The following is a 56,325-nucleotide window of genomic DNA, read 5'->3' as shown; positions in this document are numbered from 1 at the left end:
ACCTCCAAGGTCAAGGCGCACGACGAGGCGAACACCGCCGGCATCGGCGACCTGGTCCTGATCAACGAGACCCGTCCCCTCAGCGCCTCCAAGCGCTGGCGCCTGGTCGAGATCCTCGAGAAGGCCAAGTAGCCCCGGCTGCTTGGATAAGGAGCAACAGTGATTCAGCAGGAATCCCGCCTCAAGATCGCGGACAACACGGGTGCCAAGGAGATCTTGACCATCCGCGTGCTCGGTGGCTCGGGTCGCCGCTACGCCGGTCTCGGTGACGTCATCGTCGCGACCGTCAAGGACGCGATCCCCGGCGGAAACGTCAAGAAGGGCGAGGTCGTCAAGGCCGTCATCGTCCGCACCAAGAAGGAGACGCGCCGTCCCGACGGCTCGTACATCAAGTTCGACGAGAACGCCGCCGTCATCCTGAACAGCAACGGGGAGCCCCGCGGCACCCGCATCTTCGGACCGGTGGGCCGCGAGCTCCGGGACAAGAAGTTCATGAAGATCATCTCGCTGGCACCGGAGGTCATTTAGTCATGGCGAACATCAAGAAGGGTGACCTCGTGCAGGTCATCACGGGTCGCACGCAGGCCAAGGGCGGCGACCGGGGCAAGCAGGGCAAGGTCCTGTCCGTCCTGGTCGAGCGCAACCGCGTCGTCGTCGAGGGCGTGAACTTCATCACGAAGCACGTCCGCGTCGGCCAGACGCAGCGCGGCTCCAAGACCGGCGGCATCGAGACCGTCGAGGCGCCCATCCACATCTCCAACGTCGCGCTCGTCGACCCCGAGTCCAAGAAGCCCACGCGAGTCGGCTTCCGGACCGAGCAGGTCGAGAAGGACGGGGTCTCCAAGACCGTCCGCGTCCGCTACGCCAAGAAGTCAGGTAAGGACCTCTAGCAATGACCGACACCGCAACCGCTGGCACGGCCGAGGGCACCACGCTCCCGCGCCTGAAGCAGAAGTACCGCACCGAGATCGTCAGCCAGCTGACCGCTGATCTCGGCTTCACGAACGTGCACCAGGTGCCCGGGCTCACGAAGATCGTCGTGAACATGGGCGTCGGCGACGCCGCTCGTGACGGCAAGATCATCGACGGCGCGGTCGCCGACCTCACCAAGATCACGGGCCAGAAGCCGCAGGTCACGAAGGCCCGCAAGTCGATCGCCCAGTTCAAGCTGCGTGAGGGCCAGGCCATCGGCACCCACGTGACGCTGCGCGGCGACCGCATGTGGGAGTTCCTCGACCGCCTGCTGTCCCTCGCCCTGCCCCGCATCCGCGACTTCCGCGGGCTCAGCCCGAAGCAGTTCGACGGCAACGGCAACTACACGTTCGGTCTCAACGAGCAGTCCATGTTCCACGAGATCGACCAGGACCGCATCGACCGGGTCCGCGGCATGGACATCACGGTCGTCACGACCGCTCGGACGGACGACGAGGGACGCGCGCTGCTCAAGGCGCTCGGCTTCCCGTTCCAGACGCCCGAGAACACGCCGTAGCACGCTCCACCCGTACGACCAGCACGACCGCATCACCGCACGATCGGCGCCGGGCACCTCCGCCCGGCGCCGCCACCACCACAGGTCGTCATCCGTGTCCGGATGAACGAAACCAGGCGAGAGAGGCACCACCAGATATGACAATGACCGACCCGGTCGCTGACATGCTGACCCGACTCCGGAACGCGAACTCCGCGCACCACGACACGGTCTCCATGCCGCACTCCAAGCTCAAGTCGCACATCGCCGACATCCTCAAGTCCGAGGGCTTCATCGCCGGCTGGGACGTCGCGGACGCCCGCGTCGGCCAGACGCTGACGCTCAGCCTCAAGTTCGGCCCCGACCGCGAGCGCTCCATCCGGGGCATCAAGCGCGTGTCGAAGCCCGGACTGCGCGTGTACGCGAAGTCCGCGGAGATCCCCCAGGTCCTCGGTGGCCTCGGGGTCGCCATCCTGTCCACCTCCTCGGGGCTCCTCACGGACCGCCAGGCTGCGAAGAAGGGCGTGGGTGGGGAAGTCCTCGCCTACGTGTGGTAACGCCATGTCACGCATCGGAAGACTCCCCATCGACGTCCCCGCAGGGGTCGACGTCGCCGTGGACGGCCAGCACGTCACGGTCAAGGGCCCGAAGGGCGAGCTGAGCCTCACCATCGCGCAGCCCATCCGCGCCGAGGTCCAGGACGGACAGGTGCTCGTCACCCGTCCGGACGACGAGCGCGAGTCGCGCTCGCTCCACGGCCTCACGCGCAGCCTCATCGCGAACAACATCGTCGGCGTCACCACCGGCTACACCAAGGGCCTCGAGATCGTCGGCACGGGTTACCGCGTCGCGATCAAGGACAAGGGCGTCGAGTTCGCGCTCGGCTTCTCCCACCCGGTGTACGTCGAGGCGCCCGCGGGCATCAGCTTCACCGTCGAGGGCGTCAACAAGATGACCGTCGTCGGCATCGACAAGCAGCTCGTCGGCGAGACGGCCGCCAACATCCGCAAGATTCGCAAGCCCGAGCCCTACAAGGGCAAGGGCGTCCGCTACGCCGGCGAGAACGTTCGCCGCAAGGCCGGAAAGAGTGGTAAGTGATCATGGCTCTCGGAGTTAGAGGAAAAAGCAAGTCCGCCGCCCGCGGCCGCAGGCACGCACGCCTGCGCAAGAAGGTCGAGGGCACCGAGCTGCGTCCGCGCCTGGTCGTCACCCGTTCGGCCCGCCACGTCTTCGTGCAGGTCGTCGATGACAGCCGTGGTCACACCGTCGCGTCCGCGTCGACCCTCGAGGCCGACATGCGCACGTTCGACGGCGACAAGACCGCCAAGTCGCGCAAGGTCGGCGAGCTCGTCGCCGAGCGCGCCAAGGCGGCCGGCGTGGAGAGCGTCGTATTCGATCGTGGTGGCAACCGCTACGCAGGACGCGTCGCGGCCATCGCCGAAGGAGCTCGAGAGGGTGGTCTGAGCCTGTGAGCGCAGCCGAGAACAACAACAAGGAGCCCGAGGTCGTGGCAGTGGCGGAGACGCCCGTCGAGACCGCGGCGTCCACCGCACCCGCGCAGAACGAGGGCCGTGAGGGCCGTCGTGGCGGACGCGATCGCAACCAGGGCGGCCGCGACAGCCGCGGTGGCCGTGATGCCGACAAGAGCCAGTTCCTGGAGCGCGTCGTCACCATCAACCGCGTGTCCAAGGTCGTCAAGGGCGGTCGTCGCTTCAGCTTCACCGCGCTCGTGATCGTCGGAGACGGCAACGGACTGGTCGGCGTCGGCTACGGCAAGGCCCGCGAGGTCCCGACCGCCATCTCCAAGGGCGTCGAGGAGGCGAAGAAGAACTTCTTCCGCGTCCCCCGCATCGGCCTGACCATCCCGCACGCCGTGCAGGGTGAGGCATCCGCCGGAGTCGTCCTCCTGCGCCCCGCGTCCGCGGGTACCGGCGTCATCGCCGGTGGCCCCGTCCGCGCGGTGCTCGAGTGCGCCGGCATCCACGACGTGCTGAGCAAGTCGCTCGGCTCGTCGAACACGATCAACATCGTGCACGCCACGGTCGAGGCGCTCAAGCAGCTCGAGGAGCCGCGCGCCGTCGCAGCCCGTCGTGGCCTCGAGCTGGAGCAGGTCGTCCCGGCCCGCATCCTCCGCGCCCAGCGCGCCGAGGCCGACGCGAAGGCAGGTGTCTGATGGCTCAGCTCCGAGTGACGCAGATCAAGTCCAAGATCAGCGAGAAGCAGAACCAGCGCGACACCCTGCGGAGCCTCGGGCTCCGTCGCATCGGTGCCGTGGTGGTCCGTGAGGACAACGCCCAGAACCGCGGGTACGTGAACACCGTGGCGCACCTGGTGAAGGTGGAGGAGATCGACTGATGGCTGAGAAGAACGAGTCGGCCGAGGCGCCCGTGAAGGCGCCCAAGGCCGCACCCAAGAAGACCGCGAAGGCGCCCGCCGCCGCTGCGGCCGCTTCCGCCGAGACGACCACGGTCGGCTCGACGGAGACGGTCAAGCGCGAGCAGGTCCTCAAGGTCCACCACCTCCGTCCCGCCGCCGGGGCCAAGAAGGCACGCCAGCGTGTCGGCCGCGGTGAGGGCTCGAAGGGCAAGACCGCGGGTCGTGGCACCAAGGGCACGAAGGCCCGCTACACGGTCCGCGTCGGCTTCGAGGGTGGGCAGATGCCGCTGCACATGCGCACCCCGAAGCTCCGCGGGTTCAAGAACCCGTTCCGCGTCGAGTACCAGGTCGTGAACCTGGAGAAGCTCGCCGCGCTCTACCCCGACGGCGGCGACGTCACCACGAGCGACCTGGTCGCCAAGGGTGCCGTCCGCAAGAACGAGAAGGTCAAGGTCCTCGGGGACGGCGACATCTCGGTTAAGCTGACGGTTGCGGTCGACAAGGTCTCCGGCTCCGCAGCGGAGAAGATCGTCGCAGCAGGCGGCTCCGTCAAGTAGCACTTCAGGACGCAACGGCAGGGGCGGTCGGGCAACCGACCGCCCCTACCGGCACCTGGGGCCGCATCGGGTCGGCCCGACCCCCGCCTCCCGGCGGACCTCCCACAGAAAGCAGGACACCCTCCGTGTTGAGCGCCGTCGTCAGGATCTTCCGCACCCCCGATCTACGTCGCAAGATCGGGTTCACGCTGGGCATCATCGCCCTCTTCCGCCTCGGATCGTTCATCCCCGCGCCGTTCGTCGACTTCGCCAACGTGCAGTCGTGCCTCGCGGCCAACCAGGGCACCTCGGGCCTCTACGAGCTCGTCAACCTCTTCAGCGGCGGTGCGCTGCTGAAGCTCTCCATCTTCGCGCTGGGCATCATGCCGTACATCACGGCGTCGATCATCGTCCAGCTGCTCCGCGTGGTCATCCCGCACTTCGACACCCTCTACAAGGAGGGCCAGTCCGGCCAGGCCAAGCTCACGCAGTACACGCGCTACCTCACGATCGCCCTCGCGGTCCTGCAGTCCACGACGCTCATCACGGTCGCGCGCAGCGGTGCGCTGTTCGGCCAGACCAACGTCAGCGCCTGCACGCAGCTCGTCACGAACGACGCCTGGTACGCGATCATGCTCATGGTCATCACGATGACCGCCGGCACCGGCCTCATCATGTGGATGGGCGAGCTCATCACCGAGCGCGGCATCGGCAACGGCATGTCGCTCCTCATCTTCACGTCGGTCGCGGCCGCGTTCCCGACCTCGCTCATCGCCATCCAGCAGAGCCGCGGCTGGGAGGTCTTCCTCCTGGTCATCGCCGTCGGACTCCTCGTCGTCGCCGCCGTCGTCTACGTCGAGCAGTCGCAGCGACGCATCCCCGTGCAGTACGCCAAGCGCATGGTCGGCCGCCGCACGTACGGCGGCAACAACACCTACATCCCGATCAAGGTGAACATGGCCGGCGTCGTGCCCGTCATCTTCGCGTCGTCGCTGCTGTACCTGCCGGCGCTCGTCGCGCAGTTCAACCAGCCGCCCGTCGGCCAGCCGCCGGCACCGTGGGTGCAGTGGATCACCGACAACCTCACCACGGGCGACCACCCGCTCTACATGGCGATGTACTTCCTGCTCATCGTCGGCTTCACGTACTTCTACGTCGCCATCACCTTCAACCCGGAGGAGGTCGCCGACAACATGAAGAAGTACGGCGGCTTCATCCCCGGCATCCGCGCGGGACGCCCGACGGCCGAGTACCTCGACTACGTGCTCACGCGCATCACGCTGCCGGGCTCGCTGTACCTCGGGCTCATCGCGCTCCTGCCGCTCATCGCCCTGTCCCTCGTCGGCGCCAACCAGAACTTCCCGTTCGGCGGCGCGAGCATCCTGATCGTGGTCGGCGTCGGCCTCGAGACGGTGAAGCAGATCGACTCGCAGCTGCAGCAGCGGCACTACGAGGGGCTGCTCAAGTGACCCGGCTCCTGATCGTCGGCCCTCCCGGCGCGGGCAAGGGCACGCAGGCGAAGCGCATCGCCTCCGAATACGGCATCCCCGACGTCTCGACGGGCGACATCTTCCGCCAGAACATCAAGGACCGCACGGAGCTCGGCCAGCAGGTGCAGGCGCTCGTCGACGCGGGCAACTACGTCCCCGACGAGCTCACCAACCGGCTCGTCACCGCGCGCCTCCAGGAGGAGGACGCGCAGGCGGGCTTCCTGCTCGACGGCTACCCGCGCACGCTCGCCCAGGTCGCCTACCTGGAGGAGCTGCTGCAGGGGTGGGGCCAGGAGCTCGACGCCGTCATCCAGCTCGTCGCCGACGAGGACGAGGTCGTCGCCCGGCTCACCCGCCGCGCGGCCGAGCAGGGTCGCGCCGACGACGGCGAGGAGGAGATCCGCCACCGCCAGGAGGTCTACGTCCGCGAGACGAGCCCACTCATCGACGTGTACCGCGAGCGCGGCCTGCTCCTCGAGGTCGACGGGCTGGGCGAGGTCGACGAGGTCGCCGAGCGCATCCGCGCGGCCCTCGCCGGTCGCGGCGTGCGTCCCTCCTCCGACGCCGGCCGCGCGTAGCGCCGTGGGCGCGCTCCGCCGCACGCCGGGGATCTACAAGACCCCGGACGAGATCCGTCGCATGGTCGCGCCCGGCCTGGCGACCGCCGCGTCGCTCGACGCCGTCCGCGGGCTCATCGCCCCGGGCGTCACGACGGGCGAGCTCGACGCTGCCGCCGACGCCGCCATCCGCGCCCTCGGCGGGCACTCCAACTTCCAGCTCGTGCCCGGCTATCGCCACACGGTGTGCGTCTCCGTCAACGAAGAGGTCGTGCACGGCATCCCGGGCGACCGCGTGCTGCAGCCGGGCGACATCGTCTCGGTGGACAGCGGAGCGGAGATCGACGGCTGGAACGGCGACTCGGCCATGACGGTCGTGGTGCCGGATCCCGCGCGCCCCGACGTCGTCGAGGCGCGCGAACGCCTCTCCCGTGTCACCGAGGACTCGCTCTGGGCGGGCATCGCCCGGCTCGCGACCGCGTCGCACCTCAACGAGGTGGGCGAGGCCGTCGAGGAGAGCGTCGAGGCGGCCGGGTCGTTCGGCATCGTCATGGACTACACGGGCCACGGCATCGGCCGGAGCATGCACGAGGATCCGCCGGTGTTCAACTACCGCGTGCGCGGCAAGGGCCCTGCGGTGAAGCCCGGGCTCGTCGTCGCGATCGAGCCCATGATCACCGACGGCGAGGCGGAGACGCGCGTCCTCGACGACGACTGGACCGTCGCCACGGTCGACGGCAGCATGGCGTCGCACTGGGAGCACTCCGTCGCGGTGCACGCGCGCGGCATCTGGGTGCTCACGCTCGCCGACGGCGGGGCCTCGCGCCTCGTGCCGCTCGGCGTCACGCCCGTCGCGCCCTGATCGTCGCGGCCGCCTGAGCCGCCCTGCGCGCGGGGCGGCTGGGGTCGGCCGGTCAGGTGTCCATGACGTGCACGAGCTCCTCGATGAAGGAGCCGTGCGAGCCCGACGCCCGCATGATCGCCTGCACGTCTCGGTGGTCGGAGAAGACCTCGACGAACTGGTCGAAGACGTGCTGGAAGCTCGTGCGGCCGCTCGCGCTGAAGGCGACGAGCGCGACCACGTGCACGCGGTTACCGCCCCACTGCATCGCCTCGTCGTTGACCACGATCGCGATGGCCGTGCGGTGCGCCGTCATCGCGAGCGAGTGCGGCACCGCGAGGGTGTCGGTGAACGCCGTCGACGACAGGCGCTCGCGCTCGATGGCCCCGTCGATGTACTCGGGCTCGATGATGCCCTGCTCCACCATCTTGCCGCCGAGCAGCCGGATCATCGCCTCCTCGTCGGGCGCGTACAGGTCGCGGAAGAACAGCGACTCGTCGAGGAAGCGCAGCAGGTCGTGCTTCATGGAGCTACGGCGCGCGTGGCGGCGGACGCGGGCGACGGCCCGGCGGATCGACTCGATGTCGTCGGGGGTCGGCAGCGGCTGGACCACGACCACGTTGTCGGCCGGCGGACGGGATCCGGTCGCGTCGATCACGAGCTGCACCCCGAGGGCGTCCGCGTCGACGTCGGTTCGCGTGACCACGGCGTCGACGCTGATGTCGGCTCCGAGCGCCTGCTCGATGCGCTGCCGCATGATCTGGTGCAGGTCGTAGTAGTTCGGGCAGACGAGCGCGCACGCGACCCGGTCGTCGCGGCGGGCGACCCGCTCCCGGTGCGAGCCCACGTGCAGCGCGATGTACGCGATCTCGTCGTCGTTGATCGCGATGCCGCGCCGCCGCTGCACCTCGCTCGCGATGAACACGGCGATCTCGTAGGTCATCGGGTAGGAGGTCTTGATGGAGCGGGCGAGCGGGTTCCGGGAGAAGGAGCGGTCGGCCGCGCGCGCCACGAGGTTCCCGAGGTGCAGCGAGAAGCGGACCGTGAAGTCCTCGTCCTCGAGGTCCACCAGGTACTCCTGCTTCACGCGGCGGACGATGGCGCGCACGACGTCGAGGTCGCTCTCGACGACGTGCTCGCGCATCACCGTGGCGAGCGACTGCTCGTTGCCGGGGGTGACGACGCGCGTGCGCACGAGGAGCGCGAGGTAGGCGACGTCGCCAGCCGGCACCGGCACGTCGAAGTGGGCGGCGAGGAGACGGGCGAGCACGGCGCGGATCGCGATGGCCGTCGGGTCGGCGGAGGGGGCGGCCGTCGACGCGTCGTCGACCGTCGGGTGCGCGGCGCCCGGCGCGCCGTCGTCCGCGGGGTCCTGGTCCGCGCCCGGGCCCGTCCGCCGCGGCGCCCGGGCCAGCCGGTCGACCGCGATCGCCACGTGCAGCAGCACGTTGTCGACGCCGTACTCGTTCACGAAGAAGCCGCCCTCCGTGAGCTCGCGGACGAGATCCGTCTTGAAGGCGCGCAGCGAGTCGGACGCGAACTCCCGCTGCACCGTCTCGAGCGGCAGGAAGCCCTGCGCGCTCTCGTCGCGGAACATGCGCGACAGCAGCCGGCGGAAGTCGCGCTCCGAGCCCTCGAGCACGACGGTGGATCCCGTGCGGCGGAGGGCCAGCCCGGCGTCCTCGACGAGCGCGCGCACCTTGCGGAGGTCCGCCTCGACGGTGGAGTCGCTCACGTGCAGCTCGCCCGCGAGCGCGAAGACGTCGAGGCCGTCGGGCGCGTCGCCGAGGCGGCGGACGAGCGCGTGCAGCCGGTCGCGGGGCGTGCCCTGCGGGTCGCCGGTCGGGCGCGCCCCGAGGTGGCGGGCGTAGCTGCCAGCGTCGATCCGATAGCCGTCGGGGGAGGAGGCGATCGAGACGGCCGAGCGCTCCCGCACCGCCTGGACGTAGGTGCGCACGCTGCGCGTCGTGACCCCGAGGCGGTCCGCGAGCTCGCCGGCCTCGACCCAGCGGTCGGCCGTGGACAGGTAGTCCAGCAGCCTCTCGTGGTTCTCGCTCAGCATGTCCGTCTCCCTGCGCGGCGGCTCGCGTCCCCTCGGGCGGCGGACGGAGAGCGCCGCTCTCGGAGACGAGTCAACCATCCGCGCCCGCCCCCGATGCCCGCGCGGGCGCGCGCCGGCCCCGTCTTCCTACCCCGCGGAAGCGGATCTGGTGGCACCGGCCCGCGCGCGGGAGCACGATGGGACGACCAGCGACGACGCGAGGAGGCACAGCATGACCGGGAGGATCCTCGTCGTCTGCGGCTCCGGCGCATCCAGCACCTTCCTCGCCCAGCGCCTCCGCGCGCTCGCCGAGGCCGACGGGCTCGAGATCGAGGCCGTCGCCGGGTCCCTCGCCCAGGTGCGTCTCGACGCCGCCGGCATGGACGTCGTCCTCCTCGGCGCCCACCTCGCCGACCGGCTCGACGCCGTGCGGGAGGCCGCCGCCGACGAGGGCGCGACCGCCGTCCTCCTCGACGCCGACGCCGCTCGTCCCGAGGGCGCGCGCGCCGCGCTGGACCGGGCCCTCGCCGCGATGCGCCAGGGTGCCCGCTCGCTCCGCCTCGCGCCGGGGCTGCACGGCCGCCCGCTCGGGGGATCCCCGCCCGTCGTCTGAACCCGGCGCCCGCCGCGCCCCCCCGCACGACCCGCACGACCCGCACGACCGCACGACGACCGCCCACCAGGGCCCCACCGCCGGGGCCGACCGAAGGAGCCACCATGGCAGAACGCACCGTCACCATCGCCTCGTCGCACGGGCTGCACGCCCGCCCCGCCTCGCTGTTCACGCAGGCAGCCGCGAAGGCCGGGATCCCCGTTCAGCTCGCCAAGGGCGACCGCAGCGTCAACGCCGCCAGCATCCTCGGCGTGATCTCCCTGGGCGTTGACACGGGCGACGAGGTCGTCGTCTCCGCCGAGGGCGAGAACGCCGAGCAGGTCGTCACCGACCTCGCGACGCTCCTCGAGTCGGATCTGGACGCCGCATGAGCACCCGCACGCTGAACGGCATCGGCATCGGCCGGGGATCCGCCGTCGGACCCGTCATCCGGATGCCCGACCCGCTGCCCGAGCCCGCCGACACCGCGAGCACCCTGACCGCCGACGAGGAGCGGATCCGCGTGAGCGCGTCGCTCGCCGCGACGGCCGCCGACATCCGCATCCGCGGGGAGAAGGCAGGCGGCGCCGCGAAGGACGTGCTCGAGGCGCAGGCGTTCATGGCCGAGGACCCCACGCTCGTCGACGACATCACCGCGCGCCTCGCGACGGGCCGCACCGCCGAGCGCGCCGTGCACGAGGCGTTCGCCGGCTTCCGCGACCTGCTGCTCAGCATGGGCGGCTACATGGGTGAGCGCGCCACGGACCTCGACGACGTATCGCAGCGCGTCGTCGCGCACCTGCAGGGCGTCGCCGCCCCCGGCGTGCCGGATCCCGACCATGCCTTCGTGCTCGTCGCGCGCGACCTCGCCCCCGCCGACACCGCGCTCCTCGACCTCGACAAGGTCCTCGCGCTCATCACGACCGACGGCGGCCCCACCTCGCACACCGCGATCCTCGCGCGTGAGAAGGCGATCGTCGCGGTCGTCGGCGTCGCGGCCGCGACGGACCTCGCCGACGGCGAGACCGTCGTGGTCGACGCGCTCACGGGCGCCGTCACGGTCGCCCCGACTCCGGAGGAGGAGTCCGCCGCGCGCGACGCCATCGCCGCACGGAAGGCGCGCGTCGACGTGGCCACGGGCCCCGGCGCGCTCTCCGACGGCACCGCGATCCCGCTGCTCGCCAACCTCGGATCCGCCGACGGCGCGTCCGACGCGGTCGAGAAGGGCGCCGAGGGCGTCGGCCTCTTCCGCACCGAGTTCCTCTTCCTCGACGCCACGAGCGCGCCGACGGTCGACGAGCAGCGCGCGCACTACACGCGCCTGCTCGAGGCGTTCCCCGGGCAGAAGGTCGTCGTGCGCGCGCTCGACGCCGGCGCCGACAAGCCGCTGAGCTTCCTCAACGACGCCGACGAGGAGAACCCGGCGCTCGGGCTCCGCGGCCTCCGCGCGCTGCGGGCCAACGAGCAGATCCTCCGCGACCAGCTCACCGCGCTCGCCCAGGCCGACGCCGCCACCGACGCCGACCTCTGGGTCATGGCGCCCATGGTCTCGACCGTCGAGGAGGCGCGCTACTTCACGGCGCTCGGCCGCGAGCTCGGCCTGAAGACCGTCGGCGTGATGGTCGAGGTCCCGTCCTCCGCGCTCCTCGCCGACCGGATCCTCGCCAACGCCGACTTCGCGAGCATCGGCACCAACGACCTGACGCAGTACACGCTCGCGGCCGACCGGCTGCTGGGATCCGTGGCCGCGTTCCAGGACCCGTGGCACCCCGCCGTCCTCCGCCTCGTGCAGGAGGTCGGCACCGCGGGCCGCGCCCTCGGCAAGCCCGTGGGCATCTGCGGCGAGGCCGCGGCCGACCCGCTGCTCGCCGTCGTGCTCGTCGGCCTCGGCGCCACCAGCCTCTCGATGTCGCCCGCGGCCCTCGCCGACGTGCGCGCCGAGCTCGCCCTCCACACGCGCGAGGAGGCGGAGGCCCTGGCTGCCGTCGCCCTCGCCGCCGACAGCGCCGTCGAGGCGCGCGCCGCGGTCACCGCGGCATCGGCGCCCGCCACCGTCTGACCCGCACCACCGACCCACCCGCACGGCCCTCTCCACCGCACCGCACATCCCTCACCCGCAGCACGGCGGGCCGCAGCAGGCCCGCCACCACCACGACAGGAGCACCACCCCCATGACGACGACGTCACCCACCCGCAGCACGGGACAGTCCGTGCGGCTCGGCGTGCAGAAGTTCGGCACGTTCCTCAGCGGCATGATCATGCCGAACATCGCGGCGTTCATCGCCTGGGGCCTGCTCACGGCCCTGTTCATCCCGGACGGCTACCTGCCCAACGAGCAGCTCGCCGGCCTCGTCGCGCCCGTGCTGTACTTCCTCCTCCCGCTGCTCATCGCGAACACCGGAGGCCGCATGGTCTACGACGCGCGCGGCGGCGTGGTCGGGAGCATCGCGACCATGGGCGTGATCGTCGGCACGGTCGGCGACCCGTACTTCGACGGCGGCAGCCCGATGTTCCTCGGCGCCATGATCACGGGCCCGCTCGCGGCGTACCTGCTCAAGGTCATCGAGAGGCTCTGGGTCGACCGGATCCGCCCCGGCTTCGAGATGCTGGTCAACAACTTCTCCGCCGGGATCCTCGGCGCGATCTTCGCGATCGGCGCGTTCTTCCTCCTCACGCCGGTCATCAGCTGGATCACCGCCCGCCTCGGACAGGGCGTCGCCTTCCTGGTGGACAACAACCTGCTGCCCCTCACGAGCGTCGTGATCGAGCCCGCGAAGGTGCTGTTCCTCAACAACGCCATCAACCAGGGCATCCTCACCCCGCTCGGCACGACCGAGGCGCTGCAGAACGGCAAGAGCATCCTGTTCCTGCTCGAGGCGAACCCCGGCCCCGGCCTCGGCGTCCTCCTCGCCTTCGCCATCTTCGGTGCGGGCCCGGCGCGCTCCACGGCTCCCGGCGCGATCCTCATCCAGTTCGTCGGCGGCATCCACGAGATCTACTTCCCGTACGTGCTGTCCAAGCCGCTGCTGTTCCTCGCGGTCATCGCGGGTGGTGCCTCGGGCGTCGCGACCAACGTCGCCTTCGGCTCCGGCCTCCGCGGCCCGGCCTCGCCCGGCAGCATCATCGCCGTGCTCGGCCAGACCGAGCGCAACAGCTTCGTCGGCGTGATCCTCTCGGTCATCATCTCCGCGGCCGTCACCTTCGTCGTCGCGGCGGTCATCCTCCGCACCGGCAAGAAGGGCTCGGGTGACTTCGGCGCGGCGGTCGCCGCGACGCAGGCCAACAAGGGCAAGGAGTCCTCGATCCTCTCGGGGCTCGGCGCCGAGACCGGCACCGCGGGCACGGTCGGCGGCCTCGCCGACGGCGCGAGCGCGGCGGGCACGGACGGCGGCACGGCGACGACCACCCGCATCCAGGACATCGTGTTCGCCTGCGACGCCGGCATGGGCTCGTCCGCCATGGGCGCCTCGGTGCTCCGCAACAAGATGAAGAAGGCCGGCGTCACCGACGTCACGGTCGTCAACAAGGCGATCGCGGCCCTCGACGGCACGGCCGACCTCGTGATCACGCAGCGCGAGCTCACCGACCGCGCCCGCCAGAAGAGCCCGTCCTCCGAGCACGTCTCCGTCGACAACTTCATGAACTCGCCGCGCTACGACGAGATCGTGGAGCTGGTCCAGAAGCAGCGCTCGGAGAGCTGATCGCACGGGTCCGCCCTCGCGGCGGACCCCGCACCACCGCACCGCGGGGGCCGGGCCATGCTGGAAGGCACCCGGCCCCCGCACCACGCACTCACGTCAGGAGCACCATGTCGAACGTCCTCGAACCCGCCCAGATCCGCGTCGGCGGCACCGCGTCGAGCGTGGAGGAGGCCATCGCCGAGGCGGCGGGCATCCTCGTCGCCGCGGGCGCCGTCACCCCCGAGTACCAGGGGTTCATGCTCGAGCGCGAGAAGAGCGTCTCGACCTACATGGGCAACCTCCTCGCCATCCCGCACGGCACCAACGAGGGCAAGGACACGATCCTCGACTCCGCCCTCTCGTTCGTGCGCTACGACGCCCCCATCGACTGGGCGGGCAACGAGGTGCGCTTCGTCGTCGGCATCGCCGGCAAGGACAACGGCCACCTCGACATCCTCAGCAAGATCGCGATCATCTTCAGCGACGACGACGAGGTCCAGAAGCTCGTCGACGCCCCCGACGCCGAGGCGCTCTACGCCCTCCTGGCCGAGGTGAACGAGGCGTGAAGGCCGTCCACTTCGGCGCGGGCAACATCGGCCGCGGCTTCGTCGGGCTGATCCTGCATGAGGCCGGCTACGAGGTCGTGTTCGCCGACGTCAACGCCGAGCTCATCGGGCACCTCGCGTCCACCGACTCCTACCGCGTCACCGAGGTCGGCCCGCACGCGCGCGACTGGACGGTCACCGGGTTCCGGGCGATCGACAGCGCCGCCGACGGCGAGGCGCTCATCGCCGAGATCGCGACGGCCGACGTCGTGACCACCGCCGTGGGACCCAACATCCTCCGCTTCGTCGCCCCCGCGATCGCCGCCGGCCTCCGCGCGCGCTCCGCCGACCTCGGCCCCGTCGCCGTCATGGCGTGCGAGAACGCGATCAACGCGACCGACACCCTCCGCGACGAGATCGCGAAGGCGCTCGGCGACGAGACCGACGCCCTCGGACGCGCGGTCTTCGCGAACACGGCCGTCGACCGCATCGTGCCGAACCAGGATCCCGCCGCGGGCCTCGACGTGACCGTCGAGGACTTCTCGGAGTGGGTCGTGGAGCGAACGCCGTTCGGCGACGCCGTGCCCGAGATCGCCGGCGCCACGTTCGTCGACGACCTCGCGCCCTACATCGAGCGGAAGCTCTTCACGGTGAACACGGGCCACGCGACCGTCGCCTACCACGGGTACGCGCGCGGCGCCGTGAGCCAGTCGGACGCGATGGCGATCCCCGAGGTCGCGGACGAGGTGCGCCAGGTGCTCGAGGAGACGAGCGCGCTGCTCGTCGCGAAGCACGGGCTCGACGAGGGGGAGCAGGCGGCGTACCGCGAGAAGAACCTCGCGCGCTTCGCCAACGCCGCCCTCGCGGACACCGTCGAGCGCGTCGGCCGCCAGCCGCTGCGCAAGCTCTCCCGCGAGGAGCGCTTCGTGGGTCCCGCGTCGCAGCTCGCCGAGCGCGGGCTCCCGCACGACGCCCTGGTGCGCGCGATGGGGCAGGCGCTCCGCTTCGACCCCGCGGGCGACCCGCAGGCGCTCGAGCTGCAGGGGCTCCTCGCGACCGACACGGCCGCCGACCTCGTGCGCCGCGTGACGGGCCTGGACGACCAGCACCCCCTGACGCCCGACCTCGTCGCCGTCGTCGACGCCGCGCAGGCCGACCGCCGCAGCGCCCCGCGCCACCGCGCGTAGCCGGCACGGCGACAGCAGCACGGGCACGGGCCGGACGGGCGACCGTCCGGCCCGTCGTGCGTCCGCTAGCGCAGGATCCGCGGATCCGCCCGCGACACGCGGGGAGAATTGCGACACGCCCGGGGATGCCGTACTATCGACCCTTGGTGCTCGGCCGCCTCCCGGCGTGCCCGGCATCTGCGTCTCACCATGATGCGCATCCGCACGAACAGCAGACACCACCTCTAGCGACAGTGAGTATATGGCCAAGAAAGACGGCGTCATCGAGATCGAAGGCGGAGTTGTCGAAGCTCTGCCGAACGCGATGTTCCGCGTTGAGCTGAGCAACGGGCACAAGGTCCTCGCCCACATCTCGGGCAAGATGCGTCAGCACTACATCCGCATCCTCCCCGAGGACCGCGTGATCGTGGAGCTGAGCCCGTACGACCTCACCCGCGGCCGGATCGTCTACCGCTACAAGTAGGCCTGCTGCACAAGGAACGGCCCCGCATCCGCGGCGGCACGAGGCCAGCGAGAACGAAAGCAAGGAAGCATCATGAAGGTCAACCCCAGCGTCAAGAGGATCTGCGAGAAGTGCAAGGTCATCCGACGCAACGGCCGCGTGCGCGTCATCTGCGACAACCCCCGCCACAAGCAGGTCCAGGGCTAGTCAGCACGACCGCACGGCACCACCGCACCACCTGAAGAAGAACGACAGCAGCGCCGGAAGCCGGGGTCCTGAGGGATCCGGGGGACACCATCGGTCGGAGGCCGATGCACAGGCTCTGCTGCAGACCTCCATCCATCACCAGGAGAAGCCTCAATGGCACGTCTAGCAGGCGTCGACCTCCCGCGCGACAAGCGCGTCGAGATCGCACTCACGTACATCTACGGCGTCGGCCGCACCTCGAGCGTCAAGACCCTCGAGGACACCGGCATCGACAAGGACATCCGCGTCAAGGACCTGAGCGACGACCAGCTCATCGCCCTCCGCGACTACATCGACGGGAACTTCAAGGTGGAGGGCGACCTCCGCCGCGAGGTGGCCGCCGACATCCGACGCAAGGTCGAGATCGGCAGCTACGAGGGCATCCGCCACCGCCGCGGCCTCCCTGTCCACGGGCAGCGCACGAAGACCAACGCTCGCACCCGCAAGGGCCCGAAGCGCACCGTAGCCGGCAAGAAGAAGGCGCGCTAGGCCCTCGGCCCGCGCCTCGCCACCCGTAGACACAGGAGAATTCCATGGCAGCACCCAAGTCGGCCGTTCGCAAGCCGCGCCGCAAGGACAAGAAGAACATCGCCGTGGGCCAGGCCCACATCAAGAGCACCTTCAACAACACCATCGTCTCGATCACGGACCCCACCGGTGCCGTCATCAGCTGGGCGTCCTCGGGCGTCGTCGGCTACAACGGCTCGCGCAAGTCGACGCCGTTCGCCGCGCAGCTCGCCGCCGAGTCGGCCGCCCGCCAGGCGCAGGAGCACGGCATGAAGAAGGTCGACGTGTTCGTCAAGGGACCCGGCTCCGGCCGCGAGACCGCGATCCGCTCGCTCCAGGCCGCCGGCCTCGAGGTGGGCTCGATCAACGACGTCACCCCGCAGGCGCACAACGGCTGCCGCCCGCCCAAGCGCCGCCGCGTCTAGCTCGCGCCGATCGGCCGCTGCCGTCCCGCTCCACCAGGAGGGGACGGCGTCGGCCGATCCGCCGTGTGTCCGATCGACCAATTCACTACCCGCCCGGGCCGCCACCCGGGGGGCATCGCAGGCGTCATATAGCGGACGCCTCGCCGAAAGGAAACAACACAGTGCTCATTGCGCAGCGCCCCACCCTCACCGAGGAGTCCATCTCGGAGTTCCGCTCGCGGTTCGTCATCGAGCCGCTCGAGCCCGGCTTCGGCTACACGCTCGGCAACTCGCTCCGCCGCACGCTCCTCTCGTCCATCCCCGGCGCGGCCGTCACCAGCATCCGGATCGACGGCGTGCTGCACGAGTTCAGCACCGTCCCCGGCGTGAAGGAGGACGTGACCGAGATCATCCTCAACATCAAGGGCCTCGTCGTCTCCAGCGAGCACGACGAGCCGATCACCGCGTACCTGCGCAAGCAGGGTGCGGGCCAGGTCACGGCCGCCGACATCTCGGCTCCGGCCGGCGTCGAGATCCACAACCCCGAGCTCGTCATCGCCACGCTCAACGAGAAGGCGAAGTTCGAGCTGGAGCTGACGATCGAGCGCGGCCGCGGCTACGTCTCGGCGACCCAGAACCGCAGCGAGTTCAGCGAGGCGGGCCAGATCCCGGTCGACTCGATCTACTCGCCCGTGCTCAAGGTCACCTACCGCGTCGAGGCCACCCGTGCCGGCGAGCGCACCGACTTCGACCGCCTCGTGGTCGACGTCGAGACCAAGTCGGCCATCACGCCGCGCGACGCCATCGCGTCCGCCGGCCGCACGCTCACCGAGCTGTTCGGCCTGGCGCGCGAGCTCAACTCGGCCGCAGAGGGCATCGAGATCGGCCCCGCGCCGGTCGACGCCGTCCTCAGCTCCGAGCTGTCGATGCCCATCGAGGACCTCGACCTCTCGGTGCGGTCGTACAACTGCCTCAAGCGCGAGGGCATCAACAACGTCAGCGAGCTCGTCGCCCTCTCGGAGACGCAGCTCATGAACATCCGCAACTTCGGACAGAAGTCGGTGGATGAGGTCAAGGACAAGCTGGTCGAGCTCGGTCTGTCGCTGAAGGACGCCGTCCCCGGCTTCGACGGCGCGCACTACTACAGCTACGACGAGGACGAGACCACCACCAACTGATCCGTCCGGCCTCGGCCGTACGCCTTCTTTCGACACTTACGGAGACAAGACCATGCCCAAGCCCACCAAGGGTCCCCGCCTCGGAGGCGGCCCGGCGCACGAGCGCCTCATGCTCGCGAACCTGGCCCAGAGCCTCTTCGAGCACAAGTCCATCAAGACGACCGAGACGAAGGCCAAGCGCCTGCGTCCCGTGGCGGAGCGCCTCGTGACGTTCGCCAAGCGCGGCGACCTGCACGCCCGCCGCCGCGTCATGGGGATCATCCCCTCGAAGAGCGTCGTGCACGAGCTCTTCACGGAGATCGCGCCCCTCGTCGCCGAGCGCGACGGCGGCTACACCCGCATCACGAAGCTCGGCTTCCGCAAGGGCGACAACGCCCCCATGGTGCAGATCGAGCTCGTGCTCGAGCCCGTGACCCCGAAGGTGCGTTCGTCGCGCACCTCCACCGCGACGGCCCCGGCCGCCGCGGCCCCGGCCGCCGAGGCGCCCGCGGAGGAGTCCGACGTGCCGGTCGAGGAGACCGACGCCGTCGAGCACACCGACGAGACCCCCGCGGAGACGACCGACGAGGCCGCCGCCGAGGTCGAGGCCGACGCCGCGGAGAAGTCCGACAAGTAGCAGCACCGCACCATCACGAGAGCCCCCGCCGCCCTGCGCGTCGGGGGCTCTCGTGCGTCCGGCGACCCGGCCGCGGCCCACGGGGTCCCGGTACCCTGGACGGATGACCGACAGCAGCACGACCATGCCGGACGATCCCTCCTCCACCGCGCCGATCCCGCTGCCCGAGGGGCCCGAGGGGATCACGTGGCGCCCGGTCTCCCCGGATGACGTCGACGCGCTCGTCGAGCTCTCGGGACTGGTGGCCGACGCCGATCACCCTGAATACCGAGCCACCCGCGACGAGATCGTGATGGCGCAGGGCTTCTCCTTCGTCGACCTCGCGCGCGACACGATCGTGGCCGTCGACGCCGACGGGCGCCTCGCCGCCGAGGGCGTCGCGATCGTCAAGCCGGACGAGGAGACCGCCGTGCGCGCGAACGTGTCCGGCTCGGTCCGACCCGACCTCCGGCGACACGGCATCGGCGGGCGGCTGCTCGACTGGCAGATCGCGCGTGCCACCAGGACCCTGGCCGTCGCGCAGCCCGCCCCGCACATCACGGAGCCCGTGCCGACGCTCATGGGGTCGGAGGTGCAGGTCGGCTCCGCGGGCCACGTCGCCCTGCTGGAGTCGCGCGGGTTCACCCCCAGCCGCTACTTCATCGAGATGCACCGCGACCTCCAGACGGAGCTGCCCGACGTGCCGGCGCCCGAGGGCCTCCGCCTCATCCCCGTCACGCGCGAGTGGTGGGAGCGCACGCGCCTCGCGAAGAACGAGGTGTTCCGCGACCACTGGGGATCCGAGCCCGTCAGCGTCGAGCGCTGGGACGCGTACCGGTCGCTGCCGACCGCGCGCGACGACCTGTCCGTCATCGCGGTGACGGGGGAGGGCGAGGACGCCGTCGTCGCCGGGTTCGCGATGGCCGAGACGTACCCGGACAGCTGGGAGGCCGCGGGCTACACGTCCACCTACATCGCCCTCGTCGGGGTGCGGCGCGAGTTCCGCGGGCGCCGCCTGGCGCAGGCGATCCTGTCCGCCTCGCTCGCGGGGTCCCGCGCGGAGGGCGTCCAGCGCGCCGTGCTCGACGTCGACTCCGACAGCCCCACCGGCGCGCTCGACCTGTACGAGCACCTCGGCTTCACGCAGGCGAGCCGCTCGGCCGTGTACGAGCGCGAGGTCGGCCTGACGCCGCCGCGGGGATCCGGCGCCCGATGAGCGAGGATGCCGAGGCGGGGGACGCCGGCACGCGCCTCCGCCTCGACATCGCGTACGACGGCACGGGGTTCGCCGGTTGGGCGAAGCAGCCCGGGCTGCGCACCGTGCAGGGTGCCCTCGAGGACGCGCTCGCGCAGCTGCTGGCGCGGACGCCGCCGGCGCCGACGCTCGTCGTCGCCGGGCGCACCGACGCGGGCGTCCACGCGACCGGGCAGGTCGCGCACCTCGACCTCACGGACGAGCAGATCGCGTCCCTCGACCGGCCGCCGCGCGGTCGTGCGGCCGCGGCGGACGCGGGGGAGGGGGCGCACGTCCCCTCCGTCGACCGCGCCGCGGCGGCCCTCGCGCGCCGACTGAACGGCGTGCTCGGCGCCAGGTCCGACGTCGTGGTGCTCGCCTGCGCCCCCGCCCCCGACGGGTTCGACGCGCGCTTCTCCGCGACCTGGCGGGCGTACCGCTACCGGATCTCGGACGTCGACGGCCCCCGCGATCCCCTCCAGCGGCATCGCACCGTCGAGCTGCCGGTCGCGCTCGACGCGGCCGTGCTGCAGGAGGCGGCCGACGCGCTCCTCGGCCTGCACGACTTCGCCGCATACTGCAAGCCGCGCGAGGGGGCCTCGACCATCCGCACGCTCCAGGAGCTGACCTGGACCCGCGCGGCCGACGGCGCGCTCGAGGCCGCGGTCCGGGCGGACGCCTTCTGCCACAGCATGGTGCGCGCGCTCGTCGGGGCGTGCGTCGCCGCGGCGTCCGGCCGCGTCGGGGTCACGCGGCTCCGCGAGCTGCTGGAGCTGCGCGAGCGCACGAGCGAGTTCACCGTGATGCCCGCGCGCGGCCTGGTGCTCGAGCGGGTGGGCTACCCGCCGGACGCGGAGCTCCGAGCGCGGAACGAGATCACGCGCGCCAAGCGCGGCGCGCACGAGGTGGACACGGTCGCGGAGGGCGCCGCGACGGCCGCCCGCGACCTCGCCCGGCTGGCCGACACGCCCGGGATTGCCTGATCGCCCCGGATCGCGTACTCTGAACCGGTTGTCTGCACGCCTGCGTGCGGCGACGTACAGGGTTGAGCCCTCCACCGGATGCGTTCTCGTCAGAACGCCCACGGAGCGGGATCCACGACCATCTCACCTCGAAAAGAAGGCAGTCAGATCAATGACGCGCACCTATTCCCCCAAGGCCAGTGAGGTCCAGCACGACTGGGTCGTCATCGACGCCACGGACATCGTCCTCGGCCGTCTCGCCAGCCACGCCGCCGCGCTCCTGCGCGGCAAGCACAAGGCCACGTTCGCCCCCCACATGGACATGGGCGACTTCGTGATCATCGTCAACGCCGAGAAGGTGGCGCTCACGGGCCAGAAGCTCGAGAAGAAGCTGGCCTACCGCCACTCCGGCTACCCGGGCGGCCTCACGGCCACCACCTACGTCGAGATGCTCGAGAAGCACCCCACGCGCGCGGTCGAGAAGGCCATCCGCGGCATGCTGCCGAAGAACTCGCTGGGTGCGGCGCAGCTGAAGAAGCTCAAGGTCTACGCGGGCCCCGAGCACCCCCACGCTGCTCAGCAGCCCACCCCGTACACCCTCGGCCAGGTCGCTCAGTAGCTCCGGCTGCCGACAGCGACGACCAAAGACCTCAGAAGGAATCGAACCCAGTGGCTCAGATCTCAGACTCCCTCGACGTGGCTCCCGAGAGCTTCTCGACCGAGACCCCGAACGAGGAGGCCCCCAAGGCCCCCCGCGCGGTCCTCAACGTGTCCGGCGGCGCCGTCGGACGACGCAAGCAGGCCATCGCCCGCGTGCGCCTCGTCCCCGGCTCCGGCTCGATCACGGTCAACGGCCGTGAGTTCGCGGACTACTTCCCCAACAAGCTGCACCAGCAGCTCGTGAACGACCCGTTCAAGGTGCTCGACCTCCTCGGCAGCTACGACGTCGTCGCGCGCATCTCCGGCGGCGGCCCCTCCGGCCAGGCCGGCGCCCTGCGCCTCGGCATCGCCCGCGCCCTCAACGAGATCGACGAGGAGAACAACCGCGCCGTGCTGAAGAAGAACGGCTTCCTCAGCCGCGACGCGCGCGTCAAGGAGCGCAAGAAGGCCGGACTCAAGAAGGCCCGCAAGGCGCCCCAGTTCTCGAAGCGCTAAGGCGCTCGGGGACTCCGGCACTCATGCCCCGGCTCTTCGGCACGGACGGCGTCCGCGGACTCGCCAACGGCGAGACCATCACCGCGGACCTCGCCCTGCGCCTGGCCCAGGCCGCCGCGCACGTGCTCGGCCAGGACGCCCGGGATGCCGGGCGACGACCCGTCGCGGTCGTCGCCCGGGATCCCCGGGTGTCCGGCGAGTTCATCGCGGCGGCCGTGGCCGCCGGCCTCGCGAGCTCCGGCGTCGACGTGTTCGACGCCGGGGTCATCCCGACGCCGGCCACGGCCTACCTCATCGCGGACTTCGATGCCGACTTCGGCGTCATGATCTCCGCGTCGCACAACCCCGCTCCCGACAACGGGATCAAGTTCTTCGCCGCAGGCGGACGGAAGCTCGCCGACGAGCTCGAGGACCGCATCGAGGCGCAGCTGAGCCAGCCCGTCCTGCTCCCCACGGGAGCCGACGTCGGCCGCATCCGCCGCTTCGCGGACGCCGAGGACCGCTACGTCCTGCACCTGCTCGGCACGCTGCAGCACCGGCTCGACGGGATCCACGTGGTCCTCGACTGCGCGCACGGCGCCGCCGCCGGGATCAGCCCCGAGGTCTTCACGGACGCGGGCGCCCGGGTCACCGTCATCGGCAACGACCCCGACGGCATGAACATCAACGACCGGGTCGGGTCCACGCACCTCGACCTGCTGGCCGAGGCGGTCCTCGCGCACGGCGCCGACGTCGGCATCGCGCACGACGGCGACGCCGACCGCTGCCTCGCGGTCGACCACACGGGCGCCATCATCGACGGCGACCAGATCATGGCCGTCCTCGCGCTCTCGATGGCCCGTCGCGGCCTGCTCGCGGAGCGCACGCTCGTCGCGACCGTCATGAGCAACCTCGGCCTCCGCATCGCGATGGCCGAGAACGACATCACCGTGATGCAGACCCGCGTCGGCGACCGCTACGTGCTCGAGGCCATGAACGAGGGCGGCTACTCCCTCGGAGGCGAGCAGTCGGGCCACCTCGTCATCGCGGAGCACGCGACGACCGGCGACGGGATCCTCACGGGGATCCAGCTGCTGGGCGAGATGGCGGCCACGGGCAAGAGCCTGCACGAGCTCGCCTCGGTGATGACCGTCTACCCGCAGGTGATGATCAACGTGCGCGGCGTCGACCGCGATCGCGTGGGCGACGACGCCGAGCTGAACGCGGCCGTCGCGCGCGCGGAGGCCGAGCTCGGCGACACGGGCCGGATCCTCATGCGCGCCTCGGGCACCGAGCCGATGATCCGCGTGATGGTGGAGGCCGCCGATCAGGCGACCGCCGAGCGCCACGCCGAGGAGCTCGCCGCGCTCGTCACTGAGCGCCTCGCCATCTAGCCCCGCCGGAGGCCGGCGTCACCGGGCACGCGGTCAGAGCTTGCGGAGCAGGACGTTCGCGACCGAGTGGTCGGCGTCCTTCCGCAGCACGAGGGTCGCGCGCGACCGGGTCGGGCGGATGTTCTGCTCGAGGTTCGGCTCGTTGATGGCCGACCAGATCCCGCGCGCACGCGCGACGGCCTCGGCCGGGCTGAGCTCCGCGTACCGGTGGAAGTAGGAGCGCGGGTTGCTGAACGCCCCGCGCTGGAGGCTGAGGAACCGCTCCTCGTACCACTGCGCGATGTCGTGGGTGCGGGCGTCGACGTAGATCGAGAAGTCGAAGAGGTCGCTGACGGCGAGCTTCGCGCCGGAGGCCGCCGGCTGGAGCACGTTGAGGCCCTCGATGATGAGGACGTCCGGCTGCCGGACGACCACCTCGGCGCCCGGCACGATGTCGTAGGCGAGGTGCGAGTAGAACGGCGCGCGCACCTCGGGCACGCCGCTCTTGACCTGCGTGACGAAGCGCAGCAGCGCCCGCCGGTCGTACGACTCGGGGAAGCCCTTCCGCTCCATGAGGCCGCGGCGCTGGAGCTCGGCGTTCGGGTGCAGGAAGCCGTCGGTGGTCACGAGCTCGACGCGCGGGGTGTCGTCCCAGCGCGCGAGCATCTCGCGCAGGAGGCGCGCGACGGTCGACTTGCCGACGGCCACGGATCCCGCGACGCCGATGATGAACGGCGTGCTCTTGGCGCGCTCGCCGAGGAAGGCGCTCGTGTCCCGGTGCAGCTTCTTCGTGCCCGTGACGTAGAGGTTGAGCAGGCGGCTGAGCGGGAGGTACACGTCCTCGACCTCGTGCATGTCGAGCCGGTCGCCGATGCCGCGCAGCTGCACCAGCTCGGTCTCCCGCAGCGGGAGGTGCGTGGCGGGCGCGAGGGCCGCCCAGTCGGCACGGGCGATCTCGACGAACGGGGAGACGTTGCCGTGGCTCGTCGGGTGTCCCGTCGCGGTGTCTGGCATGGCGTGTCCATCCTACGGCGGGGTCGGCGGGCGACCGGAGCGCCGGCGGTCGCCCGGCGCCCCTCCCCAGCGGGCTCCTGACCCGGGGCGCGCCGCGATGCCCTGCCGCGCAGGGGAAGCCCGACGCGGGCGGCTAAAGTGGTGCCCCATGTGCGGAATCGTGGGATACGTCGGTGAGTCCAAGAGCCTCGAGGTGCTCCTCGGGGGGCTGCGGAGGCTCGAGTACCGGGGCTACGACTCCGCGGGCGTCGCGGTGCTCGACGAGGACGGCACGCTCGGCGTCCGCAAGCGCGCGGGCAAGCTCGACCGCCTGCTGGAGGACCTCGAGGCGTCGCCGCTGCCGAACGGATCCACCGGCATCGGCCACACCCGCTGGGCCACGCACGGTGGTCCCACCGACCGCAACGCGCACCCGCACCTGGGCGACGACGGCAAGCTCGCCCTCATCCACAACGGGATCATCGAGAACTTCGCGGAGCTCAAGGACGACCTCCTCGCGGACGGCTACACGTTCGAGAGCGACACCGACACCGAGGTCGCCGCCCGCCTCCTCGGCCGCGAATACGGCATCACGCACGACCTCGAGCAGGCGTTCCGCAACACGGTGAGCCGGCTCGAGGGCGCCTTCACGCTCCTCGCCGTGCACCGCGACCAGCCCGGCCTCGTGGTCGGCGCCCGCCGCAACTCGCCGCTCGTCATCGGGCTGGGCGACGGCGAGAACTTCCTCGGATCCGACGTCGCCGCGTTCGTGGAGTTCACGCGCCGCGCGGTCGCCATCGGCCAGGACCAGATGGTCGCCATCCGGCCCGACTCCGTCACCGTCACCGACTTCCACGGCGCGCCCGTGGAGACGCACGAGTTCGAGATCGCCTGGGACGCGTCGGCCAGCGAGAAGGGCGGCTGGTCGAGCTTCATGGCGAAGGAGATCAGCGAGGGCCCGGACGCGGTGGCGAACACGCTCCGCGGCCGCATCGTCGACGGCGTCGTCGTGCTGCCCGACCTCGACGCGATCGGCGAGGTCGACCTCGCCGAGATCTCGCGCATCGTCATCGTCGCGTGCGGCACCGCCGCCTACTCGGGGATCCTCGGCAAGTACGCCATCGAGAAGTGGGCCCGCGTCCCCGTGGAGGTCGAGCTCGCGCACGAGTTCCGCTACCGCGACCCCGTGCTCGACGCGACCACGCTCGTCATCTCCATCAGCCAGTCCGGCGAGACCATGGACACGCTGCTCGCCGTGCGCTACGCCCGCGAGGCCGGGGCGCGCGTGCTCTCCATCTGCAACACGCAGGGCGCCACGATCCCGCGCGAGTCCGAGGCGGTCGTCTACACGCACGCGGGCCCCGAGGTCGCCGTGGCGTCCACGAAGGCGTTCGTCGCGCAGGTCGCCGCGCTGTACCTGTTCGGGCTGCACCTCGCGCGCATCCGCGGCACGCTGTCGGCCGACGAGATCGTCGCCAACACGGAGGAGCTGCTGGCCGTGCCAGAGAAGCTCGCCACCGTCGTGGAGCAGGGCGAGAAGATCAGCCAGCTCGCGAAGTGGATGGCCGACACGCGGGCCGTGCTCTTCCTCGGCCGCAACGTGGGCTTCCCGGTCGCGCTCGAGGGCGCGCTGAAGCTCAAGGAGCTCGCCTACATCCACGCCGAGGGGTTCGCCGCGGGCGAGCTCAAGCACGGGCCCATCGCGCTCATCGAGCCGGGGCAGCCCGTGTTCGTCATCGTGCCGAGCCCCGTGCACCAGCTCGCGCTGCACAAGAAGGTCATCTCCAACATCGAGGAGATCCGCGCGCGCGGCGCCCGCGTCATCGCGATCGCCGAGCAGGGCGACGCGTTCGTCCTGCCGCACGCCGACGAGGTCATCCCGATCCCGCTCGCCGCGCCGCTGTTCGAGCCGCTCCTCGCCGTCACGCCGCTGCAGATCTTCGCGATGGAGCTCGCCGCCGCCAAGGGCCTCGACGTCGACCAGCCGCGCAACCTCGCGAAGTCCGTCACCGTCGAGTGACCGCGGCGGCGTGATCAGGGGCATCGGCGTCGACGTGGTCGACGTGGCGCGGTTCGCCCGGAGCGCCGAGCGCACTCCGGGTCTCGTGCCGCGCCTGTTCGCGCCCGCCGAGCGGTCCCTGCCCGCGCGCTCGCTGGCGGCCCGGTTCGCTGCGAAGGAGGCGCTCATCAAGGCGCTCGGCGGTCCCGGCGGGATCAGCTGGCAGGACATGGAGGTCGTCCGTGACGAGCACGGCGACCCGTCGTTCCGCGTGGCCGGCGTCGTCGCGGAGGTGGCGGCCGCGCGGGGCGTGACGCGGATCCACCTGAGCATGAGCCACGACGCGGGCCTCGCCACCGCGTTCGTGGTCACCGAGGGGGACGACCTGTGACCGACGAGGCGACCCTCCAGGCGCCAGCTGCCCTCCGGCGGGAGGCGCGCATCGACACCGGCGCGATCTCGGCGAACGTCCGCGCGCTGCGGGCCGCCACGGGTGCGCCGCTCGTGATGGCCGTGGTGAAGGCCGACGGCTACGGGCACGGTGCCGTCGCATCGGCGCGCGCCGCGCTCGCGGGCGGGGCCGACCGGCTCGGCGTCGTCGACGTCCGCGAGGCGCTCGCGCTGCGGGCGGCCGGGATCGACGCGCCCGTCCTCACGTGGATGCACGCGCCCGGCGCCGACTTCGCGACCGCCATCGAGGCCGACGTCGACCTCGGGCTCAACAGCCTGCGCCAGGTGCGCGAGGTGGCGGAGGCCGCGCGTCGCGTCGGCCGCACGGCCGAGGTGCACCTCAAGGTCGACACCGGCCTCGGCCGCAACGGCGTGACGCCGGCGGAGTGGCCGGGCGTCGTCGCCGAGGTCCAGGCGCTCGTCGCGGAGGGCCGGATCCACCTCGGCGGCGTCTTCAGCCACCTCGCGAACGCGGGGCGGGAGGAGGACCGGGCGCAGGTCCGCGCGTTCCACCGGGCGGTCGACGTGGTGAGGGCCGCGGGGCTGGAGCCCGGGATCCGCCACCTCGCCGCCACCGCGGGTGCCCTGCGCGTGCCCGAGGCCCGCCTCGACATGGTGCGCCTCGGCATCGGGATCTACGGCATCTCGCCGCTCGACGGCGTCACGTCCGCCGACCTGGGCCTCGTGCCCGCCATGACCCTCGTCGGCAGCGTCGTCGCGGTCAAGCGCGTGCCCGCCGACACGGGCGTCTCCTACGGCTACACGTACCGCACCAGCAGCGCCACGACCCTCGCGCTCGTCTCGCTCGGGTTCGCCGACGGGGTGCCGCGGCTCGCGAGCAACCGCGCGCCCGTCGCGATCCACGGCGCGCGCTTCCGCGTGAGCGGCCGGATCGCCATGGACCAGTTCGTGGTCGACGTGGGCGACGGCGTCGTCGACGGGATCCCGGTGGCGGTGGGCGACGACGCCGTGCTGTTCGGGGATCCCGCGACGGGGGCGCCCTCGGTGGAGGAGTGGGCCAAGGCGACCGGCACCATCGGCTACGAGATCGTGGCGCGCGTCGCCGGCCGCGTGACCCGGAGGTTCGGCGCATGACCGAGCACGCGTCCGCCCCCGCCGGACCCGTCGCGCCCGGCCGCCGCGCCGTCGTCGACCTCGACGCGATCCGCCACAACGTCCGCACGCTCGCGGCGCTCGCCGCCCCGGCGCGCACGATGGTCGCCGTGAAGGCCGACGCCTACGGGCACGGCGCGCTCCAGGTCGCGCGCGCCGCCCTCGAGGCCGGCGCCGAGAGCCTCGCCGTGCTCGACGTCGCGTCGGCGGTCGAGCTCCGCCGGTCGGGCATCACCGCCCGCCTCCTCGCATGGCTGCACGGGGTCGACACCGACTTCCGCGTCGCGGTGGAGAACGGCATCGACCTCGGCGTCTCGGCGCTGTGGGAGCTGGAGCGCATCGCCGCCGCCGGGCGCGCCACGGGGATCCGCGCCCGCGTGCACCTCAAGGCCGACACCGGGCTCAGCCGCAACGGCGCCACCCCCGAGCTGTGGCCGGACCTCGTGCGCGCGGCCGTCGCCGCCGACGCCGCGGGCGAGCTGACCCTGCACGCGCTGTGGTCGCACCTGGCCGACGCCTCGCCCGAGGACGACGACGCCGCGCTCGCCCGCTTCCACGATGCGGTGCGCGTGGCCGAGGAGCTGGGCGCGCGACCCGTGGAGAAGCACCTGGCCGCGAGCTCCGCGGGGATCCGCCTGCCTGCCGCCCGCTTCGACATGGTGCGATTCGGCATCGCGGTCTACGGCATCTCGCCGTTCGACGACCGCTCCGGCCGCGATCTCGGTCTGATCCCCGCCATGACGCTCGAGGCCGACGTCGTCTCCGTCAAGCGCGTCGAGGCCGGGCACGGCGTCTCCTACGGGCTGGATCACCGCACCGCCGGGCCGTCGACGCTCGTGCTCGTGCCGCTCGGCTACGCCGACGGGATCCCGCGCATCGCCGCCCCGCGCGCTTCCGTGCTCCTGAACGGCCGCCGCTTCCCGGTCGCCGGTCGCATCGCCATGGACCAGCTCGTGCTCGACGTCGGCGACCTGCCCGTCGAGGTCGGCGACACCGCCGTGATCCTCGGCCCCGGCGACCGCGGCGAGCCCACCGCCGAGGAGTGGGCCGGCTGGGCCGAGACCATCGGCGACGAGATCGTGACGCGCGTCGGCCCGCGCGTCGACCGCGTGCACCTGCACGAGCACCCCGAGCCCGAGGGCCCGGCCGCCGACGTCCTCTCCGACGAGCTCGTCCCCGTCGCGACCACCGACGGCATGGAGGAGCTCGGCCGCGCCCTCGCGCGCGAGCTGGGCGCGGGTGACCTCGTCGTCCTGTCCGGCCCGCTCGGCGCGGGCAAGACCACGTTCACGCGCGGGCTCGGCGCAGGGCTCGGCGTCCGCGGTCCCGTCACGAGCCCCACCTTCGTGCTCGCGCGCACCCACCCGAGCCTCGTCGACGGCCCGCCGCTCGTGCACGTGGACGCCTACCGCCTGGCCGACGCCCGCGAGCTCGACGACCTCGACATCGACTTCGCGCGCTCCGTCGTGGTGGTCGAGTGGGGCGAGGGCAAGCTCGACGGCGTCGCGGAGGAGTGGTGGGACCTGCGCATCGCGCGGCCCACGGGCGCGGGCGACGCGGATCCGGACGCGGCCGACCGCGCCGACGCGGACCCCGCCGCCGACGCGGATCCCGACGCCGCCCCCGAGGAGCCCCGCACCGTCCGCATCCGGCGGCTCCGCGCGCGCCCCCGCGCCTAGACTCGTCCAGTGCTCCTCGCGATCGACACCTCCGCCGGCACGGGCGTCGCCGTCATCGACCCCGACGGCCGCGTGCTCGCCGAGCGCCAGGAGGCAGACACCATGCGGCACGCCGAGGTCATCGGCACGCTGCTCGACGAGTGCCTCACCGCGTCCGGCATCGAGCGCTGCGACGTCCGCGCCGTCGTCGCGGGCATGGGCCCCGGCCCCTTCACCGGCCTCCGCGTCGGCATCGCCGCGGCCCGCGTGCTCGCGACCGGCCTCGACGTGCGCGTGATCCCCGTGGTCAGCCACGACGCCGTCGCCCACGACCACTACGCGGCGGGCGGCACCGGATCCCTCGTGGTCGTCACCGACGCGCGCCGCCGCGAGCTCTACTGGTCCGTCTACCGCGAGCCCGTCGCCGGCGGCGTCGCCGAGCGCACCGCCGGCCCCGGCCTCAGCAGGCCCGACGACGTGCCCGCGGCCGACCACCGCATCGACGCGGCCGGCGTCCGCGCGGCATCCCTCGCCCAGGTCGCCCGCCGCATGGACGAGCTCGGCCTGCCCTTCGCGGCCGACGAGGCGCTCTACCTCCGCTCGCCCGACGTCACCGTCTCCGCCGGCCCGAAGCGGGTCACGTCGTGAGCGTCCTGTTCCGCGCCGCCGAGGTCGCCGACCTGCCCGCGCTGATGCGCCTCGAGACCAGCACGTTCGTCTCCGACGCCTGGTCGGCCGATGCGATGCGCGGCGAGCTGACCGCCCGCCACGGCTGGTACGTCGTGGCCGTCGACGCGGACGGCGGCGGGATCCTCGGCTACGCGGGCCTCTCCTGCCCCCGCGGCGCGCACGCCGCCGACGTGCAGACCATCGCCGTCGCCGACGGGAGCCGCGGTCGGGGGATCGGGCGCGCCCTCCTGACCCGTCTCGTCGCGGAAGCGCACGTCCGCGGCGCCCGCGAGGTCCTGCTCGAGGTGCGCGCCGACAACCCGGTCGCGCAGGCCCTGTACTCCTCGCTCGGCTTCGAGGCCATCGCCGTGCGCCCGCACTACTACCAGCCGGACGACGTGGACGCCGTCGTGATGCGCGTCGCCCTCGCCGCGACGCCGCCCGAGGTCGCCGAGCCGCGGGACGCGCCCGCCGAGCGCCCCGCATCCGCCGCCTCGGACGCCGAGGCGCACGCCGACGAGACCGCGGGCGCCGACGCCGGCCCCCTCGTCCTCGGCATCGAGACCTCCTGCGACGAGACGGGCATCGGCATCGTCCGCGGGCAGACCCTCCTCGCCAACGTCATCTCCAGCTCCATGGACGAGCACGCGCGCTACGGCGGCGTCGTCCCCGAGGTCGCCGCCCGCGCGCACCTCGAGGCGCTCACCCCCGCCATCGACGCGGCGCTCGCCGAGGCGGGCGTCACCCTCCGCGAGCTCGACGCGATCGCCGTCACCGCGGGTCCCGGCCTCTCCGGCGCGCTCATGGTCGGCGTCGGCGCGGCGAAGGCGCTCGCCGTGGCCCTCGACATCCCGCTGCACGGCGTCAACCACCTCGTCGGACACGTGGGCGCGGATCTCCTCAGCGTCGACGGCGGGCCGGGTGTCCCGCTCGAGACCCCGAGCATCGCGCTGCTCGTCTCCGGCGGACACACCTCGCTCCTCCTCGTGCGCGACCTGGTGGACGACGTCGAGCTCCTCGGCGAGACCATCGACGACGCCGCGGGCGAGGCCTTCGACAAGGTCGCCCGCGTGCTCGGCCTGCCCTACCCCGGCGGCCCGCACATCGACCGGGTCGCGGCCGACGGTGACCCGAAGGCGATCCGCTTCCCCCGCGGCCTCTCCCTCCCGAAGGACATGGAGCGCCACCGCTACGACTTCTCCTTCTCGGGCCTCAAGACGGCGGTCGCCCGCTGGGTCGAGAAGCGGAAGGACGCCGGCGAGCCCGTGCCCGTCGCCGACGTCGCCGCGAGCTTCCGAGAGGCCGTCGTCGACGTGCTCCTCACGAAGGCCGTCGCGGCGTGCGTCGACCACGGGATCCCGCGCCTGCTGCTGGGCGGAGGCGTGGTCGCCAACGCGCGCGTGCGGGAGCTGGCGGCGGAGCGGTGCCGGGCCGCGGGCATCGAGCTGCGGATCCCGCCCCTGTCGCTCTGCACCGACAACGGCGCCATGATCGCGGCCCTCGGTGCGCGCCTCATCGAGTCGGGCCGCGCGCCGTCCGGGCTCGCGTTCGGCGCCGACTCGACGCTGCCGGTCACCGTCGTCCAGGTCGGCTGACCCTCGCGACGCCCCCATTACGGGGACCTTTCGCGGCTATTTCCCGCACGGGAGAATCCGGGGGCGCTCATCACGGTATGTTCCCAGGGACGAAAGGAACGACAATGACCGATCCGCAGAACCCGGACCGCTCCAACGACGGCTTCCCGCCCGCGCCGAGCCAGCCCGCGTACCCGGCCGCTCCCGCCGCCGGCTCCCACTCGCCCTACGCGGCGCCCTACCAGCCCGGCCAGGGCGGTGCGCCGGCCTCGAAGGGGCTCAGCATCACGTCCATGGTCCTCGGCATCGTGTCCGTCGTGACGGTCCTCTTCTGGTTCCTCTCGGTGCCTCTGGGCATCGCCGCGCTCGTGACCGGCATCCTCGGACGCAAGCGGAACGCCGGTGCCAAGGGCTTCTGGCTCACGGGCATCATCACGGGCGTGATCGGGATCATCCTCAGCATCATCCTCGTGGTCATCGCCATCGCGTTCGTCAACACCGTCGTCCAGAACGGCGAGATCGACGGCACCCCGTTCCCGACGGCTCCGTAACGCACCACCCGCACGACACGACGCGGCCGTCCCCTCGGGGGCGGCCGCGTCGTCGCGTCCGGGGCAGGTGCCCCGCGGTGGGGCGTCAGCCCGCGTCGACCCCGTGCCGGTCCGCGAGGATCGCCACCCGCCGCCCGCCGACCCGCGTCGCGATCAGCGTCGCCGACCCGTCGCCCTTCAGCTGCAGACGCGTCCGCAGCCGAGCGGGATCCACGTCGACCCCGCGCTTCTTGATCTCCAGCGTCCCGATGCCGCGCGCCCGCAGCTCGCGCTTCAGCCGCTGCTCGTCGAGCGGCAGCACCTCGCGCACCCGGAAGCCGCGCGCGAACGGCGTCGCCTGCTCGCGCTCGGACGTGATCCACGCGATGCCCTCGCCGACCATGCGCCCGTCGAGCGAGCGCGCGAGGTCGCCGATGAGGCGGGCGCGGATCACGGCGCCGTCCGGCTCGTACAGGTGCGTGCCCAGCTCGCCCAGCTCGGCGTCCTCGCTGTCGGCCTCCGCCGTGAGCTCCGCCTGGGACCCGCCGCTGATCACGAGGGCCGCCCGCCGGATCCCGTCGCGCCGCGTCGGCCCGAACCAGAGGCCCATCTCCACGGCCTGCCCGTCGACCGAGACCCACTGCGCCTCGGCCTCCGAGGGGATGAGGTCGCGATCGAGCCCCGGTCCCAGCTTGATGCCGGCTGCGCGACCCGCGGCGAGCTCGAACGCGGCGGAGAGCGTGGGGGAGTAGGCGTCCGGATCCGAGATGCGGCGGGTCGAGGAGTGCCCGTCCGTGCGCCGGGCGGGATCGAGGTAGACGCCGTCGACGCCGCCCGCGTCGAACGCCTCCGCCGTGCCCTGCACGACCTCGGCCTCGGGGAACGGCGCGAGGTTCCAGCCGGCGACCGCCGCGGTCACCTCGTCGCGCTCGACGGCCGTGACGCGGATCCCGATGGCCGCCATGGCCATCGCGTCCCCGCCGATCCCGCAGCCGAGGTCGGCGACGTGCGCCACGCCCGCCTGCTGGAAGCGCCCCGCGTGCTGCGCGGCGACCGGCAGCCGCGTCGCCTGCTCGAGCCCGGCCTCCGTGAAGAGCATGCGCGCGGCGAACTCCCCGAACTTGCCCACCGCCTTGGCGCGCAGCCGCGACTGCGTGAGGACGGCGGACACGAGCGCCGGGGAGTGCCCCTCGCCGCGCAGCGCGCTCACCATGCGCACCATGTCGTCGCCCGGCGCGGGCGCGGGGAGGGAGTCGAGCAGGCGGAGCCCCTCGAGCGAGAGCACCTCGCGGAGGTCGGTCTGATCCATCCGCCCACCGTACCGGGGCGCCTCTGCACCGATTGGCACTCGCGTTGCGCGAGTGCAAGCGCGGCCCGTAGAATCTCACCTGGCACTCTCCCCGGGAGATTGCCAATCAGTCTTGTCCCTTAGTCACGAAGGAAGAGGTCAACCGTGTCGGTCTCCATCAAGCCGCTCGAGGATCGCATCGTCATCCAGCAGGTCGAAGCCGAGCAGACCACCGCGTCTGGTCTGGTCATCCCCGACACCGCCAAGGAGAAGCCCCAGGAGGGCGAGGTCGTGGCCGTGGGCCCCGGCCGCATCGACGACAACGGCAACCGCGTCCCCCTCGACGTCGCCGTGGGCGACAAGGTCATCTACTCCAAGTACGGCGGAACCGAGGTCAAGTACGACGGCCAGGACCTCCTCGTCCTCTCCGCGCGCGACGTGCTCGCCGTCATCGAGCGCTGACGCTCCGCCCCAGCGACACCGCACCACGCACCACCGCTTCACCCGGGAGCCCGGCCGACACGTTCGGCCGGGCTCTCGTGCGTCCGGGCGTCCCCTCGCGCGCGCCGGCCGTCCCGTCGCCGTGGGCGGCATCCGGCGTCCGCGGCGCTAGCCTCGGGAGGTGACGCGCCCCGCCCCGGAGTCCTCGACCCGCACCGGCCTCCTCGCCGCCGTCGGCGCGTACGGCCTGTGGGGCGTCCTCCCCGTCTTCTTCCTGCTGCTCGTCCCGGCGGGGGCGTTCGAGATCGTCGGCTGGCGGATCCTCTTCTCGCTCGTCGTGTGCGCCGTCGTCATCACGGCCGCCCGGCGCTGGGGGCGGGTGGTCGCCATCGTCCGCCGCCCGCGGATCCTCCTGGGGCTCGGCCTCGCGGGCCACCTGATCCTCGTCAACTGGACCGTGTACGTCTACGGCACGCTCTCCGGCCACGTCGTCGAGACCGCGCTCGGCTACTTCATCAACCCGATCGTCACGGTGCTGCTCGGCGTGCTCCTCCTCCGCGAGCGCCTGCGTCCGCTGCAGTGGACCGCCGTGGGCCTGTCCGCTGTGGCGGTGGCCGTCATCGCCGTCGGGTACGGGCAGCTGCCCTGGGTGTCGCTCGCGCTCGCCGGGTCGTTCGGCCTCTACGGGCTGGTGAAGAAGCGCGTGAGCGGGGGAGCGGACGCGCTCTCCGGCCTCGCGCTCGAGACGGCCTGGCTCGTGCCCGCCGCCACGACGATGCTCGTGATCACGGGCGCGGGCGCCGGGCTCACCATCGGCACGGTGTCGCTCGGGCACACGCTGCTGCTGGTCAGCACGGGCGTCGTCACCGCGGGCCCGCTCCTGCTGTTCGGCTTCGCCGCCGGGCGCCTGCCGCTCTCGGTGATCGGGCTCACGCAGTACCTGGCGCCGCTGCTGCAGTTCGCCTTCGGCGTCTTCGTGATGCACGAGGCCATGCCGCCCGAGCGGTGGGCCGGATTCGCGATCGTGTGGGCGGCGCTCGTGCTGCTCACCGTCGACATGATCCGCGCGTCCCGCCGTCCGCTTTCCGCCGCGAGGGCCGCGCAGACGGTTCCGGCGGTCGTCGACGGCATCTGATTCGGATCCCGTCGCTCATTCCGTGAATGGTAACGATCAGGTCGCGTTACACGACGGAAATGCCGATGCATTGTGTCCGTCTCATCCGCGCCATAGGGTCGCACCAGGCGAGGCGCGCATTCGCGTGCCTCATGCACCACATTCCCGAGCATCACCACACACATCCATAAGGAGCACCATGAGCGCATTCGGCAGGGTTTCGACCTCCCGCTCACGATCCGCCCGCACCGCCCTCAGCGCCGTCACCATCGCGGTGGCCGGCGCCCTCGTCCTCGCCGGCTGCTCCGGCGGCGGCGGAGGCGAGGGGGGCACCACGGCCGACGGCGGCCTGAACCTCAAGATCGGCACGATCCTGCCGCAGACGGGCTCCCTCGCGGTGCTCGGCCCGCCCGAGTTCGCGGGCGTGGACCTCGCCGTGAAGGACATCAACGACGCCAAGGCCGGCATCACGGTGACCAACACGGCCAAGGACTCGGGCGACACCACGACCGACATCGCGAGCCAGTCGGCCACCTCGCTCATCGCGGACGGCAACACCGCGATCATCGGCGCCGCGTCCTCGGGCGTCTCGAAGACCTTCATCGACCAGGTCACCCAGGCCGGTGTCGTGCAGCTCTCGCCGGCGAACACCTCGCCGGACTTCACGACCTACGCGGACGACGGCTACTACTGGCGCACCGCCCCGTCGGACGTGCTCCAGGGCCGCATCCTCGGCAACAAGATCCTGCAGGACGGCAAGACCAACGTCTCGATCCTCTACATGAACGACGCGTACGGCACGGGCCTCGAGGAGAACATCAAGAAGACGCTCGAGGCGGGTGGCGCCACCATCGCCGCCGAGCAGGTCTTCGAGCCCTCCGCGACGGACTTCAACAGCGCGATCACCTCCGTGCTCGCCCCGAACCCGGATGCGCTCGTCGTCATCTCGTTCGACGAGATCAAGACCATCGCCGACCAGCTGGCGTCGAAGGGCTTCGACTTCTCGAAGTTCTACGGCACGGACGGGAACTACGGCGTCATCAAGGAGACCGACACCAACGTCGACATCGCGGGGGCGCAGTTCACGAACCCCGGTGTCGAGGCCAAGGAGGACTTCCAGACGCGCCTGCAGGACATGGTGAAGGCCGAGGGCGAGCCCGCCCTCACGGTGTTCAGCTACTCCGCCGAGTCGTACGACGGCACCGTGCTCCTCGCGCTCGCCGCGCTCCAGGGCAAGGCGACCGACGGCGCGACGCTGAAGGAGAACCTCCAGTCCGTCTCCGAGGGCGGCGAGAAGTGCACGACGTTCGCGGACTGCGCCAAGCTCATCGAGGCCGGCACCGACATCGACTACGACGGCCTCTCCGGCCCGATCACGTTCGATGAGAACGGCGACCCGACCGAGGCGTACGTCTCCGTCTACAAGTACGGCACGGGCAACACCACGACCTTCGAGGAGCAGGTCTACGGCAAGCTCGACTAGCACCCGCATCACGCACGGCTGAGGGCCCGGTCCGCATGGACCGGGCCCTTCGGCGTGCGCGGGTGTGGGTGCGGGTTCGGATTCGCGCCTCGCGTCGGCCGCCTCGCGCCGACGGCGGCGGCGGCTCCAGGATCCGGGAGCTGCCACGCGGATCCCGCGACCGGGCGTCACCGTCCGAGAGGCGGCGACCGCCACCGCCACCGCCATGACGCGACGCCATCGTGCCGCACGCCGTCAGCGGGCGCCTCCCCGTGAGCGCGCAGCGACGCGCGCACGCCCCGCACACGACGACGCGGCACCCCAGGAGGGATGCCGCGTCGTCGTGTGCGAGGAGGGATCAGGGCTGGGGCGCCGCCTTCGCCTTCTCCTGGTCGGCGGCGAGCGTGCCGAGGTACAGCTCGATGACCTTCGGGTCGTTCATGAGCTCGCGCCCACGACCCTCGTACGCGTCCTTGCCCTGGTCGAGCACGTAGCCGCGGTCGCAGATCTGCAGGGCGCGCCGGGCGTTCTGCTCGACGATCATCACGGAGACGCCCGCGCGGTTGATCTGCGCCACGTTGATGAACGTCTCGTCCTGCCGGACGGGGGAGAGCCCGGCCGACGGCTCGTCGAGGAGCAGCACCGTCGGGTCCATCATGAGCGCGCGCGACATGGCGACCATCTGGCGTTCGCCGCCCGAGAGGGATCCGGCGCGCTGCTTCAGCCGCTTGCCGAGCTCCGGGAACAGGTCGGTGACGAACGCCAGCCGTTCCTTGTACATCTTCGGCTTCTGGTACGCGCCCATCTGCAGGTTCTCGTCGATCGTGAGCGTGGGGAAGACGTTGTTGTTCTGCGGCACCATGCCCACGCCGCGCGAGACGAGCTTGTCGGCCTTGAGGCCGGTGATGTCCTGGCCGTTCAGCTCGATGCTGCCGCCGCGCACGTTCACCTGGCCGAAGATCGCCTTCAGCAGCGTGGACTTGCCGGCGCCGTTCGGGCCGATGATGCCCACGAGCTCGCCCTTGTCCACGTGCACGTTGCACCCGTTGAGGATGTTGACCCCGGGCAGGTAGCCCGCGTGGAGGTCGGTGGTCTGGAGGACCCGCTCTGCCGTCACTTGTCTGCCGCTTCCTTCTCGATCTCGCTCTTCACGAGGTCGGAGTCCATGTCCTTCGCCACCTCGCGCTGGCCCGTGAGGGTGCCGAGGTCGGTGTCGTGGTGGGCGCCGAGGTAGGCGTCGATGACGGCCGGGTCGCTCATCACCGTCGAGGGCGGGCCCTCGGCGACGATGCGGCCCTCGGCCATCACGACCACCCAGTCGGCGATCTCGTTGACCATGTGCATGTCGTGCTCGACGAACAGCACGCTCATGCCCTCGGTCTTGAGGTCGAGGATGTGGTGGAGCAGCGACTGCGTCAGCGCCGGGTTGACGCCGGCCATGGGCTCGTCGAGCATCACGAGATCCGGCTTCGTCATGAGCGCGCGCGCCATCTCGAGGAGCTTGCGCTGACCGCCGGAGAGGCTGTCCGCGTAGTCCTCCTCCTTGGCGTCGAGCTTGAACTTCTTCAGGAGCCCGCGGGCGCGCTCCGTGATCTCGTCCTCCTTCTTGCGCCAGAGGGGGCGGATCAGCGCGGAGAAGAAGTTCTCGCCGCCCTGGCCGGTGGCGCCGAGGCGCATGTTCTCCAGGACCGTCATGCCGCCCAGGGCCTTGGTGAGCTGGAAGGTGCGGACCATGCCGAGGCGGGCGACGCGGAACGCGCTCATCCCGGCGAGGTCCTTCCCCGAGAACTCCCACGTGCCGGTGTTCGGCTTGTCGAAGCCCGTCAGCAGGTTGAAGAACGTGGTCTTGCCGGCGCCGTTCGGGCCGATGAGGGCCGTGATGGAGCCGCGGGGGATCTCGAGGTGGTCGACGTCGACCGCCTTCAGGCCGCCGAACTGCCGGCTGACGCCGTGCGCGACGATGATGGGGTCCTTCTTGGCGCAGCCCGGAGCGGCATCGCCGTCGAGGATGGCCGAGACCGGGGTCTTGTCAGGCAAAGTGCGTCTCCTTCTTCTTCCCGAAGATGCCCTGTGGTCGGAAGATCACGAGCAGCATGAGCGCGACGCCCACGATGATGAAGCGGATCGGGCCCTGCTGGGTGCTCGAGATGGGCAGCCAGTCGTTCGACACCGCGAGGCTGAGCAGGCCGTCCGAGAGCGACAGCGTGACCCAGAAGATGATCGAGCCGATGACCGGCCCGAAGATCGTGGCCGCACCGCCCAGCAGCATGATCGTGTAGAGGAAGAACGTGAGCTGCGTGCCGTAGTTGTCGGGCTGCAGCGACCTCGGGAGGATGAAGACCACGCCCGCGAGCCCGCCGAACACGCCGCCGAGCACGAGCGCCTGCATCTTGTAGGAGTACACGTTCTTGCCGAGCGCGCGGACCGCGTCCTCGTCCTCGCGCACGCCCTTCAGCACGCGGCCCCAGGGGCTGCGCATGAGGAGGAAGACCAGCAGGCAGGCGATGCCGACGAGGCCCCAGCCGACTATGCGGATCCACCACTGGTCGGCGGAGTAGGTGAGCACGCCGAAGCCGAAGCGGCCCTCGGGCAGCGGGTTCAGGTCGTTGAAGCCGGCCGCCGCGCCGTTGATGCCCTCGGAGCCGCCCGTGACGTCGGAGAACTCGGGCGTCTTGACGCTCAGCCGGATGATCTCGGCCGCCGCGATGGTCACGATGCTCAGGTAGTCCGCCCGCAACCGCAGGGTCGGGATGCCGAGGATCAACGCGAACACGGTGGAGGCGACGATCGCCGCGAGGAGCGAGGCCCAGACGGGCCAGCCGTACATGACCGCCGTGATGGCGAACGCGTAGCCGCCGATGGCCATGAACCCGGCCTGTCCGAAGTTGAGCAGGCCCGTGAACCCGAAGTGGATCACGAGGCCGACGGTCGCGAGCGCGTACGCCGCGGTGGTCGGCGAGAAGATCTCGCCGATCGCCAGGAAGATGAAGTTGGAGTTCATGCGCGGCTAACCGATCCGATCTTTCCGACCCAGGATGCCCTGGGGCCTGACGAGCAGGATGACGATCATGACCACGAGAGCGGCCACGTACTTCATGTTCTCGGGCAGGACCATGGTGCTGACGTTGATGAAGACGCCGATCACGATCGAGCCGATGAGTGCGCCGAACGCCGTGCCCAGTCCGCCGAGGACGACGGCCGAGAAGACGAGCAGCAGGATGGACGCGCCCGTGTCCCAGCGCAGCGACTGGTAGTAGGCGATGAAGACGCCGGACAGGGCGGCCAGCGCGGCACCGCCGATCCAGACCACGCGGATCACGCCCTCCACGTCGATGCCCGACGCCGCCGCGAGCGACCGGTTGTCGGAGACGGCGCGGGTGGCCTTGCCGATCTTCGTGTAGAGCAGCACGTACGCGACGGCCAGGAGCAGCACGATCGAGACGATCGCGCCGGCGACGTCGGTGAACTTGAGGCTCACCGGGCCGACGACCAGGAACGGCGCCGGGCTGTTCGGGAGCGTGAGGCGGTCGGCGCCGAAGATGAACTGGAAGACGTAGCGCAGGGCGAGCGACAGGCCGATGGTGACGATCATGAGCGGCACCAGCCCGAGGCGCCGCTTCCGCAGGGGCTTCCAGAGGGCCGCGTCCTGCACGAACCCGAAGGCCCCGCCGAGGACCACCGTGATGATGATCGCGAGCACCGGGTTGAGGCCGAGCACGTTGCTGAAGAGGTACGCCATGAGCGCGCCGAAGGTCACCAGCTCGCCGTGCGCGAAGTTGTTGAGGCCCGTGGTGCCGTAGATGAGGGAGAGGCCGATGGCCGCGAGGGCGAGCAGCAGGCCGAAGATGAGGCCCGTCACCACCTTGGGCCAGAAGATCTTCCAGAAGTTGTTCTGGGTCACGGGCTCCGCGGTGCCGGAGACCGCGCCGGTCTCGGTGTCCGGCGCTGCGGTCTCGCCGCCGGTGGAGGTGCCGGCGCCCGCGCTCGCGCTCGGTGCCGGCGTCGATCCCGCCGCTCCGGCCGCAGCTCCGTCGGGCGAGATGAAGAAGAAGGCCGGGACGTTCTTGTTGCCCGCGGCCACGTCGACCTCGCGGGGGCTCGAGCCCGCGCGAGGGACGCCGGCGCCCTCGGGGATGGTGGACTCGTCGACCTCGACCGTGAAGGAGCCCGGTGCGCTGAGGCCGACCTCGGCCTTGCCGTCCGTCCCGGTCGTGCCGGTGGCCTCGACGCCGCCGCCCGACACCTTCACGGTGACCCCGGCGATGCCGGTCTTGTCGGCGTCCGCCCGGACCCACACGAGCAGCGACTGCTCCGCGGACGCCGGGTCGACCGCCTGGGGCGCCGCGCGTGGATCCGCGTGGGCAGCCGATGGGGCCGAGAGGAGAAGTGCGGTGCAGGCGAACGCCACCGCGAGAATCAGGGCCCAGACGCGCTGCGCGCGTGCTCCGGCCGAACCAGTGGCTATCACTAGACCTCCATAGGGGGAGCCGTGCGACGGGTACATCCGCACAGGCACCGCGACTACCGTCAGGACGACGTTGGTTGACAGTACGTGCTGATTATGTCCTGGATGTTTCGGGCGCGTGCGGCGTGGAGGCGTGATATGCCGGGAATGCCGGTCGGCGCGTCCCGTTAACATTGAGACACCGGTTGCCGACGCGGTCCCCCGGGTATCTCATCCGCCTCTCATCCCCCTGGAGGGAACTTGGACCAGTCCGACCCGTTCGGCGTCATCGGCCTCACCTACGACGACGTCATGCTCCTGCCGGGGCACACCGACGTCATCCCCAGCGAGGCGGACACCACGTCCCGCCTGACCCGCAACATCAGCGTCGCCGCACCCCTCCTCTCCTCGGCGATGGACACCGTCACCGAGGCGCGCATGGCCATCGCGATGGCGCGCCAGGGCGGTCTCGGCGTGATCCACCGCAACCTCTCCATCGAGGACCAGGCCGCCTTCGTCGACAAGGTGAAGCGCAGCGAGTCGGGCATGATCACCAACCCCGTCACCACGCGCCCCGACGCGACGGTCGCCGAGGTGGACGCGCTGTGCGGCCAGTTCCGCGTCTCCGGCCTCCCGGTGGTCGAGTCCGACGGCACGCTCGTCGGCATCATCACGAACCGCGACATGCGCTTCGTCTCGCCCGTGCAGGCCGCCACCACGCACGTGCGCGACGTGATGACCCGCACCCCGCTCATCACGGGGCAGGTCGGCATCGACCCGGACCACGCGATCGCGATCTTCGCGGAGCACAAGATCGAGAAGCTCCCGCTGGTGGACGACCAGGGCAAGCTGCGCGGCCTCATCACCGTCAAGGACTTCGACAAGTCGGAGCAGTACCCGGACGCGACGAAGGACGCCGAGGGGCGCCTCCGTGTCGGGGCGGCCATCGGCTTCTTCGGCGACGCCTGGCAGCGCGCGCTCGCGCTCGTCGAGGCCGGCGTGGACGTGCTCGTCGTCGACACCGCCAACGGCGACAGCAAGGGCGTGCTCGACATCATCCGCCGCCTGAAGTCCGACCCGGCCACCTCGCACGTCGACGTGATCGGCGGCAACGTCGCCACGCGCTCGGGTGCGCAGGCGCTCATCGAGGCGGGCGCCGACGCGATCAAGGTGGGCGTCGGCCCCGGATCCATCTGCACCACGCGCGTCGTCGCGGGCGTGGGCGTGCCGCAGGTCACCGCGGTCTACGAGGCGTCGCTCGCCGCGCGCGCGGCGGGCGTCCCCGTCATCGCGGACGGCGGCCTGCAGTACTCGGGGGACATCGCGAAGGCGCTCGTCGCCGGCGCCGACACCGTCATGCTCGGCAGCCTGCTCGCGGGCTGCGACGAGAGCCCCGGCGACCTCATGTTCGTGGGCGGCAAGCAGTTCAAGAGCTACCGCGGGATGGGATCGCTCGGCGCCCTCCAGACGCGCGGCTCGAAGACCTCGTACTCGAAGGACCGCTACTTCCAGTCCGACGTGCCGAACGACGACAAGCTCATCCCCGAGGGCATCGAGGGCCAGGTGCCCTACCGCGGGTCCCTCGCCAACGTCGTGTACCAGCTCACGGGCGGCCTGCGCCAGTCCATGTTCTACGTCGGCGCGCGCACGGTCGGCGAGCTCAAGGACCGCGGGCGCTTCGTGCGCATCACGGCGGCCGGGCTCAAGGAGTCGCACCCGCACGACGTGCAGATGGTGGTCGAGGCGCCCAACTACCGGCGCTGATGCGGTGAGCCGCGCGGATCCCGCGCGGTGGTGACGAGGGGCCGGTGCCGTGCGCACCGGCCCCTCGTGCGTGCGGGCGCTCCCTCACAGGGCGCGCCTCCGAGCCCGCGTCCGGCGAGTCGCGGCCGGACGCATCCCGGCCCTCGACGGCCGCGACACTGCACGCATGCCCTCGACCCCGCCCGCGCCCGATGCCCGTCCGCTCGAAGCCGCGACGCTCGGGCCACCCGGGGTCGTCCTGCTCCTCTCGGGGGCCACGGCGCTGCCCGTCGCGGATCCGGTGGGCGAGGAGGAGCGCGCGGATCCCGCCGTCGTCGCCCGAGCGGAGGCGCGCGGGGAGCTGGTGCGGCTGCGGGCCGGCGTGCACGTGGAGCGCGTTGCCTGGGAGGCGGTGTCGGCCCGGGAGCGGCACCTGCTGCGGATCCGCGCGCTCGCCCGGGTCTCCCCGGCGCCGGTGGCTCTCGGCGGCGCATCGGCCGCCGCCGTGCACGCGCTGCCGCGTCTCGCGCCGTGGCCGCTGCACGTGACGCTGCTCGACGTGCCGGACCTGCCGCCGGGGCGCCGGGCGGGCACGCGCATCGCGCGGGATCCCTCCTGCGGGCGCTCGCCGGTCCTGCGCGGCCCGGGTGGCGTGCGGCTGCCCACGCTCGCGGCGACGGCGCTCGCCGCCTCGCACGACGCGGCCGTGGCCGCCGTGAGCGGAGCCGCGGCGCCCGGGCCGGGCTGGTCCGCCCACGGCCTCGTCGCGCTCGACGACGCGCTCGTGCCCTGGCGCGTCGTCCCCGTGACGCGCGCCGAGCTCCACGTGGAGAGGGAGCTGCGGGGGCCGGGTCCGTGGAGCAGGCGCGCCGAGCTCCTGGTCGATGCCGCGGACGGCGCGGCGGGCGGCCCCGTGGAGTCGATCGCCCGTGGGGTCGCTGCGGAGACGGGGCTGGCGCGGCCGGCCGTCGGCTCGCTCGTGCCGGGTCACGGGCGGCTCGCGCTGGCCTGGCCGCTGCAGCGGGTCGGGCTCCGGATCCGCGGGGCGGGCCCGGGCGTTCCCCTCGCCGTCGAGTCCTGCGCGGCGGAGGGAGCGGAGGGCGGGGAGTGGCGCGTCGTCGAGGCGACCGAGAGGGACGTGCTGGCGGCCGGGCGGCTGCGTGCGCTCCTTCTGCACGCGGGACTCGAGCCCGAGCGGCGTCCGTCGCGCCCTGCCGGGTCGGCGCGTGCGGATCCGGGCCACGGCCGGTCGCGCAGGAGCCCGCCGCTAGGCTGTGCGAGTGAGTGATGTAGAGATCGGCCGCGCCAAGCGGGCCCGCCGTGTGTACGCGTTCGACGACATCGCCATCGTCCCGTCCCGTCGCACGCGCGACCCGCAGGACGTGTCGGTCACGTGGTCGATCGACGCGTACCAGTTCGAGATCCCGTTCCTCGCGGCCCCCATGGACTCCGTGGTCTCCCCGGCGACGGCCATCGCGATGGGGCGCTGCGGCGGCCTCGGCGTCCTCGACCTCGAGGGCCTCTGGACCCGGTACGAGCACCCCGAGCGCCTGCTCGAGGAGATCCGCTCGCTGCCGCCCGAGTCGGCCACCGCGCGCATGCAGCAGATCTACGCCGAGCCGATCAAGCCCGAGCTCATCTCGGCGCGCATCGCGGAGATCCGCGCGGCCGGCGTCGTCGTCGCCGCGGCGCTCTCGCCGCAGCGCACCGCCGACCACTACGAGACCGTGGTCGCGGCGGGCGTCGACCTCTTCGTCATCCGCGGCACCACCGTCTCGGCGGAGCACGTCTCCAAGGGTGCCGCCCCGCTCAACCTCAAGAAGTTCATCTACGAGCTCGACGTCCCGGTCATCGTCGGCGGCGCGGCCACCTACACGGCGGCCCTCCACCTGATGCGCACGGGCGCGGCGGGCGTGCTCGTGGGGTTCGGCGGGGGAGCGGCGTCGACGACCCGCTCGACCCTGGGGATCCACGCGCCCATGGCCACCGCGCTCTCCGACGTCGCAGGCGCTCGCCGCGACTACATGGACGAGTCCGGCGGCCGCTACGTGCACGTCATCGCCGACGGCGGCCTCGGCAGCTCGGGCGACATCGTCAAGGCCATCGCGGTCGGCGCCGACGCGGTCATGCTCGGATCCACGCTCGCCCGCGCGACCGACGCGCCCGGCCAGGGCTTCCACTGGGGCGCCGAGGCGCACCACTCCGAGCTGCCCCGCGGCCACCGCGTGCGCGTCGACCAGGTCGCGCCGCTCGAGCAGATCCTCTACGGCCCGTCCACCACGGCCGACGGCAGCGCCAACCTCGTCGGCGCGCTGCGTCGGGCGATGGCGACCACCGGCTACTCCGACCTCAAGGAGTTCCAGCGCGTCGAGGTCGTCGTCGCGCCGTACGGCAAGTAGTCCGCGCCGGCCGCCAGGCCGGACCCGTCCCGCGTCGAGCGGTCCGGGAACATGCGGGGCGCGGCCCGCGTTGTGAACCACAGGAAGAGGGAGGTGCGCGCATGGCGGAGGTCCGTCGCGTCAAGCTGCCGGGTGTCGGCGTGCTGCACACCTTCATCACCGACGACGGGGGCAAGGTCGGCGTCATCGCCCACCGCTCCGGTCACAGCGACCTGATCACCTTCTCCGAGGAGCAGGACGGGCCCGACACGCAGAAGGTGTCGCTCCGCCTGAGCGAGGACGAGGCGCACACGCTCGCGGAGCTGCTCGGCGGCACGCGCATCACGGAGTCCCTCGACAAGCTCGACCAGATCCCCGGCCTCAGCATCGACTGGTTCACGGTCGACTACGACGACCACATCGCCGGCCAGGCGCTCGGCAACCTCGCGTCGCGCGGCGTCGTCGGGCTCACGGTCGTGGCGGTCGTCCGCGGCGAGTCCGCCAACCCCGCACCGTCCGACGACTTCACCGTCTACCCGGGCGACACGCTCGTCGTCGCCGGATCCCCCGAGAAGGTCGCCAAGGCCTTCGCGTTCTACCGGACGGGCGAGTTCCCGCACCGCCCCGCGCCCGGCTCCGCGCCGGACGGAGGGTAGCGGGTGCACCACGGCCTCGACCTCATCGTCCTCGGCCTGCTGTTCGTCCTCGCCTACGCGTTCGGCCAGCTCGGCAAGCGCATCGGCCTGCCCGCGATCCCCATCTACATGCTCGTCGGCCTCCTCGCGAGCCCGAACGTCGACTGGTTCCCGCTCGACTTCGCCTCGGGCGACATCGAGCTCATCGCCGTGTTCGGCCTGATCCTCCTGCTGTTCAACCTCGGGCTGGAGTTCGACCAGGACGAGTTCTTCGGCAACGCCGGCAAGCTCATCATCTCGGGCGGCTCGTACGTGCTCATCAACATGGGCGTCGGGTTCGCGTTCGGGTTCGCGCTCGGCTGGGGCACCCGCGAGGCGCTCATCATCGCGGGCATGACGGCGACGTCCTCGAGCGCCATCGTCACCAAGCTGCTCATCGAGCTGAACCGCCTGGCCAACGACGAGACGCCCATGATCCTGGGCGTCACCGTGGTGGAGGACATCTTCATCGCCGTCTACCTCGCCATCGTGTCGGTGGTGCTCAGCGGCCAGACCGAGCCGTGGGCGGTCGTCGGCCAGCTGGCGGTGTCGTTCGCCTTCCTCGTCGTCATGTTCACGGTCGCGCGCAGGGGCGGGGCGTTCCTCTCCCGCTTCATGCGCACGCGCGACGTCGAGCTGTTCACGGTCCTGTTCTTCGGGCTCGCGATCCTCTTCGGCGGCATCGGCGAGGTGCTCGGCGTCACGGACGCGATCGGCGCCTTCCTCATCGGGCTGGTCCTCGGCGCGACCCGGGTGCGCAACCGCATCGAGCAGATCGCCATCCCGCTGCGCGACGTGTTCGGCGCGTTCTTCTTCCTCAACTTCGGCCTGGCGCTGGATCCGGGCGAGTTCCCCACCGTCGTCGTCCCGGTGCTCCTCGCGGTGCTCATGACGGTGGTGCTCAACATCATCGCCGGGCAGTTCGTCGCCTGGCTCAACGGGCACGGTGCGCAGGCCGGCATCAACACGGCGTTCATCCTGCAGAACCGCGGCGAGTTCGCGCTCATCCTCGCGACGCTGTCGCTGTCGGCGGGGCTCGACGAGCGGATCCAGCCGTTCGCGGGCCTCTACGTGCTGGTGATGGCGATCATGGGGCCGCTCCTCGCTGCGAACTCGGTGCGCATCGGCACGGCGGTGCTGCCCACGAAGTACCGCTCCGCCACGAAGCGCGCGGCCGAGAAGGCCGGGCGTGACGCGGAGCGGGCCGGCGCGCTCGCCCTGTTCGAGGCCGCCGAGCGCGGCGAGCAGGTGCCGGCAGACGCCTTCGACGACGGCCTCGCGGTGGCGGGGCCCCGCCCTGGCGCCGTCGCGCGCGGCGTGACGCCGGGCACCGGCCCCGAGGCCGATGGCGCGCGCCCCGTGCGGCCCGGGGCGGACGATGAGAGTGACGCCGGCAGCGCCGAGGGCCCGCGTCCCGCCCCCGACCGTCGCGCCGAGCAGGCCGGCCAGCAGTCCGACCACGACACCTGGACACCACCCACCCGCGAACGGGAACCCGACTACTGATGACGCACGCATCCGACCCCCGCTCCGACGCCCCTGCGCGTCCCGACGCCGAGCCCGCGGGATCCGGCCCCGGCGGATCCGGCGCGCCGGACGCCCCGGGTCCCACCGTCGGCCAGGTCGCACGCCGCCCCCGCTCCCTCGCGCTGCTGGCGCTTGCCCTGGTCATCGCGGCGGGCTTCGCCGCGCTCGGGCAGTGGCAGCTCGCGCGCGCGGTCGAGTCGGGCGTCGTCATCGAGCGCGACACCGAGACGGCGCTGCCGCTCGGCACGCTGGCCGTACCGCAGGGCTACGTCACCGACCGGTCCGCGGGGCACATGGTCACCGTCCAGGGCTCACTCGTCCCCGGCGACTTCGTCGTCGTCTCCGACCGCCTCAACTCCGGCCGCACCGGCGCGTGGGTCGTCGGCCACCTCTCCATCACGGACGACGGCAGCTCCGCGGATCCGGCGCCCGACGCGCTGCCCGCCAGCGTCCCCGTCGCGCTCGGATGGACCGCCACCGACGCGGAGGCGGCGGCCGTCGCGGCGCAGCTGAACGCGGGCGACGGATCCCCGACGGGAGTCCAGGAGGTCGTCGGCCGCTTCCTCCCGAGCGAGCAGCCCGAGCCCGCGGGCGAGGGCCAGGACCCCCAGCGCATGACGCGGCTGAGCACGGCCGCGCTCGTCAACCTCTGGCCGGGCGACGTGGGCGACGTCTACAACGGCTTCATCGTCGCGTCGACCCCGGCCGCCGGCCTCGCGACGATCGACTCGCCGCCCCCGAGCGAGGCCGTGCAGCTCAACTGGCTGAACATCTTCTACGCGGCGGAGTGGGCGGTGTTCGCGATCTTCGCCATCGTCATCTGGTACCGCACCGTCCGCGACACCTGGACGCGCGAGCAGCCCGGCTACCGCGAGGACGAGGACGACGAGGACGACGAGGACGACGAGGATCCGCTTCCCGAGGGCGACCGCGACGACCCCGTCGGAGCTCCCGGGCGCGGGAGCCGCGCAGACGCCGACCGGTAGGATCCACGCATGGCCTACGGACTCAAGCGCTCCGACGTCCCGCAGATCCGGAGGGTCCTCGGCTTCTACCGCGTCATGGCGTTCATCACCGGCGCGTTCCTCCTCCTCCTCGTCGTGGAGATGGGCATCAAGTACCTGCCCGGCTTCCAGTTCGTCGACGGATCGCTGCAGTACCTGGCCGGCGCCGGCTACGAGCTCGAGCTGAACGGGCCGTCCGGCTTCCTCGCGCTGTCGCCCGCGGACACGCTCACCGGCACGAACCTGAGCCTCCTGATCCAGATCGTCCACGGCAACATCTACGTGGTCTACCTCATCAGCGACTTCCTGCTCTGGCAGAAGATGCGCTGGTCGTTCACGCGCTTCATCCTCATCGCGGCGGGCGGCGTCGTGCCGTTCCTCTCCTTCATCGTCGAGGCGCGCATCGCCCGTCGGGTGCGGGAGACCATCGCGGAGCTCGAGGCGCCCCGCCGGAAGGCTCACGCCGCCGACGACCGCGACGACGCGGATCCCCGACCCATCGACCCGACCACCACCACGGAGGCCACCACTTGAGCGTCGACAACCCCACGAACCAGCGTCCCGTCCTCGTCGTCGACTTCGGCGCCCAGTACGCGCAGCTGATCGCCCGCCGCGTCCGCGAGGCCAACGTCTACTCGGAGATCGTGCCGTCCACGATCACGGCCGAGGAGATCCGCGCGAAGGACCCGTCCGGCATCGTCCTGAGCGGCGGCCCGTCCAGCGTCTACGAGGAGGGCTCGCCCGGCCTCGACGAGGGGATCCTCGAGCTCGGCGTCCCCGTGCTCGGCATCTGCTACGGCTTCCAGGTCATGGCCCGCGCTCTCGGCGGCGAGGTCGCGCACACGGGTGCCCGCGAGTACGGATCCACCGCGGTCACGCTCACGCCCGGCAGCACCCTGCTCGACGGCCAGCCCGACGACCAGACCGTGTGGATGAGCCACGGCGACTCCGTGTCGAAGGCGCCCGAGGGCTTCGAGGTCCTCGCCTCCAGCGCGTCCACGCCCGTCGCGGCATTCGCGAGCGACGAGCGCCGCCTCTACGGCGTGCAGTGGCACCCCGAGGTCAAGCACTCCGCGCACGGCCAGGCCGTGCTCGAGAACTTCCTGCACCGCGCCGCCGGCATCCCCGGCGACTGGAACAGCGGCAACGTCATCGCCGAGCAGGTCGAGCGGATCCGTGCCCAGGTCGGCGACGCGAAGGTCATCTGCGGCCTGTCCGGCGGCGTCGACTCCGCCGTCGCGGCGGCGATCGTGCATCGCGCGGTCGGCGACCAGCTCACCTGCGTCTTCGTCGACCACGGCCTGCTCCGCCACGACGAGCGCCGCCAGGTCGAGGAGGACTACGTGGCCGCCACGGGCGTCCGCCTCGTCACGGTCGACGCGGCCGACCAGTTCCTCGACGGCCTCACGGGCGTCACGGATCCCGAGGCCAAGCGCAAGATCATCGGCCGCGAGTTCATCCGGTCGTTCGAGGGCGCCGCGGAGGCGCTCGTGCTCGAGGCGAAGGCCGACGGCGAGCCGATCCGCTTCCTCGTGCAGGGCACGCTCTACCCGGACGTGGTCGAGTCGGGCGGCGGCACGGGCACGGCGAACATCAAGAGCCACCACAACGTGGGCGGCCTCCCGGAGGACCTCAAGTTCGAGCTCGTCGAGCCGCTCCGCACCCTCTTCAAGGACGAGGTGCGCGCCATCGGCCGCGAGCTCGGCCTCCCCGAGGTCATCGTGGGGCGCCAGCCGTTCCCCGGCCCCGGCCTCGGGATCCGCATCGTCGGCGAGGTCACCGCCGAGCGCCTCGAGCTACTGCGCAAGGCCGACGCCATCGCGCGCGCCGAGCTCACCGCCGCAGGCCTCGACGGCGAGATCTGGCAGTGCCCGGTCGTGCTCCTCGCGGACGTCCGCTCGGTCGGCGTGCAGGGCGACGGCCGGACCTACGGCCACCCCATCGTGCTGCGCCCCGTCTCCAGCGAGGACGCGATGACCGCCGACTGGACCCGCCTCCCGTACGACGTGCTCGCGCGCATCTCGAACCGCATCACGAACGAGGTCGACGGCGTGAACCGCGTCGTGCTCGACGTCACGTCGAAGCCGCCGGGCACCATCGAGTGGGAGTGATCCTCCCGCTCGCGCTCCGGCGCTGACATGACGAAGGCCGCTCCCCGAGGGGAGCGGCCTTCGTCACGCTGCCGGTCCGCGGTGCTGTGCCGCGGACCGGCGGTGGTGCTAGTTGTTGCCCCGCAGGATCGCGAACAGGCGCAGCAGCTCGACGTACAGCCACACGATGGTGACGACGAGGCCGAACGCCGCGGTCCAGCCGTAGCGGCGCGGGGCACCCGAGCGGACGCCGCGCTGGATGAAGTCGAAGTCGAGGACGAGGGAGTACGAGGCCAGCACGACCGCGAGCAGGCCCAAGACGACGCCGAGCGGGATGCCGAAGATGACGACGTCGCGCATGCCATACGGGCTCTGGATGGCGCCGAACGCGATGAGGGCGAAGTTCACCAGCGAGAACAGCGCGTAGCCGATCATCGCGATCATGAAGATCTTGGTCGCCTTCGCGGACGCCCGGATCTTGCCGCTCCGGAACAGGATGAGCACGGTCGCGAAGACCGCGGCGGTGCCGAGCAGGGCCTGCGTGGCGACTCCGGGCGCGATGCCCTCGAAGACGCGGGAGATGCCGCCGACGAGCAGCCCCTCGAACGCCGCGTAGGCGACGATGAGCGGGACCGACGGCTCCTTCTTGAAGGAGTTGACGAGGCCGAGCACGAGGCCGCCGATGGCGCCGAGCATGGCGAGGGGGAGGGCGAGCGGGCCCGAGAACCAGGCGACCGCGCCGAGCACGACGACGATCGCGAGCAGGCTGACCGTCTTGACGGTCGTGTCCTCGAAGGTCATGCGGTCGGTCTCGGAGGCCGTCGCGGACGGGCGGGCGTACAGCTCGTCGAGGCTCTCCGGGGTCACATCCCTCGTGGGCGTCGCACCCCGGCCGTTGAAGACCGGGTTGTTGGAGAACGTGGGGTTGGCCATGGTCCTTCTACTCTCAATGGTGGTTGAACGTGATTGACGACCAATTTAGCTGGCCAGGCTGGGAGACCACTCGCGTGGGCCGTGTATTTCCTCAGATGAGTACGCGCTCGCCGTCCACCTGGCGCATGTAGCGTGCCCGGCGTGGATCACGCCCCTCGCCCTCGCCCCCTCGTCATCGCCCATCGCGGAGCCAGCGGCTACCGCCCCGAGCACTCCGCCGCCGCCGTGCGGCTCGGCTTCGCGCAGGGCGCGGACGCCGTCGAACCCGACCTCGTCGCGTCCTCCGATGGCGTGCTCGTCATCCGGCACGAGAACGAGCTGTCGGGCACGACCGACGTCGCCGACCGCCCGGAGTTCGCCGACCGCCGCACCACGCGCGTCGTCGACGGCGTCGAGCGCACGGGCTGGTTCACCGAGGACATGACGTGGGCCGAGATCCGCACTCTGCGCTGCCGGGAGCGGGTCCCCGCGGCCCGGCCGGGCAGCGCTGCCCACGACGACCAGGAGACCGTGCTCTCGCTGCCCGACCTGCTGCGGATCATCGACCAGGAGTCGACGCGCCACGGACGCCCGCTCGGCATGGTCGCGGAGATCAAGCACGCCACGCACTTCGCCGCGCTCGGCATGCCGCTCGACGAGCTGCTCGCCCGCGACCTCCGCGAGCACGGGTGGGCGGACGACGCGTCGCGCCTCACGATCGAGTCCTTCGAGCGGACCGCGCTCCTCGGCGTCCGGGCGCACGGCATCGCGGCGCGGCTGGTGTACCTCCTCGAGGGGCGCGGCGCGGCGATCGACGAGGTCGCGCGTAACGGCGACTCGGCCGTCACGTTCGAGGAGCAGCTGACCGACGCCGGTCTGGCGTCGCTCGCCGCGGAGGTGGACGGGATCAGCGTGGGCGTCGAGCGCATCTGCCCGGCCGACGGCTTCGGCTCCGCCGACGAGGCCGCTCCCGTGTCCGACCTGGTCGAGCGCGCCCACCGGGTCGGCCTGTCGGTCTTCACCTGGACGCTCCGCCCCGAGAACGCGTTCCTGCCGCGACCCCTCCGCGGGCCCGGTGCGAAGTCCGCGCACGGCGACTACGGCACGCACTGGGGCCGGCTCCTCGACGCGGGCGTCGACGGCGTCTTCGTCGACCACCCGGATCTCGCGGTCCGGCTCGTGGGGGAGAGGGCGGCGGCCGCGGGGAGCTAGGGCTCTCCTCGCCGCGACGGCCCCGCGTCCGCATCGGCGCTCGTCTCCGCGTCGGCGCCCGTCTCCGCGTCGGGGGCAGCGCCTAGGATCGAAGCCGACATGAGTTCCGACCCCGCCGCCATCTCCCCCTCCCGCACGCCGATCATCCTCGACGGCCGGTCGGGTGCAGACGGAGGGCCGGGGTCCTCGCAGGATCCGCTGCTGGAGGGCCTCAACCCGGAGCAGCGCGAGGCCGTCGTCTACCGGGGTCCGGCTCTGCTCATCGTCGCCGGCGCCGGATCCGGCAAGACGCGCGTGCTCACCCACCGCATCGCGAGCCTCATCGAGTCCCGCGAGGCGTGGCCGAGCCAGATCCTCGCCATCACCTTCACGAACAAGGCCGCCGCCGAGATGCGCGAGCGCGTGGAGTCGCTGCTCGGGCAGGCGTCTGAGGGCATGTGGATCTCGACCTTCCACTCCGCATGCGTGCGCATCCTCCGACGCGAGGCGGAGGCGTTCGGCTTCACGCAGAACTTCACCATCTACGACTCCGCCGACAGCCGCGTGCTCATCAAGCGGATCATCAAGCAGCTGGACGCGGACACGCTCGGCTTCACCGTCTCGTCGGTGTCGGGCCGAATCTCGAAGCTCAAGAACGAGCTGTCGGACGCGGACACGTTCGCACGCACGGCGAACTTCAACGATCCGGCCGAGGCCATGTTCGTGGAGATCTTCCGGCAGTACACGCGCTCGCTCGCCTCCGCCAACGCGTTCGACTTCGACGACCTCATCGGGCAGACCGTCTACCTCTTCCGCGCCTTCCCCAAGGTGGCGGCGCTCTACCAGCGGCGCTTCCGGCACGTGCTCGTGGACGAGTACCAGGACACGAACCACGCGCAGTACTCCCTCATCCGCGAGCTGACGCGCGCCGTGGCCCCCGAGGACGTGCCCGTCGACACCCGCATGTCCACGAACGGCATGGGTGGGATCGACGGGGCCTCGCTCACCGTGGTGGGCGACAGCGACCAGTCCATCTACGCCTTCCGCGGAGCCGACATCCGCAACATCACCGAGTTCGAGCGCGACTTCCCGCAGTCGAAGGTCGTGCTCCTCGAGCAGAACTACCGGTCGACCCAGAACATCCTCACCGCCGCCAACGCCGTCATCTCGAACAACTTCGACCGCAAGGACAAGAAGCTGTGGACGTCCATCGGCGACGGCGACAAGATCGTCGGATTCACGGGGTACTCGGGGCACGACGAGGCGCAGTTCGTCGCCGACGAGATCCAGAAGCTGCACGAGGAGGGCACCGCCTACTCGGAGATCGCCGTCTTCTACCGCACCAACGCGCAGACGCGCGCGCTCGAGGAGATCCTCATCCGCTCGGCCGTGCCCTACCGGATCATGGGCGGCACGAAGTTCTACGAGCGGGCGGAGATCAAGGACGCGATGGCGTACCTCGTCGCCGTCGCCAACCCCGCGGACGTGCTGGCGCTGCGCCGCATCCTGAACACCCCGAAGCGCGGCATCGGCCCGGCGACCGAGACCGCCCTCGCGAACTTCGCCGAGTCGCACGGCGTGACCTTCCGTGAGGCCATGCGCCGCGCGTCCGAACTGGGGCTCGGGCCCAAGGTGACGCAGGCGATCCTCGCGCTCTCGCGCATGCTCGACGAGGTGGCGCTGCTGCTGGACCCCGATCGGCCGGAGGGGCGCACCTCCGTGGGCGACCTGGTGACCACCCTCCTGGAGAAGAGCGGCCTGGTGCAGGCGCTCCGGGCCAGCAAGGACGCGCAGGACGAGGCGCGCGCGGAGAACGTCGAGGAGCTCGTCGCCGTCACGAAGGAGTTCTCGCGCAACAACCCCGAGGGCCAGCTGGTGGACTTCCTCACGGAGGTCTCGCTCGTCGCCGCGGCGGATGAGCTCGACGACTCGAGCGGCACCGTGTCCCTCATGACCCTCCACACCGCGAAGGGCCTGGAGTACGACTCGGTCTTCCTCACCGGCGTGGAGGAGGACCTGCTGCCGCATCGGATGTCGGCCAACGAGCCCGGCGGCCCGGCGGAGGAGCGGCGCCTGTTCTACGTCGGCATCACGCGCGCCCGTCGGCGCCTCTTCATATCACTGGCGATGACACGGGCCCAGTTCGGCGAGGTCAACGTCGCCATGCCCAGCCGGTACCTGCAGGAGATCCCGGCCGAGCTCATCGACTGGAAGCAGTCGCCCGGCATGGCCACGTCGCGCGGTGGCACCCAACCGCGCGCCCTCAACGCCCGGCGCGAGGGAGGCGGGTACGGCGGCCGCTCCCGGTCCTCGAGCGGCTTCGAGGATCCGGCCCTGCCGCCGCCACCCCGCCCCAAGACCCAGTGGGCCAACACGGTCACCGGCCAGGTGCGCGACAACGGCGACCTCGAGCTCGCGTTCGGCGACCGCATCCGCCACACCGACTTCGGCGACGGGCGTGTGACGGGCGTCACCGGTGAGGGACGCAAGCGCATCGCCGAGGTGCAGTTCGACGGACCGGCCGGTCGCAAGCGGCTTCTCATCAAGATCGCGCCCATCGAGAAGCTCTAGCCGGGACCCTGCGACGGCGGCCGACGTGACGAACGCCGATGCCGGCGGCCCCCAGCGCGCCGATGGCGATGGCGGCGCACGCCAGCGGTGGCGCACCGATCCGCTGCGTCGCCCCGGATCCCGGCACGTCGATGCCCGGCGCTCCGCCCGTCATGGCCAGCTGGGCGTGCCCGTGCGATGCGGGGACGTCGACGGCGGGCGGCGGTCCCGCGTGGAAGGTCTCGCTCGCGTGCGCCGTGTGATCGGCGAACGGCGCGATGGCTGCCCCATCCGCGTCTCCGGCGGGACGCCCCGGACTGTCGAGGACGGCGACGTACCACCCGGGCGTGAGGACGCGCATGCAGGGCGTGGTCGCGTCCCCGTCACCCGATACGGCGACGTCGGACTCCAGCCCGCCTGAGGTGCCGCCCTCGGGGACGGCCACCTCCTCGCCCTCGGCGGGCGCGGTCGCGAACGGACCCGCGAGGCGGATGCGCACGGGCACGGGACCGACCCCCACGAACGACGTCGCGTGCAGCGTGTCGGTCTGGCAGCTGCCCGTCGTGATCTCCGACGCCCCGACGGTCGTCGTGATCCGCGGAGGCCGGGGGACCTGCGTCGTCTCGGTGGCGGCGCCGAAGGTCGACTGCCAGGGCAGCACCCGTGCCCGCCCGGCTGGCACGGCCGTGTCGTCGGGTGAGATGGACTCCACCCAGGTGTAGAAGCCGCCGGCCGGGAGCCGGCAGGCGGGCGACGTGTAGTCGCCGGGGCCGCGGTCGATGCGGGTCGCGACCTCGCAGACCTGCGGTGCGCCGGCGGGCATGTCCTCGCGCTCGGGTCCGACCTGCTCCGCGAAGGGACCGAGGAGCCTGCTGCGGACGGTGACCGGCACGGGCACCAGGGTCCCGTCGCCTCCGCGGGTGAGCCCCCAGCCACCCGATGTCGCCGGTCTCCCGTGGTCGGCGGGCGCCGCGGGATCCGCGGACACCTGGAGCGAGTCCGTCAGCTGGTCGCCGACGGCCGCCACGGCGCGCGAGGTGCGCGTGACGACGCGCGGTGCGAAGGGGAGCGGGCTCGGCGCCCGCGCGTCCGCTCGCGCCTCTGCTCGGGCATCCGTGGGCCGGGCCAGGATC

The 56,325-nt window shown here is 71.8% G+C and carries 59 protein-coding genes (2 of these 59 running past the window's edge); 50 read left to right on the top strand and 9 right to left on the bottom strand.

The features are described from left to right. The 13 genes from rpsQ to map form a co-directional block, all read left to right on the top strand. Positions 1-132 carry the final stretch of a 30S ribosomal protein S17 gene (rpsQ, locus tag K0V08_RS08950; RefSeq protein ID WP_012039297.1) on the top strand. The gene continues 165 nt to the left of window position 1, outside the view, so only the last 132 of its 297 coding nucleotides appear in the window; its start codon lies beyond the left edge, outside the window; it ends in the stop codon at positions 130-132. A 27-nt stretch (positions 133-159) separates the two neighbouring features. Beyond that, positions 160-528 (top strand): 50S ribosomal protein L14, encoded by a 369-nt coding sequence (gene rplN, locus K0V08_RS08945; RefSeq protein ID WP_012039296.1) that lies wholly within the window; start codon positions 160-162, stop codon positions 526-528. Between the two features lie 2 nt (positions 529-530). Further along, on the top strand, positions 531-890 hold the full coding sequence (gene rplX / locus K0V08_RS08940; protein ID WP_012039295.1) for a 50S ribosomal protein L24: 360 nt from the start codon (positions 531-533) through the stop codon (positions 888-890). 2 nt (positions 891-892) lie between these two features. Then, positions 893-1,489, top strand: coding sequence for a 50S ribosomal protein L5 (rplE, locus tag K0V08_RS08935; RefSeq protein WP_012039294.1), 597 nt, complete (start codon positions 893-895; stop codon positions 1,487-1,489). A gap of 137 nt (positions 1,490-1,626) precedes the next feature. Beyond that, positions 1,627-2,025: a 30S ribosomal protein S8 gene (rpsH, locus tag K0V08_RS08930; RefSeq protein ID WP_012039293.1), complete on the top strand. Its 399-nt coding sequence runs from the start codon at positions 1,627-1,629 to the stop codon at positions 2,023-2,025. 4 nt (positions 2,026-2,029) lie between these two features. Then, the gene (gene rplF, locus K0V08_RS08925; RefSeq protein WP_012039292.1) at positions 2,030-2,566 is read left to right on the top strand and encodes a 50S ribosomal protein L6; all 537 of its coding nucleotides are present in this window, start codon (positions 2,030-2,032) and stop codon (positions 2,564-2,566) included. Between the two features lie 2 nt (positions 2,567-2,568). Then, a complete protein-coding gene (gene rplR, locus K0V08_RS08920; protein WP_012039291.1) occupies positions 2,569-2,940 on the top strand; it encodes a 50S ribosomal protein L18 in 372 nt (123 codons plus the stop codon). Between the two features lie 35 nt (positions 2,941-2,975). Continuing rightward, the gene (gene rpsE / locus K0V08_RS08915) at positions 2,976-3,641 is read left to right on the top strand and encodes a 30S ribosomal protein S5 (protein ID WP_012039290.1); all 666 of its coding nucleotides are present in this window, start codon (positions 2,976-2,978) and stop codon (positions 3,639-3,641) included. After that, complete coding sequence (gene rpmD, locus K0V08_RS08910) at positions 3,641-3,823, top strand: 50S ribosomal protein L30 (protein WP_012039289.1); 183 nt, start codon at positions 3,641-3,643, stop codon at positions 3,821-3,823. Before rpsE ends, rpmD begins: the two co-directional genes overlap by 1 nt. Next, positions 3,823-4,401, top strand: a complete 579-nt coding sequence (rplO, locus tag K0V08_RS08905; RefSeq protein ID WP_012039288.1) for a 50S ribosomal protein L15 — start codon at positions 3,823-3,825, stop codon at positions 4,399-4,401. Before rpmD ends, rplO begins: the two co-directional genes overlap by 1 nt. Positions 4,402-4,526: 125 nt before the next feature. Next, on the top strand, positions 4,527-5,849 hold the full coding sequence (gene secY / locus K0V08_RS08900; protein ID WP_012039287.1) for a preprotein translocase subunit SecY: 1,323 nt from the start codon (positions 4,527-4,529) through the stop codon (positions 5,847-5,849). After that, positions 5,846-6,448, top strand: coding sequence for an adenylate kinase (locus K0V08_RS08895; protein ID WP_079534239.1), 603 nt, complete (start codon positions 5,846-5,848; stop codon positions 6,446-6,448). Before secY ends, K0V08_RS08895 begins: the two co-directional genes overlap by 4 nt. 4 nt (positions 6,449-6,452) lie before the next feature. Then, positions 6,453-7,289: a type I methionyl aminopeptidase gene (gene map / locus K0V08_RS08890; protein WP_079534240.1), complete on the top strand. Its 837-nt coding sequence runs from the start codon at positions 6,453-6,455 to the stop codon at positions 7,287-7,289. Between the two features lie 52 nt (positions 7,290-7,341). Here the strand turns inward: map and K0V08_RS08885 are convergent, their stop codons facing one another. Beyond that, positions 7,342-9,330, bottom strand: coding sequence for a BglG family transcription antiterminator (locus K0V08_RS08885; RefSeq protein WP_079534241.1), 1,989 nt, complete (start codon positions 9,328-9,330; stop codon positions 7,342-7,344). A gap of 211 nt (positions 9,331-9,541) precedes the next feature. Between K0V08_RS08885 and K0V08_RS08880 the strand changes: the two genes are divergently transcribed. The 17 genes from K0V08_RS08880 (at position 9,542) to glmM (ending at position 23,409) form a co-directional block, all read left to right on the top strand. Next, entirely contained in the window at positions 9,542-9,922 is a 381-nt protein-coding gene (locus K0V08_RS08880; protein WP_012039283.1) for a PTS sugar transporter subunit IIB, read from the top strand. 104 nt (positions 9,923-10,026) lie between these two features. Beyond that, a complete protein-coding gene (locus tag K0V08_RS08875; RefSeq protein ID WP_012039282.1) occupies positions 10,027-10,293 on the top strand; it encodes an HPr family phosphocarrier protein in 267 nt (88 codons plus the stop codon). Then, positions 10,290-11,960 (top strand): phosphoenolpyruvate--protein phosphotransferase, encoded by a 1,671-nt coding sequence (ptsP, locus tag K0V08_RS08870; protein WP_079534242.1) that lies wholly within the window; start codon positions 10,290-10,292, stop codon positions 11,958-11,960. The genes K0V08_RS08875 and ptsP overlap by 4 nt, the downstream gene beginning before the upstream one ends. Before the next feature lie 112 nt (positions 11,961-12,072). After that, a complete protein-coding gene (locus tag K0V08_RS08865) occupies positions 12,073-13,602 on the top strand; it encodes a PTS mannitol transporter subunit IIBC (protein WP_079534243.1) in 1,530 nt (509 codons plus the stop codon). Between the two features lie 107 nt (positions 13,603-13,709). Further along, positions 13,710-14,147, top strand: a complete 438-nt coding sequence (locus K0V08_RS08860) for a PTS mannitol transporter subunit IIA (RefSeq protein ID WP_012039279.1) — start codon at positions 13,710-13,712, stop codon at positions 14,145-14,147. Continuing rightward, positions 14,144-15,313 carry a mannitol-1-phosphate 5-dehydrogenase gene (locus K0V08_RS08855; protein WP_079534244.1) on the top strand — a complete coding sequence of 390 codons (1,170 nt, stop codon included), beginning with the start codon at positions 14,144-14,146 and terminating at the stop codon, positions 15,311-15,313. The genes K0V08_RS08860 and K0V08_RS08855 overlap by 4 nt, the downstream gene beginning before the upstream one ends. Before the next feature lie 241 nt (positions 15,314-15,554). Then, on the top strand, positions 15,555-15,776 hold the full coding sequence (gene infA / locus K0V08_RS08850; protein WP_012039277.1) for a translation initiation factor IF-1: 222 nt from the start codon (positions 15,555-15,557) through the stop codon (positions 15,774-15,776). 72 nt (positions 15,777-15,848) lie between these two features. Further along, positions 15,849-15,962: a 50S ribosomal protein L36 gene (gene rpmJ, locus K0V08_RS08845; RefSeq protein WP_012039276.1), complete on the top strand. Its 114-nt coding sequence runs from the start codon at positions 15,849-15,851 to the stop codon at positions 15,960-15,962. Between the two features lie 153 nt (positions 15,963-16,115). Further along, on the top strand, positions 16,116-16,490 hold the full coding sequence (rpsM, locus tag K0V08_RS08840; protein ID WP_012039275.1) for a 30S ribosomal protein S13: 375 nt from the start codon (positions 16,116-16,118) through the stop codon (positions 16,488-16,490). A 44-nt stretch (positions 16,491-16,534) separates the two neighbouring features. Then, positions 16,535-16,933, top strand: coding sequence for a 30S ribosomal protein S11 (gene rpsK, locus K0V08_RS08835; protein WP_012039274.1), 399 nt, complete (start codon positions 16,535-16,537; stop codon positions 16,931-16,933). A 161-nt stretch (positions 16,934-17,094) separates the two neighbouring features. Then, positions 17,095-18,090 (top strand): DNA-directed RNA polymerase subunit alpha, encoded by a 996-nt coding sequence (locus K0V08_RS08830; protein WP_012039273.1) that lies wholly within the window; start codon positions 17,095-17,097, stop codon positions 18,088-18,090. 52 nt (positions 18,091-18,142) lie between these two features. Continuing rightward, positions 18,143-18,706, top strand: a complete 564-nt coding sequence (rplQ, locus tag K0V08_RS08825) for a 50S ribosomal protein L17 (RefSeq protein WP_012039272.1) — start codon at positions 18,143-18,145, stop codon at positions 18,704-18,706. 103 nt (positions 18,707-18,809) lie between these two features. Next, positions 18,810-19,901, top strand: a complete 1,092-nt coding sequence (locus K0V08_RS08820) for a GNAT family N-acetyltransferase (protein WP_228510917.1) — start codon at positions 18,810-18,812, stop codon at positions 19,899-19,901. After that, positions 19,898-20,902, top strand: coding sequence for a tRNA pseudouridine(38-40) synthase TruA (gene truA / locus K0V08_RS08815; protein ID WP_079534245.1), 1,005 nt, complete (start codon positions 19,898-19,900; stop codon positions 20,900-20,902). Before K0V08_RS08820 ends, truA begins: the two co-directional genes overlap by 4 nt. A 151-nt stretch (positions 20,903-21,053) precedes the next feature. Continuing rightward, a complete protein-coding gene (gene rplM / locus K0V08_RS08810) occupies positions 21,054-21,500 on the top strand; it encodes a 50S ribosomal protein L13 (RefSeq protein WP_012039269.1) in 447 nt (148 codons plus the stop codon). Positions 21,501-21,550: 50 nt separating this feature from the next. Then, positions 21,551-22,036 (top strand): 30S ribosomal protein S9, encoded by a 486-nt coding sequence (rpsI, locus tag K0V08_RS08805; protein WP_012039268.1) that lies wholly within the window; start codon positions 21,551-21,553, stop codon positions 22,034-22,036. 23 nt (positions 22,037-22,059) lie between these two features. After that, positions 22,060-23,409 (top strand): phosphoglucosamine mutase, encoded by a 1,350-nt coding sequence (gene glmM, locus K0V08_RS08800; RefSeq protein ID WP_079534246.1) that lies wholly within the window; start codon positions 22,060-22,062, stop codon positions 23,407-23,409. A 33-nt stretch (positions 23,410-23,442) separates the two neighbouring features. Here the strand turns inward: glmM and coaA are convergent, their stop codons facing one another. After that, complete coding sequence (gene coaA, locus K0V08_RS08795) at positions 23,443-24,402, bottom strand: type I pantothenate kinase (protein ID WP_012039266.1); 960 nt, start codon at positions 24,400-24,402, stop codon at positions 23,443-23,445. Between the two features lie 148 nt (positions 24,403-24,550). On the opposite strand from coaA, the gene glmS reads away from it, so the two are divergent. From glmS to K0V08_RS08760, 7 genes are all read left to right on the top strand, one after another. Next, positions 24,551-26,401: a glutamine--fructose-6-phosphate transaminase (isomerizing) gene (gene glmS / locus K0V08_RS08790; protein ID WP_012039265.1), complete on the top strand. Its 1,851-nt coding sequence runs from the start codon at positions 24,551-24,553 to the stop codon at positions 26,399-26,401. Positions 26,402-26,411: 10 nt separating this feature from the next. After that, a complete protein-coding gene (locus K0V08_RS08785; RefSeq protein WP_079534247.1) occupies positions 26,412-26,771 on the top strand; it encodes a holo-ACP synthase in 360 nt (119 codons plus the stop codon). After that, positions 26,768-27,925, top strand: coding sequence for an alanine racemase (gene alr, locus K0V08_RS08780; protein WP_079534248.1), 1,158 nt, complete (start codon positions 26,768-26,770; stop codon positions 27,923-27,925). The genes K0V08_RS08785 and alr (K0V08_RS08780) overlap by 4 nt, the downstream gene beginning before the upstream one ends. Beyond that, complete coding sequence (alr, locus tag K0V08_RS08775; protein WP_079534249.1) at positions 27,922-29,622, top strand: alanine racemase; 1,701 nt, start codon at positions 27,922-27,924, stop codon at positions 29,620-29,622. The genes alr (K0V08_RS08780) and alr (K0V08_RS08775) overlap by 4 nt, the downstream gene beginning before the upstream one ends. Before the next feature lie 9 nt (positions 29,623-29,631). Further along, entirely contained in the window at positions 29,632-30,249 is a 618-nt protein-coding gene (gene tsaB, locus K0V08_RS08770; RefSeq protein ID WP_079534250.1) for a tRNA (adenosine(37)-N6)-threonylcarbamoyltransferase complex dimerization subunit type 1 TsaB, read from the top strand. Further along, positions 30,246-31,865 carry a tRNA (adenosine(37)-N6)-threonylcarbamoyltransferase complex transferase subunit TsaD gene (gene tsaD / locus K0V08_RS08765; RefSeq protein ID WP_079534251.1) on the top strand — a complete coding sequence of 540 codons (1,620 nt, stop codon included), beginning with the start codon at positions 30,246-30,248 and terminating at the stop codon, positions 31,863-31,865. The genes tsaB and tsaD overlap by 4 nt, the downstream gene beginning before the upstream one ends. A gap of 104 nt (positions 31,866-31,969) precedes the next feature. Beyond that, the gene (locus K0V08_RS08760; protein WP_012039259.1) at positions 31,970-32,395 is read left to right on the top strand and encodes a hypothetical protein; all 426 of its coding nucleotides are present in this window, start codon (positions 31,970-31,972) and stop codon (positions 32,393-32,395) included. A gap of 85 nt (positions 32,396-32,480) precedes the next feature. Here K0V08_RS08760 and K0V08_RS08755 read toward each other — a convergent pair whose 3' ends face one another. Then, positions 32,481-33,683 (bottom strand): class I SAM-dependent methyltransferase, encoded by a 1,203-nt coding sequence (locus K0V08_RS08755; protein WP_079534252.1) that lies wholly within the window; start codon positions 33,681-33,683, stop codon positions 32,481-32,483. Positions 33,684-33,827: 144 nt separating this feature from the next. On the opposite strand from K0V08_RS08755, the gene groES reads away from it, so the two are divergent. The 3 genes from groES (at position 33,828) to K0V08_RS08740 (ending at position 36,700) form a co-directional block, all read left to right on the top strand. Beyond that, the gene (gene groES / locus K0V08_RS08750; RefSeq protein ID WP_012039257.1) at positions 33,828-34,124 is read left to right on the top strand and encodes a co-chaperone GroES; all 297 of its coding nucleotides are present in this window, start codon (positions 33,828-33,830) and stop codon (positions 34,122-34,124) included. A 160-nt stretch (positions 34,125-34,284) separates the two neighbouring features. Continuing rightward, positions 34,285-35,238 (top strand): EamA family transporter RarD, encoded by a 954-nt coding sequence (rarD, locus tag K0V08_RS08745; RefSeq protein WP_012039256.1) that lies wholly within the window; start codon positions 34,285-34,287, stop codon positions 35,236-35,238. 178 nt (positions 35,239-35,416) lie between these two features. After that, complete coding sequence (locus K0V08_RS08740; protein ID WP_079534253.1) at positions 35,417-36,700, top strand: ABC transporter substrate-binding protein; 1,284 nt, start codon at positions 35,417-35,419, stop codon at positions 36,698-36,700. A gap of 337 nt (positions 36,701-37,037) precedes the next feature. Here K0V08_RS08740 and K0V08_RS08735 read toward each other — a convergent pair whose 3' ends face one another. From K0V08_RS08735 to K0V08_RS08720, 4 genes are read right to left on the bottom strand one after another with little or no spacing between them, the layout of a single operon-like run. After that, positions 37,038-37,796, bottom strand: coding sequence for an ABC transporter ATP-binding protein (locus K0V08_RS08735; protein ID WP_012039254.1), 759 nt, complete (start codon positions 37,794-37,796; stop codon positions 37,038-37,040). Next, positions 37,793-38,716, bottom strand: a complete 924-nt coding sequence (locus tag K0V08_RS08730; protein ID WP_012039253.1) for an ABC transporter ATP-binding protein — start codon at positions 38,714-38,716, stop codon at positions 37,793-37,795. The genes K0V08_RS08735 and K0V08_RS08730 overlap by 4 nt, the downstream gene beginning before the upstream one ends. Beyond that, on the bottom strand, positions 38,709-39,680 hold the full coding sequence (locus tag K0V08_RS08725; RefSeq protein WP_079534254.1) for a branched-chain amino acid ABC transporter permease: 972 nt from the start codon (positions 39,678-39,680) through the stop codon (positions 38,709-38,711). The genes K0V08_RS08730 and K0V08_RS08725 overlap by 8 nt, the downstream gene beginning before the upstream one ends. Before the next feature lie 6 nt (positions 39,681-39,686). Then, the gene (locus tag K0V08_RS08720) at positions 39,687-41,087 is read right to left on the bottom strand and encodes a branched-chain amino acid ABC transporter permease (protein ID WP_043561064.1); all 1,401 of its coding nucleotides are present in this window, start codon (positions 41,085-41,087) and stop codon (positions 39,687-39,689) included. Positions 41,088-41,384: 297 nt separating this feature from the next. Between K0V08_RS08720 and guaB the strand changes: the two genes are divergently transcribed. The 8 genes from guaB (at position 41,385) to guaA (ending at position 50,560) form a co-directional block, all read left to right on the top strand. Next, positions 41,385-42,887 carry an IMP dehydrogenase gene (gene guaB / locus K0V08_RS08715; protein ID WP_079534255.1) on the top strand — a complete coding sequence of 501 codons (1,503 nt, stop codon included), beginning with the start codon at positions 41,385-41,387 and terminating at the stop codon, positions 42,885-42,887. Positions 42,888-43,053: 166 nt separating this feature from the next. Continuing rightward, complete coding sequence (locus K0V08_RS08710; protein WP_012039249.1) at positions 43,054-44,154, top strand: hypothetical protein; 1,101 nt, start codon at positions 43,054-43,056, stop codon at positions 44,152-44,154. Next, positions 44,147-45,265 (top strand): GuaB3 family IMP dehydrogenase-related protein, encoded by a 1,119-nt coding sequence (locus K0V08_RS08705; RefSeq protein WP_079534256.1) that lies wholly within the window; start codon positions 44,147-44,149, stop codon positions 45,263-45,265. Before K0V08_RS08710 ends, K0V08_RS08705 begins: the two co-directional genes overlap by 8 nt. A gap of 101 nt (positions 45,266-45,366) precedes the next feature. Further along, positions 45,367-45,900 (top strand): cation:proton antiporter regulatory subunit, encoded by a 534-nt coding sequence (locus tag K0V08_RS08700; protein ID WP_012039247.1) that lies wholly within the window; start codon positions 45,367-45,369, stop codon positions 45,898-45,900. Positions 45,901-45,903: 3 nt separating this feature from the next. Beyond that, positions 45,904-47,424: a cation:proton antiporter gene (locus K0V08_RS08695; RefSeq protein WP_079534257.1), complete on the top strand. Its 1,521-nt coding sequence runs from the start codon at positions 45,904-45,906 to the stop codon at positions 47,422-47,424. After that, on the top strand, positions 47,424-48,431 hold the full coding sequence (locus tag K0V08_RS08690) for an SURF1 family cytochrome oxidase biogenesis protein (RefSeq protein ID WP_079534259.1): 1,008 nt from the start codon (positions 47,424-47,426) through the stop codon (positions 48,429-48,431). Before K0V08_RS08695 ends, K0V08_RS08690 begins: the two co-directional genes overlap by 1 nt. A gap of 9 nt (positions 48,432-48,440) precedes the next feature. Further along, positions 48,441-48,983: a DUF3817 domain-containing protein gene (locus K0V08_RS08685; protein WP_012039244.1), complete on the top strand. Its 543-nt coding sequence runs from the start codon at positions 48,441-48,443 to the stop codon at positions 48,981-48,983. Beyond that, complete coding sequence (guaA, locus tag K0V08_RS08680) at positions 48,980-50,560, top strand: glutamine-hydrolyzing GMP synthase (RefSeq protein WP_012039243.1); 1,581 nt, start codon at positions 48,980-48,982, stop codon at positions 50,558-50,560. The genes K0V08_RS08685 and guaA overlap by 4 nt, the downstream gene beginning before the upstream one ends. Before the next feature lie 108 nt (positions 50,561-50,668). Here guaA and K0V08_RS08675 read toward each other — a convergent pair whose 3' ends face one another. Continuing rightward, the gene (locus K0V08_RS08675) at positions 50,669-51,472 is read right to left on the bottom strand and encodes a Bax inhibitor-1/YccA family protein (RefSeq protein WP_012039242.1); all 804 of its coding nucleotides are present in this window, start codon (positions 51,470-51,472) and stop codon (positions 50,669-50,671) included. 132 nt (positions 51,473-51,604) lie between these two features. Between K0V08_RS08675 and K0V08_RS08670 the strand changes: the two genes are divergently transcribed. Both K0V08_RS08670 and K0V08_RS08665 read left to right on the top strand, forming a co-directional pair. Beyond that, positions 51,605-52,663, top strand: a complete 1,059-nt coding sequence (locus K0V08_RS08670; protein ID WP_079534260.1) for a glycerophosphodiester phosphodiesterase family protein — start codon at positions 51,605-51,607, stop codon at positions 52,661-52,663. Positions 52,664-52,762: 99 nt separating this feature from the next. Further along, positions 52,763-55,213, top strand: a complete 2,451-nt coding sequence (locus K0V08_RS08665) for an ATP-dependent helicase (RefSeq protein WP_012039240.1) — start codon at positions 52,763-52,765, stop codon at positions 55,211-55,213. Here K0V08_RS08665 and K0V08_RS08660 read toward each other — a convergent pair. Then, positions 55,185-56,325: the 3' portion of a hypothetical protein gene (locus K0V08_RS08660; protein WP_231689067.1), read on the bottom strand. 761 nt of this gene lie beyond the right edge of the window; only the last 1,141 of its 1,902 coding nucleotides appear in the window; its start codon lies beyond the right edge, outside the window — the gene reads right to left on this strand; the stop codon is at positions 55,185-55,187. The two genes, K0V08_RS08665 and K0V08_RS08660, sit on opposite strands and share 29 nt — an antisense overlap.

The sequence above is a fragment of the Clavibacter michiganensis genome (genome assembly GCF_021216655.1).
Lineage (GTDB): Bacteria > Actinomycetota > Actinomycetes > Actinomycetales > Microbacteriaceae > Clavibacter > Clavibacter michiganensis.
This window is presented reverse-complemented; position numbering and strand designations above follow the sequence as displayed.

Bases quoted from the DNA above. Each gene is read 5' to 3' on its own strand.
- K0V08_RS08690 (WP_079534259.1), top strand. From the start codon at position 47,424: ATGACGCACGCATCCGACCCCCGCTCCGACGCCCCTGCGCGTCCCGAC.
- K0V08_RS08710 (WP_012039249.1), top strand. From the start codon at position 43,054: ATGCCCTCGACCCCGCCCGCGCCCGATGCCCGTCCGCTCGAAGCCGCG.
- glmS (WP_012039265.1), top strand. From the start codon at position 24,551: ATGTGCGGAATCGTGGGATACGTCGGTGAGTCCAAGAGCCTCGAGGTG.
- rpmJ (WP_012039276.1), top strand. From the start codon at position 15,849: ATGAAGGTCAACCCCAGCGTCAAGAGGATCTGCGAGAAGTGCAAGGTC.
- glmM (WP_079534246.1), top strand. From the start codon at position 22,060: ATGCCCCGGCTCTTCGGCACGGACGGCGTCCGCGGACTCGCCAACGGC.
- K0V08_RS08760 (WP_012039259.1), top strand. From the start codon at position 31,970: ATGACCGATCCGCAGAACCCGGACCGCTCCAACGACGGCTTCCCGCCC.
- rplE (WP_012039294.1), top strand. From the start codon at position 893: ATGACCGACACCGCAACCGCTGGCACGGCCGAGGGCACCACGCTCCCG.
- rplX (WP_012039295.1), top strand. From the start codon at position 531: ATGGCGAACATCAAGAAGGGTGACCTCGTGCAGGTCATCACGGGTCGC.
- infA (WP_012039277.1), top strand. From the start codon at position 15,555: ATGGCCAAGAAAGACGGCGTCATCGAGATCGAAGGCGGAGTTGTCGAA.
- K0V08_RS08740 (WP_079534253.1), top strand. From the start codon at position 35,417: ATGAGCGCATTCGGCAGGGTTTCGACCTCCCGCTCACGATCCGCCCGC.
- rplM (WP_012039269.1), top strand. From the start codon at position 21,054: ATGACGCGCACCTATTCCCCCAAGGCCAGTGAGGTCCAGCACGACTGG.
- K0V08_RS08860 (WP_012039279.1), top strand. From the start codon at position 13,710: ATGTCGAACGTCCTCGAACCCGCCCAGATCCGCGTCGGCGGCACCGCG.
- ptsP (WP_079534242.1), top strand. From the start codon at position 10,290: ATGAGCACCCGCACGCTGAACGGCATCGGCATCGGCCGGGGATCCGCC.
- K0V08_RS08685 (WP_012039244.1), top strand. From the start codon at position 48,441: ATGGCCTACGGACTCAAGCGCTCCGACGTCCCGCAGATCCGGAGGGTC.
- rpsM (WP_012039275.1), top strand. From the start codon at position 16,116: ATGGCACGTCTAGCAGGCGTCGACCTCCCGCGCGACAAGCGCGTCGAG.
- rplR (WP_012039291.1), top strand. From the start codon at position 2,569: ATGGCTCTCGGAGTTAGAGGAAAAAGCAAGTCCGCCGCCCGCGGCCGC.
- coaA (WP_012039266.1), bottom strand. From the start codon at position 24,402: ATGCCAGACACCGCGACGGGACACCCGACGAGCCACGGCAACGTCTCC.
- alr (WP_079534249.1), top strand. From the start codon at position 27,922: ATGACCGAGCACGCGTCCGCCCCCGCCGGACCCGTCGCGCCCGGCCGC.
- K0V08_RS08700 (WP_012039247.1), top strand. From the start codon at position 45,367: ATGGCGGAGGTCCGTCGCGTCAAGCTGCCGGGTGTCGGCGTGCTGCAC.
- K0V08_RS08885 (WP_079534241.1), bottom strand. From the start codon at position 9,330: ATGCTGAGCGAGAACCACGAGAGGCTGCTGGACTACCTGTCCACGGCC.
- K0V08_RS08880 (WP_012039283.1), top strand. From the start codon at position 9,542: ATGACCGGGAGGATCCTCGTCGTCTGCGGCTCCGGCGCATCCAGCACC.
- truA (WP_079534245.1), top strand. From the start codon at position 19,898: ATGAGCGAGGATGCCGAGGCGGGGGACGCCGGCACGCGCCTCCGCCTC.
- rplF (WP_012039292.1), top strand. From the start codon at position 2,030: ATGTCACGCATCGGAAGACTCCCCATCGACGTCCCCGCAGGGGTCGAC.
- K0V08_RS08665 (WP_012039240.1), top strand. From the start codon at position 52,763: ATGAGTTCCGACCCCGCCGCCATCTCCCCCTCCCGCACGCCGATCATC.
- K0V08_RS08675 (WP_012039242.1), bottom strand. From the start codon at position 51,472: ATGGCCAACCCCACGTTCTCCAACAACCCGGTCTTCAACGGCCGGGGT.
- rpmD (WP_012039289.1), top strand. From the start codon at position 3,641: ATGGCTCAGCTCCGAGTGACGCAGATCAAGTCCAAGATCAGCGAGAAG.
- K0V08_RS08820 (WP_228510917.1), top strand. From the start codon at position 18,810: ATGACCGACAGCAGCACGACCATGCCGGACGATCCCTCCTCCACCGCG.
- rpsK (WP_012039274.1), top strand. From the start codon at position 16,535: ATGGCAGCACCCAAGTCGGCCGTTCGCAAGCCGCGCCGCAAGGACAAG.
- K0V08_RS08875 (WP_012039282.1), top strand. From the start codon at position 10,027: ATGGCAGAACGCACCGTCACCATCGCCTCGTCGCACGGGCTGCACGCC.
- rplQ (WP_012039272.1), top strand. From the start codon at position 18,143: ATGCCCAAGCCCACCAAGGGTCCCCGCCTCGGAGGCGGCCCGGCGCAC.
- K0V08_RS08865 (WP_079534243.1), top strand. From the start codon at position 12,073: ATGACGACGACGTCACCCACCCGCAGCACGGGACAGTCCGTGCGGCTC.
- K0V08_RS08755 (WP_079534252.1), bottom strand. From the start codon at position 33,683: ATGGATCAGACCGACCTCCGCGAGGTGCTCTCGCTCGAGGGGCTCCGC.
- rplO (WP_012039288.1), top strand. From the start codon at position 3,823: ATGGCTGAGAAGAACGAGTCGGCCGAGGCGCCCGTGAAGGCGCCCAAG.
- rpsH (WP_012039293.1), top strand. From the start codon at position 1,627: ATGACAATGACCGACCCGGTCGCTGACATGCTGACCCGACTCCGGAAC.
- K0V08_RS08725 (WP_079534254.1), bottom strand. From the start codon at position 39,680: ATGAACTCCAACTTCATCTTCCTGGCGATCGGCGAGATCTTCTCGCCG.